Raw genomic sequence first — 56,102 nt, 5'->3', positions numbered from 1 at the left:
ATCGTGACCCTGGCGCGATCCGGCAGAAGCGCGCCGCGCCAGCCGCGCGGGCGGAACGCCGAAAGCGGCGTCAGCGCCAGCATCGGCGCATCGAGCGGCAGGATCGGGCCATGCGCCGAGAGATTATAGGCGGTCGATCCGACAGGCGTCGCGACGAGGACGCCGTCGCCCGCGAGCTGGTCGAGACGCTCCTGGCCGTCGATCGATATGCGCATCTTGGCGGCCTGATAGGACTGGCGCAGCAGCGACACCTCATTGATCGCGCGCGCGCGCGAGGACGCGCCGTCGCGGTCGATCACCTCCATCAGCAGCGGATGGACAAATGAGGCTTCGGCGACGGCGAGGCGTTCCGGCAGATTGAAGACCGAGAAATCATTCATGAGAAAGCCGACCGATCCCCGGTTCATGCCATAGATCGGCTTGCCCGTGCCCATGAAGCGGTGCAGCGTCTGCAGCATGAACCCGTCGCCGCCGAGCGCGACGATCACGTCGGCCTCCTCGGCCGCGACGCTTTCGTAACGCGCGGCCAGCGCCTCGCGCGCCGCCGTTCCCTCCACGGTTGGCGTGCAGAGGAAGGCGATTCTGTCGAGATGACGTTCAGCCTTTACGACAGCGGTCATCTTGTGCTCCGGAAACGAGCCTTGACATAGCCGCAAGCGCGCCGCGGCGCAAAGCGCGGCCCTGATGGTTGGGGGCAAGGGACGCCGATCTCGGGGGAGGCTTCTATCGGATCGGCTCCGCTCGGTCTCCCGCCAGAAGCAGCTGGGGGATCTGGGAAAAGGTCCATCCGGCGCCGGCGCGCTCGAACACCCAGACGACATCATAGCGCTCATAGGGCCAATGTTGCGGCGCGATTGTGTCGGCGCCCAGGATCTCATTGGCGATGAGATGCATGCCGTCGTGCTTCCAGGCGATGAGGGCCGGGCCGGCGCCGGCGCGGACGCATTCGACGAGGGCGTCTTCCTGGCCGTGATAGAAATCGCGGTTGAGCGGCGCGCCAAGCCATTCCGCCATGGGCAGCAATGTCATCTGCGGCCGGAGGCTGGGGTCGCGCGCATCGGCCTTGCAGGCGTAGAGCGCCTGAGGCCGGGCCAACGCGGCGCCGGCGGAATGACCCTCGCTCGGCGCGAATAATCGCACGAGCGCCCCGGCTCGCTGCCAGCCTCGCACGGTCAGCGATTCATTATCCTTGCGGCCCTCGATCGAGACGCCGCGGAATTTCTTGTCGGCGCTCGGCCGCTCGGCGTGGCGGATCAGCATGATTTTTTCACAAGGCATGGCGATCTCCAGAGCATGTCGCCGAAAAGGGGAAACCGGTCTTCGGATGACGTCATGCTCTAACTTATTGCTGAGAGACGGATTTGGATTTCAGACGAAATCGCACGGCGATTCCGTCTTAAATCATCCGGCTCCGGGCTTGAAGCATTGCAGAACGGGTGCGGAGCATAGAGGGTTGCGAGAATTGGCGCAGGCTGATGCTGCATAAGGGAGGCTTCATGAAAAAAGAGCGCGCGGGGCCGGATTGGCGGCGCATCCACCACTCGCCGTTGTTCTGGATCGGCGCCGTGCTGTTTCTCGCGGCGGCGGCGATCTATGTGGCGTCCGACGATCTCGCCTGGCGGCCGCGGGCCGATCGTCAGGTCGGCGGCCCCTGAATCGCAGGCCAGGCCTAGGCGCCGTCGAACGGAAAAATGACCCTCCAGTCGCGCCGCATGTCGGCGATGATCCAGCCGTTGCTGGAGGCGCCTTCCAACGCGCGTTCGAGATGGCCGACCGGCGAACCCTTGTCATAGGCATATTCGCGCGCGGCGTCGGTGTGGCGCACGATCAGCCCGAGGCGCCGGCCGGACGCGCCTGTCGTATACTCAAGCATTTCGAGATCGCCGTCGGAATTGCCGAAAGCGGCTATGGGGCGGCGGCCGATATGGGATTCGATGCCGACCGGCTTGCCCGGACCTTCATCCACGAAATCGACGTCTGCGAAACGATAGAGGTCGGCGCGGCCGTCGCGCGATTCGAATCGGGTTATGATGCCTGAGCCGATCACCTCCTCAGGCGGCGCGTCATAGGTTTGTTCGGCGAAGGCCCGCACGAATTCGGCGCCGCCGCCAGTCACGATGAAAGTCTTGAAGCCGTTGGCCCGAAAGTAGGCCATGACCTCGCGCATCGGCTGGTAGACCAGTTCGGTATAGCGGCGCTCGAAGCGAGGATGGACCGCAGCGGCGAGCCACTCTGCCGCAAGGCGATCGAATTGGTCGGGCGTTGTTCCGGCATACAGCGCCCCGACGAGAATCTGCAAATTGCGCGCGCCCTCCTTCAGGAGGGTCTCGAAGTCGGCCTCGATCGCCGCCTTGAACGGTTGTCGATCGCGCCATTCCGGATGCAGGGGCAGGACTTTGCGCAATTCTTCCAACGCGAAATCCATCTGCGCATACATCGGCTGTTCGACCCACAGCGTGCCGTCATTGTCGAACACGGCGATGCGCCGGTCCCTCGGCTCGAAATGGGGCGAGTCTTCGCGTGTGACATCCGCAACGAAATCGATGATCGCCTGCTTTGTCGCGCCCTCATTCCAGGAGGGCAGCGGATCTTGGGCGGAGTCTGAGTGGTCGTCTCCTGCGGAGGCGCTGGCGGTCATGAGCATATTGGCGCTTGATCCACGCTGGCGGGTCGTCCGATGCCGCGACATGCCGGCCGGCGCATCATGCTGCGGCGGCGCCTGCCGGGCAAGACGGCGCGCCGTTGACAGGGCTGCTGCGCGGTCATACGCTCAAGCTGCTCTTGATGCGAAGAAGGCGGTGAAATCCCGCCGCGGTCGCGCCACTGTCAGCGCGCGTCAGCCAAACGGCGAAAGCGCGCGAGCCAGACCTTCCCTCAGGAGATCGGCCAACGCAATGGGACGCGAAATCCCGAGGAGCCTCGCCATGAGTCAAATTACCACTGCCGCCCCCGCAACCCGGCCCGTTCCGATCCCGATTCGGGAGATCCTGCCCTGGCTCGTGTTTGGCGGCCTTCTCAGCCTGCTTCTGATCTATTTTGTCGGCGCCGAGGAAGGCGCGACTTCGCTCATCCCCGGCCATTTCATCCATGAATTCGTTCATGACGGCCGGCATCTGATGGGCTTTCCCTGCCATTAGGCCCTAGCCGGCTCCAGACCCCAAAATCGGGCGGATTTGCATGGCGCCGCGGGGCGCCAGCTCACTCCATTTGGCTGCATGACGCTTCAGGAGGCGCTGATGGTTGGACAAATTTTATGGCGCGGAATGCTTGCGGGCATCGTCGCGGGATTCCTCTCTGCCGGCTTCGCCTTTGTCGCGGGCGAACCCTCCGTTGATCGCGCGATCGCTTTTGAAGGCGCCGTGGCGCAAGCCGCCGGCGAACCGGAAGAGCCCGAGATCGTCAGCCGCGCCGTCCAGCGCAGCATCGGCCTCGTCACCGCCTCGGTCGTCTTTGGCGCCGGGCTCGGCGGGCTGTTCGCGCTGGCTTTCGCGCTCGCCAACGGCCGCGTCGGCGCGCTCGATCCGCGCGCCGTGGCGGCCCTGCTGGCGCTCGCCGGCTTTCTGTCGATCGCCCTCATTCCCGGATTGAAATATCCGCCCAATCCGCCGGCGATCGGACAGCCGGAGACGATCGGCGCCCGCACCGCGCTCTATTTCACGATGGTCTTTTCCTCGGTGCTGGCGATGATCGTCGCCTCAATGCTGAGGGCGCCGCTGGCGCGGCGCTTCGGCGCATGGCCGGGCGGGCTGATCTGCGCCGGGCTGGCTCTTGCCGCTGTCGCCGTCATGGCTTTCGCGCTGCCGGCGGTCAATGAGGTCCCGGATAATTTCCCCGCCGATCTTTTGTGGCGGTTTAGGCTCGCTTCGTTTGGCGCGCAGCTGACTCTTTGGACGGTTCTGGCGCTGGTGTTCGGCGCCTTGGCCGCCCCGCTTGCGGAGCTGGATTTCAGCCGTGCGCGGCGCGATCTCAAAACGGCGCCATCGCTCGGGCGATAGAGCGGCGGCAAGCAAATTTTTGATGGCGCGGCAGGCGGCGCACGCGTGCGCCGCGATTCTGTCGCGCCGCTTGCGGCGCAATTTGCGATCGAAACCTCTGCAATCGCATCGGCGTTCATGCTTAAAGTTGGCGGGAACGATGTGATTCGAAGGGGAAGGGATGGGCGCCGCATCAATCGATTCCGTAGGCGACCATTTCTTCATCGGGCTGCGGCCGACTCCGGTCCTCGACGATCGCGACCGCGCCCTGCTGCAAGATCTGCGGCCCGCCGGCGTCGTTTTGTTCAAGAGCAATTTCCGCCACGATCTGCCCTATGAGGGATGGCTCGCCAGCCATCTGAGGCTGATTGAGGAGATTCGCGCGGCCGCGGCGCGGCCGAACCTGCTGATCTCCATCGATCACGAGGGCGGCCGGGTGTGCCGCACGCCGGAGCCGATGACGCGCTATGCCTATGCGGCGCGCTGGGCGGGGCGCGCCGCCGGCGTCGGCCGGGCGATGGGACGCGAGCTCGCAAGCCTCGGCGTCAACCTCAATTTTGCGCCCGTTCTCGATATCCACACCAATCCCGCCAATCCGGTGATTGGCGAGCGGGCGTTCGGCTCAACGCCCGACGAAGTCATTGCAGCGGCGCTCCCCTTCATGCGCGCGATGCAGAAGCAGGGCGTGCTCGCCTGCGGCAAGCATTTCCCCGGACATGGCGACACGCATGTCGATTCGCATCTCGGCCTGCCCTCGCAGCCGGCAAGTCTCGACGAATTGCGCCAACGCGAATTGCGGCCCTTCGCGGCGGCGATCGGCGGCGGCCTTCGCATGCTGATGAGCTCGCACATCTCCTTTCCGCTCATCGATCCCGACGCTCCCGTCACTCTGTCGCGCCGATTTCTGACCGAGATCCTGCGCCAGGAGCTTGGCTTCAAAGGGGTCGTCGTATCCGACGATATCGGCATGGCGGCGATGAAGGGGTTTTTCGAGGATCCGGCCGCGGCCGCCAAGCTGATCGCCGCGGGGTCCGACATGCTGATGGTCTGCGCCGCTTTCACGCGCGCCGACCGCGCCCGCGATTTCGCCCGCGCCATCGTCACGGCGCGCGACGAGGGGCGGCTCGATCCGGTCGTGCTGGCGCGGTCGAAGGCGCGCATCGCCGCTTTGCTCGCCAAGGCGCCGCTGCATCAGGTCCAGCTTCTGCCCGATTCATCCTTCGCGACGCATCGCGCCGCGGGCGCCTTGTTTTCGGCCGCGACTGTTGAAGTCATGTGAGGCGGCGCGCCGCTCATTTCGGTTGTTTAGGAGCGAGGTTTAAGGCAGGCTACGCGTAAGAGGAGAAAAAATGCCTCGCGTGCTGCCGGGAGAGATCGACACGCTGCTTGCCCTGCGGGCGAACGGCAAACTGCTTGTGGGGCGCGAACGCGTCACCCTGCTCGAAGCGGTGATCGCCTACGGCAGCATCACCAAGGCCGCCGAAATCGCCGGCTTCAGCTACAAAACCGCTTGGGATGCGGTCAACGCCATCAATAATCTTCTGCCGCGGCAGGCCTTTATCACCCATACGGGCGGCCCGAAAGGCGGCGGCGTCGAGGTGACGCCGGAAGGGCGGCGGCTGCTTTCGACATTCCGGCGGCTTGAGGCGAAACTCGGCCAGATCTCCTCGGCGATTGCGACGGAGGGTCTCGAAACGGACGACTTCTCTTTTCTGACGCTGACGATGAAGCTCAGCGCCCGCAATGCGCTGCACTGCTCGATTATCGAAATCAGGCCCGCGCCGGTCAATGTCGAGGTCATCCTTCAGGTGTCGCCGGGAGTTGTGATCTCGGCGATCGTCACCAACGCCAGCGTCGGCGAACTCAGCCTCGTTCCGGATAAATCGGTGCTCGCCCTCGTCAATGCGAGCTCGGTGATGCTGGCGCCCGCCGCCCAGGCGCTGCGCGTCTCGGCGCGCAACAAGATCCTTGGCCGCGTGCTCGACCGTTTCGAGGGCGGTTCAGAAGCGGAAGTTGCTATGGACATCGGCCGCGGCAAGACCATGACTTCGATCATGACGACCGAGAGCGCCGACGCCGCCGGCGTCGTCAAGGGCGCCGAGGTCTGCGCCATCTTCCTCAGCTCCAATGTGATTTTGGCGAGCGATTAGGGGCCGACTCCACAGGCGCAAGCAGCGCCTTGACTTTGTACATTCAGTCTATAGAAACACTGTACAAAGCAATGGAGCACTGCCATGTCCCGGGCCAATCCCCTTCGCCTCGCCGCTATCGGCGTCCTGGTCGCCCTCGCGGCGCCCGCCGCTCATTTCCTTGGCGGTTCTTCCTTCGTGCAGCCGGCGCAGGCCGCGCAGGAACTTCTGAACGTCTCCTATGATCCGACCCGCGAGCTTTACAGGGCGATCAACGAAGCCTTCGCCGCCGATTGGAAGGCGAAGACCGGCGAGGCGATCGAAGTGCGCTCGTCCCATGCCGGCTCCGGCGCGCAGGCGCGCGCGGTGATCGACGGCCTGCCCGCCGATGTGGTCACACTGGCGCTCGCCGCCGATATTGACGCCATCGCCGCCAAGAGCGGCAAGCTGCCCGCCGATTGGCAAAAGCGCCTGCCGCATAATTCCACGCCCTACACCTCGACGATCGTGCTCTTGGTCCGGAAGGGCAATCCGAAACAGATCAAGGATTGGGACGATCTGGTGAAGCCGGGCATCTCGGTCATTACGCCCAACCCGAAGACGTCGGGCGGCGCGCGCTGGAATTTCCTCGCCGCGTGGGGCTACGCGAATAAGAAATTCGGCGGCGACGAAGCCAAGGTCCGCGATTTCATCCGCGCGCTCTACAAAAATACGCCGGTGCTCGATACCGGCGCGCGCGGCTCGACGATCAGCTTCGCCCAGCGCGGCCAGGGCGACGTGCTGATCTCGTGGGAGAATGACGCCTTCCTCGCCTCGGAAGAATTCGGCAAGGACCAGTTCGACATCATCGTCCCCTCGATTTCGATCCTGGCGGAGCCTCCGGTCGCCCTGGTCGACGGCAATGTGGACGCCAAGAAGACCCGCAAGGTCGCCGAGGCCTATCTCGACTTCCTCTATACGCCGAAGGCGCAGGCGCTGATCGCCAAGAACTATTATCATCCCGTGTCGCCCGAGGCGGCCGATCCCAAGGATCTGGCGCGCCTCGCCAAAATTCCGCTGGTCACGATCGACGGTGATTTTGGCGGCTGGAAGGCGGCTCAGGCGCGCTTCTTCGCCGACGGCGGCGTGTTTGATCAGATCTACGCCGGGCAATAAGCCTCGCTCCAACAACAAAGCTCGGCCGCCGCTTGCTTGAAAAAGCTTCGGCGTTTCCGATACAAGAGGCCCGCGGCGCGCCCGGCAAGAGGGTTTCGCGCCGCGGCCCCGCGCCCCGTTGGCGCCAGCTCTGACGGAGCGCTCTGCTGATGACCAATCCGCGTAAGCCCGACCATCCGGTCGCCGCCATTTTCAAAGACCGTTGGTCGCCGCGCGCCCTGACCGGCGAGCCGATCCCGGAAGCCGATCTGCGCACCATCTTCGAAGCGGCGCGCTGGGCGCCTTCGGCGTCAAATACGCAGCCGTGGCGATTTTTCTATGCGCTGCGCGATACGCCGGAGTTCGCCACGTTCCTCGGCCTGCTGGCGGGCTCCAATCAGCTTTGGGCCAAGAACGCCTCCGCGCTTCTGATCATCGCCTCGAAGAAGACCTTCGTTCCGCCGGGCAAGACCGAGCCGGTCGAATCGCGCAGCCATTCCTTCGACGCCGGGACGGCCTGGGGCTTCTTCGCCCTGCAGGCGCATAAGCTCGGCTATGTGACGCACGCCATGGGCGGCTTCGACGCCCCCCGCTCCGCAGTCGAACTCAACATGCCGGAGGATTTCAGGCCGGAGGCGGCGATCGCCATCGGCAAGCTGGCCGACAAATCGACTCTGCCGGAGAATTTGCAGGCGCGGGAAACGCCGAGCAGCCGCAACCCTCAGGCTGAATTCGTGTTCGCAGGCGCTTTTCCGCGCAGCTGATGCCTCAGATCGTAAAGTCCGACCCCGCTCCCGCGTCCCGATAGAGATTGAGCTCGTCGGCGCGGCGGCAGATGTCCTCGATCGTGATATTGTCGAGCTCCGCCAAAAACGCCGCCCCGGCCTTCTCGACCATTGGCGCGATCACCTTGGCGACCAGCTTGGAATCCGCCGGCTCGCCCGGACCGGCGGCGTCGCTAAGCACCGCGCGCAGCACCGCCCCGGCGGTGATCTTTCGCCTTTCGCGGGCGAGTTCATAGCCGCCGCGCGGGCCGCGCAACCCTTTCAATATATTGGCGCGCACCAAGGCCTGCAGCAGCGTCTCGAGATGGCGCGGCGGCAGCTCGAGACGCGCGGCAAGCGCTTTCGCCGCGACGGGGAGCGGGCGCGAATGGATCGCGATGTCGGCGACGGCCGCAAGGGCGAGCAGCGCGCGGTGAGACAGCACGATCATCGCCGCGTCTCCCCGATCGCGGCCGCCCCGGTCGAGCCGAATCCGCCGGCGCCGCGCGCGGTCGCCTCCAGCCCGTCGGTCTCGACCAGCACGGCGCGCGTCACCGGCGCGATGATGAGCTGCGCGATGCGCTCGCCGCGCGCGATCTCGAACGGCTCCGCGCCGAAATTGATCAGCAGGACCCCGACCTCTCCGCGGTAGTCGGAATCGATCGTGCCCGGCGCGTTCAGCACGGTGACGCCGGCTTTCAGGGCAAGGCCCGAGCGCGGCCGCAGCTGACCCTCATGCGAGGGGGGAATTTGCAGGACAAGGCCGGTCGGCACGAGGCGGCGCTCGCCGGGCTCCAGCGTCAGTTTCGATCCCGGCGCAATGGCGGCGAGAAGATCGAGGCCGGCCGCGCCCGCGCTCTGATAGGCGGGCAGCGGCAGGTCCGCTCCATGCGGCAGGCGCTTTATGCCGATCGTCAGCGGTTCGCTCATGGGGGCGTCCTGGCCAGACGTTCGGCGATCACGCCGATGAGGCGGGCGGCAAGCTCACGCTTGTCGAGACTGGGCCAGGCCTCGACGCCCTCGCTCGAGATCAACGTGACCTCGTTGCGCGCCCCGCCAAACACTTTCGAGCCTTCGCCGACATGATTGGCGACGATAAGATCGCACCCCTTGGCGAGGCGTTTTGTCTGCGCATAATCGACCAATCGGTTGGTTTCGGCGGCAAATCCGATGACGAGCGCGGGCCGGTCGCGCTCGCGCCGCCCGACGCCGGCGAGGATGTCGGGATTTTCAACGAGCGCTAGCGTCGCGGCGGCGCCGGGGCCCTTCTTCAGCTTGCGCGCAGCGGGCTCGGCGACGCGCCAATCGGCAACCGCGGCGGCGGCGATAAAAATATCGGCGGGCAGGCTGGCTTCGACCGCCGCCTGCATTTCGCGCGCAGTCTCGACATGGACTGTGGTGACGCCCGGCGGATCCGGCAGGGCGACAGGCCCGGAGACGAGCGTCACTTCGGCGCCCGCCTCGCGCGCGGCGGCGGCGATCGCATGGCCCTGCTTGCCGGAGGAGCGATTGGCGATGAAGCGCACCGGGTCGATCGGCTCATGGGTCGGCCCCGAGGTTATGACGACGCGCCGCCCCGCCAGCACGCGGGCTTTCGCGGCGGCGGGAGCGCGAAAATCGCGCGGCAGGGCGATCGTCGTCTCCCCGGCCAGCGCCTCCTCGATGGCGGCGGCGATGTCGAGCGGCTCGCTCATGCGGCCGGGGCCGTATTCGCCGCAGGCCATTTCGCCGTCCTCCGGCCCGACGAAGCGCACGCCGTCGCTGCGCAACGCCGCGACATTGCGCGCGGTGGCGCTTGCGAGCCACATGCGCAGATTCATCGCCGGCGCCACGAGAATCTTTTTGTCGGTGGCGAGCAAAAGCGTCGAGGCGAGATCGTCGGCAAGACCTTGCGCCATCTTGGCGAGTAGGCCGGCCGTGGCCGGGGCGACGACAATGAGATCGGCGTCGCGCGAGAGCTCGATATGTCCCATCGTCGCCTCGTCGGTCAGCGAGAAGAGATCGGTGAACACCTGATCGCCGGTGAGGCTTGCGACGGAGAGCGGGGTGATGAATTGCTGCGCGGCGGCGGTCATCACGGCGCGCGTTTTGATGTTCCGCTCGCGCAGGCGGCGGATCAAATCGAGCGCCTTATAGGCCGCAATACCCCCGCCGATGATGAGAAGGATGCGTTTTTCCGACACTCCGCTCATGCGGCCGAATTTCCCCCGGGGCAGGCGCTGCGCCTTTATATTGGCTCCAACCGGAAATTGCACCGACCGGGGCTGTTTTTTCTATTACTAACGGACGAGAAGAATTCCGCAAAGGGCCAGAATTCTTCACGCAAGCCTCGCGCGGAAAAGGCGCAGCTAGCGCAAGAGCAGCAGCAGGGCGGCTCCGGCGATGATCCAGAGGGCGATATGGCCGAGCCGCGCGCTGCGCGCCGCCGCCTCGCCGAATCGCTCGATCGCCTGATCTGAAAAAGCCAGCCCTTCTTCGGCGGCGTCCTCGAGGCGGAGCAGGATATTTTCCGCGCGAATCAGCGTCGCCGGCAGAGCGGCGGCGAATTTGCCGAGCGCCTGCGCCGCCCGTCCCGCGTCCTGAAGCTTTCCGGCGGGTCCGAGATTTTGTTCGATCCAGCTACGCACCACGGGCTCGGCCGTCGCCCACATGTTGAGCTTGGGGTCGAGCGTGCGTCCGACGCCCTCGACCACCACCATTGTCTTTTGCAGCAGCACCAGCTCCGTGCGCGTCTTCATGTCGAAGAGGCCGGTGATCTCGAACAGAAGCGTCAGAAGCTTCGCCATCGAAATCTGGTCGGCGGTGCGCGCATGGATCGGCTCGCCGATAGCGCGGATCGCCTGCGCGAAATCCTCGACCCGGTGCGTGCGCGGCACATAGCCCGCCTCGAAATGGACTTCGGCGACGCGGCGATAGTCCCGCTCGATGAAGCCGTAGAGGATTTCGGCGAGAAACCGGCGCTCCTTGAAGTCGAGCCGACCCATGATGCCGAAATCGACCGCGATCAGTCGCTGCTCCGAATCCACGAACAGATTGCCCGGATGCATGTCGGCATGGAAAAAGCCGTCGCGCATCGCATGGCGCAGGAACGACTGGATGACGATGCGCCCCAGCCGTTGCAGATCGTCGCCGCGTGCGGCGAGGGCGGCGATGTCCGACAGGGGAAGTCCGTCGACCCATTCGAGCGTCAGCACCTCTTTTGCCGTCAAATCCCAATCCACCTTCGGCACGCGAAAATCATCGTCGTTTGCGACATTTTCGGCGAATTCCGAGGCGGCTGCGGCCTCAAGCCGGAAATCCATCTCCATCTTGACGGAGCGGGCCAGGGTGTCGATCACTTCGACCGGCTTCAGCCGGCGCGCGTCGGGGACAAAACGTTCGGCGAGGCGGGCGGCGACATACATGTCGCCGAGATCGCGGCGAAAGCGCCGCTCGACGCCGGGCCGCAGCACTTTGACGGCGACGTCGCGCTCGCCGTCGCCGGTTTTGATCCGTCCCCGATGCACCTGCGCGATGGAGGCGGCGGCGACCGGCTCGCTGAGGAAAACGAACGTCTCGGCCAGGGGGCGCCCGAACGCCCGCTCGATGGTCGCGATCGCCACATCGCGCGGAAACGGGGCCATGCGGTCCTGCAGCGCTTCCAGCGAGCGCACGACGTCGGCGCCGACGACGTCGGGGCGGGTCGCCAAAAACTGCCCGAGCTTGACGTAGGACGGCCCCAGCGCGGTAATCGCGGCGGGCAGATTATTGAGGCCCGAGCGCCCGCCGCGCCGCGCCGCGGGACGAGCGAGGAGCTTGGCGAAGGCCAGCGGCAGACGGGCGGGGGGCGGCGCGATCGCCGGATCGACGTCGCTGAACACGCCGGCGCGAGCCAGCACGAATCCGGCCCGCGCCAGCCGGAACAGGGAGCCGAAGGATGTCAGCATCGGCGCCCTGCCGCTGCGCGAACCTGCCTCAAAGCTTCCAACCGCTGTGAATGGCGACGGCGCCCCCCGTCAGCCGCGTAAAATCGGCGCGGTCGAAACCGGCCCGCGCGATCATCTGGCGAAACGCCTCGGCTTCAGGAAAGCGCTCGATCGACTCGACAAGGTAGCGATAAGACTCTTCGTCTCCCGTCACGAGCTTGCCAAGGCGGGGAATCGCGGCGAAGGAATAGGCCTTGTAGAGCCTGTCGAACAGCGGCAGATCGACATGGGAAAATTCGAGGCAGAGGAAGCGGCCGCCGCGCTTCAGCACGCGACGCGCCTCGCTGAGCGCGCGTTCGATGCGCGGCACATTGCGAATGCCGAAGGCGATCGTATAGGCGTCGAAGCTATTGTCCTCGAAGGGCAGATCTTCGGCGTTGGCCTGCACGAATTCGAGCCGCGCTTCAAACCGGCGCTTGGCGGCGCGGGCGCGGCCGACTTCGAGCATGTCGGCGTTGATGTCGAGGACGACAATCTCCGTCGCCCGCGTTCCGGCCTCAGCGATGCGGAAGGCGATATCGCCAGTGCCGCCGGCGACGTCGAGGCAGCGATAAGGCGCGCCGCGCGACGGCCTCACCTTTGACGCGAAAATATCCTTCCAAAGCCGATGCAGGCCGGCCGACATCAGATCGTTCATGAGGTCGTAGCGCGAGGCGACCTTGTGAAAGACATCGTCGACGCGCGCCTGCTTGTCCTTCAGATCGATGCGGGAAAAACCGAAATGCGTCTGTTCGGACATGGGTTTCTTCGGGTGCGGCGGGCGCCGGGCGGGGCGGGTTTGGATTCGCCGACCATAGCCGCTCGCGGCGGCGCTGGCTATGCGGCGCGAAACCGGTGCTTCTGTTGCGCCGCGCCGGAACGTCGGCAGACGTCAGGCCGCCCCAGAGTCAGCGCGGCGCATCGACTATGCTGTAAGTATAGACGACCTTGATGTCGCCGGCCTTGTCGAGGCGCGGGGAGACCCAGGAGACCTTGCCGAGATCGACGCTGAGGGTTTTTTCGTCAATCCAACGCAAAGCGGGATCGTCATCGCCGACCGGCGAATAATCGATCAGGGTTTTCGGCCACAGCGCCCAGATGGCATGCGATCGCAGGACGACCGAATAATCCTCGGTAGAAGCGAGGATTTTGCACGCTTTAAGTCGTCCTTGCGCCGTGTCGCCCCGACGATTTGCGACAGGCGCGCTCGTGTCAATTAAATCGCATGAGTTGATCACTATGCCAGCCAGCCGGGCGGCGACAACGCCGGCGTTCAGCGCCACCGCGAGCACAAAAAAGACGCCCAGCCATTTCAGTCCGTGGAGGGCTGCGAAGGCTAAGGGTGGTCTTTTTCTCCATAATCGATACGTCATATAAGCAAAAAATGGGAAGCAGATTGCAAAACCCAAAGGAGCCACAAGAAGGCCGATCACTTCCATGCTCCGAAATGAGCGTCATTCCAGCCACGAGAAGTCCAATATTTTCGCTCGAACCGGTCCTTTTCATAGTTTGACGAGTAATAATAGGAGAAGTTCTCTGAAATATTTATTGTCTCCTCTCGTGAAAACCCTGCTCCCGCCATGTAAACGCCAACTGCATAATTGCTGGCATGTTTGTAGGCAACGTAATAAGTTCGGCGCTCGCCGTCCCTCTGGAAATCGAACTTGCCGTAGTGACCTATGGCGTCATTGATTTCCAGAATATTTTTAGATCGTTTTCCCGCTGTATAAACTTCATTAAAGTTAGCGTGTGGGGGCGCCATCAATTTTCCTGTAGGCGAATCATAATCGATGACTGGTCTGCCATCGGGCAATATCACTGCAATTGCCTCTTTGGGGACATCTTTGGGATAGTGATCGAAGCTGCTTGCCGACCGCCCATCGACCACCGGCGCCTCGCCGCCTGTTGCCGCGCTCCCCGCCCCATCTCCTGACGTCCATTGCCCGCTGGCGCGGCTGTTTCCGGCCGGCACACGCGGTTGAGCGTCGCTGTATTTCCTTGCCTCGGGCTGGAGGGTCAGCCCGAGCTCCCGCGTTAGCTCGCCTGTGCTCATGCCGGCATCAAGCAGAGCGGCCGCAAGCGCGACCCGCTCGCGATCGTCCTCGTCGAGTTTGCGCAGGCCGATCTGCGTGAGATGAATGGCGGCAAGCGCCCTGTCGCCAGAACCCCAATGTTTTGACGCGCGACCGATCGCGTTCCACGCAGAGTCCGCCACACGCGCCCTTTGCGCGATGGCAAGCAGCGTCACAATGCGCTCTTCGTCGAGGCAAAGCTCTTCGCCCTGCCTTTTCGCGAGCAGGACGCCGGCCAGCGTCAGCCCTTCGTGTGTAATCTGCAAAGAGGAAGAAGGCGCGCCTTCGCTCGGTCTCATGAATCGGCCTCCAGATCAGGAGCCGCATCCTATAGCCGACCTCCGCGAAGGGCCTATAGCGACCGGCGCTCCAAAGGCCGCCATGCGCAAGACGGGCGCGGCGTAAGATCACGCAACTTCGTCATCCCGCGCGCAACGCCTCCCCCCGCACCGCCGCCTCCGCTTCGCTCGCGCGCAACAGCAGGAAATCGCCCGGCGCTAGCGTCAGCGGCAGCGCAAAATCGCCGATCGACATGCGGTGCAGCTCCAGCACATGATTGCCTGTGGCGGCAAACATGCGGCGGATCTGGTGATAGCGGCCTTCCGTGACGCTCACCTCGGCCTCAGTCGGGGACAACACGCGCAAAACCGCCGGAAGCAGCGGCTTGGCTTCGTCGTCCAGCATCATTTCGCCCGAAGCAAAGATCTCCGCCTCATCGCCGCGCAGAGGCCGCGCAAGTTTCGCGCAGTAGCGTTTGGCGATGTTGTGTTTGGGGGAAATCAGCCGGTGCAGCAGCGCGCCATCGTCGGTGATGAGCAACAGGCCAGAGGTGTCCTTGTCGAGCCGGCCGACGGTCGAGAGCGCCGGCTCGCGCAGACGGAACCGCGGCGGGAGCAGATCAAAGACGAGCGGCCCCGCCTCCTTGCGCGAACAGGTGACGCCGCGGGGCTTGTTGAGCGCGATGACCATGCCCGGCGGCGGATCGAGCGCTTCGCCGTTGATGCTGAGGCGGGCGCAAAATTCAGGCGTCGCCGCCACGCGCAGCGCAGGATCGCGCAGCGCCGCGCCATCGAGTTTTATGCGCCCTGCATGGGCCATCGCCTGCATCTGCGTGCGCGTGCCATAGCCGAGATTGGCGAGCAGCCGGTCGAGCCGCAACATGGGGATTTTGTCGGCGGGCGCGGTCATTTTATGGCTTCGAAGACTTTATAGCCGGACGCCTCGATTTTTGGCGCGAACTCGCGGAACAAAGGTTTCAAAGCGCCCTCATAGGGCAAATGGCGGTTGGCGACGAGCCACAGCGCGCCGCCCTTGCGCAACATTGAAGCCGCCTGCCGGATAAAGGCCTGTCCCAGCGCGCGATCTTCCTCGCCGGCGTCATGGAAGGGCGGATTGGTCACGATAAAATCGAGATTCTTCAGGCCGCTTTCCCGCGCGTCGGCCCAGATGATTGTTGCGCGCGGATCCTCGACATTGCGCCGCGCCGCGGCAATGGCGCGGCGGTCGATGTCGATCAAATGAAGCGTCGTAACTTTCGGCGAAGCGAGCATGCGCCGGGCGAGAAAGCCGACGCCGCAGCCAAGATCGGCGCCTTCGCCCTTCAGCGCGGGCAGGGAATCGGCGAGAAGCTGGCTGCCGGGATCGATGCGATTCCAGCTGAAGACGCCGGGCTCCGACCAAATCCCCGTCTCAGGGCAAAACCTCGGCGCGCCCTCTTCGATGGCCTGCTCCAGCCCCTCGGGTTTGGCGGGACGCTCAGCGCGGCAAATGCGGTGATGGCGCTTCGAGCTCTCCTCGACCGCGCAGCCAAACCCCTCAAGCTCCGTCTTGAGGCGTGCGCCGCCCTTGTCCTTTGGCGCCAACGCGACCAGCGCCGCGCCCGGCGCCAGCGCCCGCAGCGCGAGCGCCAGCGCGCGGCGGCGCTCCAGCGCCCCCGGCGGCGCGAGCATGGTCATGGCGGCGAGCGAGGCTTCAGCTTGGTCTTCGAGCGCCGCGGCGCCGGGGACCAGCGGCGAGAATTGGATCGCGCCCGCGCCCGCCCCGGCAAGCTCCGCGGGCGGCGCGCCAAATACGCCTTCCCTGTTTTCCACTGTCATGGGCCGCTATTCCGCCGCCCGCGCGCTGGCCGGGCGGCGCGCCAACATCTCGCGCAAGAATTTGCCGGTGTAGCTGCCCTTGGCCTTGGCGATCTGCTCCGGCGTTCCCTCGGCGACGATCTCGCCGCCGCCGTCGCCCCCTTCGGGGCCAAGGTCGATCACCCAATCGGCGGTTTTGACGACTTCGAGATTATGCTCGATGACGACAATGGTGTTGCCCTGATCGACCAGCTCCTGCAGCACCTGCAAGAGCTTGGCGACGTCATGGAAATGCAGTCCGGTCGTTGGCTCGTCGAGAATATAGAGCGTTCGCCCCGTTGAGCGTTTCGACAGCTCCTTGGCGAGCTTGACGCGCTGCGCCTCGCCGCCGGACAGAGTTGTGGCCTGCTGGCCGACCTTGATATAGCCGAGGCCGACGCGCGCCAGCGTCGCCATTTTCTCGCGGATCGAGGGCGCCGCCTTGAACAGATCGGCCGCTTCCTCGACGGTCATATCGAGCACGTCGGCGATCGATTTGTGGCGGTATTTCACCTCCAGCGTCTCGCGGTCGTAGCGCTTGCCCTTGCAGACGTCGCAGGTGACATAGACGTCGGGCAAAAAATGCATCTCGATCTTGATGACGCCGTCGCCCTGGCAGGCCTCGCAGCGCCCGCCCTTGACGTTGAAGGAGAAGCGCCCCGGCTGATAGCCGCGCGCCTTCGCCTCGGGCAGTCCCGCGAACCATTCGCGGATCGGCGTGAAGGCGCCGGTATAGGTCGCCGGGTTCGAGCGCGGCGTGCGGCCGATCGGCGACTGGTCGATGTCGATCACCTTGTCGAGATGCTCCAGCCCGTCGATGCGCTCATGCGGGGCGGGATGCTCGGCCGCGCCGTTGAGTTTTCGCGCAACGGCCTTGTAGAGCGTGTCGACGACGAGCGTCGATTTGCCGCCGCCCGAGACCCCGGTGATGCAGGTGAACAGGCCGAGCGGGATCGAGGTCGAAACGTTTTTCAAATTGTTGCCGCTCGCGTTGACGATGTCGAGCGTGCGGGCGCGATTGAATTTGCGGCGCGGGCGGTAGGGGGCGACCTCGCGCGCGCCGGTGAGATATTGTCCCGTCAGCGAATTTGGATCGGCCAGAATCTCGGCGGGCGTTCCCTGCGCGACGATCTCGCCGCCATGAACGCCGGCGCCGGGCCCCACGTCGACGACATGATCCGCCGTTAAAATCGCATCCTCGTCATGCTCGACGACGATGACGCTGTTGCCGAGGTCGCGCAGGCGCCGCAGCGTTTCAAGCAGCCGCGCATTGTCGCGCTGATGCAGGCCGATCGACGGTTCGTCCAGCACATAGAGCACGCCGGTCAGCCCCGAGCCGATCTGCGAGGCGAGGCGGATGCGCTGGCTCTCTCCGCCGGAGAGCGTGCCGGCGCCGCGCCCGAGCGTCAGATAGTCGAGCCCGACGTCGATCAGGAAGGAAAGCCGCTCGCGGATCTCCTTCAGGATGCGGGCGGCGATCTCGCGCCGTTTCGGGTCGAGCTTTTCCCCAAGCGTCTCGAACCATTGGCTGGCGGCGCGCACGGAAAAGGCGGTGACGTCGCCGATATGGAGGCCTTCGATCTTGACCGCGAGGGCTTCGGGACGCAACCGCGCGCCATGGCAGACGCTGCAGGGCGTGGCGGTCATATAGCGGCCGATCTCCTCGCGCGACCATTCGCTTTCGGTCTCGCGATAGCGCCGCTCGAGATTGCGGATGACGCCTTCGAACGGCTTGTTCGTCTCATGCGAGCGATAGCCGTCCTCATAGACGAAGCGCACCGGCTCCTTGCCCGAGCCGTAGAACAGCGTTTCCCGGATCTCTTGCGGCAGGGAATCGAAACGAGCGTCGAGGCGGAACTTGAAGTGCTTCGCCAGCGCCTCCAGCGTCTGCATGTAATAGGGCGAGCTCGAGCGCGCCCAGGGCGCGATGGCGCCCTTGCGCAGGGTGAGTTTCGGGTCGGGGACGATCAGCTCCGGATCGACCGTCTGCTCGAAGCCGAGGCCGCCGCAATGCGGACAGGCGCCGAACGGATTGTTGAAAGAGAACAGCCGCGGCTCGATCTCGGGGATGGTGAAGCCGGACACCGGGCAGGCGAATTTGGCCGAGAAGGTGACGCGCTTCGCCTCGCCCTTTTCGTCGCGCTCGTCGGCATATTCGGCGATGGCGATGCCGTCGGCGAGCTCCAGCGCCGTCTCGAAACTGTCGGCGAGGCGCGGCGTGATGTCGGGCCGCACGGCGATGCGGTCGACCACGACGTCGATGTCATGCTTGAATTTCTTGTCGAGCGTCGGCGCGTCGGCGATCTCGTAAAACTGCCCGTCGATCTTGAGGCGCTGAAAGCCGCGCTTCATGAATTCGGCGATTTCCTTGCGATATTCGCCTTTCCGCCCGCGCACCACCGGCGCCAGCAGATAAAGCCGCGTGCGCTCCGGCAAAGCGATGACGCGGTCGACCATCTGGCTGACCGTCTGGCTCTCGATCGGCAGGCCAGTCGCCGGCGAATAGGGAATGCCGACGCGCGCGAACAGGAGCCGCATATAGTCGTAGATCTCGGTGACGGTGCCGACGGTCGAGCGCGGATTCTTCGACGTCGTCTTCTGCTCGATCGAGATCGCCGGCGACAGCCCGTCGATCTGGTCGACGTCGGGCTTTTGCATCATCTCCAGAAACTGGCGCGCATAGGCCGACAGCGATTCGACATAGCGGCGCTGGCCTTCCGCATAGATGGTGTCGAAGGCGAGCGAGGATTTGCCCGAGCCCGAAAGGCCGGTGAAGACGACGAGCCGATCGCGCGGGATCGTCAGATCGACGTTTTTGAGATTGTGCTCGCGCGCGCCGCGCACGACGATCGACCGCCCGGCGGCCGCCGCGGGGGCGCTCGCCGGGGTTGCGGCTTGCGGCGGCGCAGCCGTCTTTTGCGCCGGCCTTTTGGGCTTCAGCGCCTTTTGTTCGAGCGATTCGGGCTCACGCGCCTGCGGCGCAGACTTGCGCGAGACCGACCCCGCCTTTTTGCCGGCGGACGGCTTCGATGACTTCATGGATTCCGGTCTGACTTTGAGCAAGCGCAAGCGCGGCCGAGAGGGCCGCCTCTCGCGCGGAAGCTTGCGCGGAAGGTCGCGCCCTCCTGCTAATTTAGCGGGCTTCGCGCATTTTGCCATTGCAATTTGGCCAAATCCTGAAAGCCTTGCAAAAGCGCGGCGCCCGCCGCGCCGCCAAAAGACTCAAGAAGAAGAAAAACGGGAGGACAGGATGGTCGCGGTATCGGCAGGCGCGGAGCCGAGCGCTCCGGCGAAACCGTTCTACAAGGTCCTCTATGTGCAGGTCCTGTTCGGCATCCTGGTCGGCGCCCTGTTTGGTTGGCTTTGGCCGGAATATGCGACCGCGCCCTGGGTGAAGGCGCTCGGCGACGGCTTCATCAAGCTGATCAAGATGCTGATCGCGCCGATCATTTTCTGCACCGTCGTCGCCGGCATCGCCCATGTCTCGGACGCCAAGAAGGTGGGCCGCGTCGCCGTCAAGGCGTTGATCTATTTCGAGATCGTCTCGACCTTCGCGCTCGGCTTCGGACTGCTCATGGGCAATGTCGTGCGGCCCGGGGCGGGATTTTCGGGCAGCCATGGCGACGCGGCCGCGGCGATCGCCTTCGAGAAGCAGGGGGAGGGACATTCGACGGTCGACTTCCTGCTCGGGATCATTCCCGACAGCGTCGTCGGCGCCTTCGCCAAGGGCGACGTGCTGCAGGTGCTGCTGTTCGCCATTCTGTTCGGCTTCGCGCTGATGGCCCTCGGCGACCGCGGCAAGGTCGTGCTGCATGTGATTGACGAGGCGGGGCACGCCATCTTCGGCGTCATCAATATTGTGATGAAGCTCGCGCCGCTCGGCGCCTTTGGCGCGATGGCCTTTACCGTCGGCAAATATGGGCCGCAATCGCTTGGAAACCTCGCCGGCCTGATCGCCACCTTCTACGCGACGTCAGCGCTGTTCATTTTCCTCATTCTTGGGACAATCGCCCGCATCGCCGGCTTCAACATCTTCAAATTCCTCAATTACATCAAATCCGAACTCCTCATCGTGCTCGGCACCAGCTCCTCGGAGAGCGCCTTGCCGGCCCTGATGGAAAAGCTCGAACGGCTCGGCTGCTCGCGGCCGGTCGTCGGCCTCGTCGTGCCGACCGGCTACTCCTTCAATCTCGACGGCACCAATATTTACATGACGCTGGCGACGCTGTTCATCGCCCAGGCGCTCAACGTCGATCTGACCTTCGGGCAGCAGATGACCATTCTCATCGTCGCCATGCTGACCTCGAAAGGGGCGAGCGGCGTCACCGGCGCGGGCTTCGTCACGCTGGCGGCGACCCTCGCCGTGGTCAATCCGGCGCTCGTGCCGGGCATGGCGATCGTGCTTGGAATCGACAAATTCATGAGCGAATGCCGCGCGCTGACCAATATCATCGGCAATGGCGTCGCGACCGTTGTGATCTCCTGGTCGGAAGGCGAGCTCGATCGCGAAAAACTCAACTTGGCGCTCGGCAAGAATATCGATGTGAGCGACATCAAGACAGGCGTCGCCACCCCTTGAGGCGCCGTGTTTCGACGCAATGGACTTGCGCCGCATCGGCGCGGATGTTAGAACATAAGTGGAACATCTGGGCGGTCGCCGACTTCGCGCCAAAGGCTGCGTCGCATTTTGCGTGGAAATCGTATTTTATGTGGACGGATGCGTGATCGAGGGCCGGTTGCGGGGCGTTTCCGCTAAGATCATGCGACAAGCGAAATCTTAAATCGAGCGGGAGGGGTCGAACGCGGCGCCCCGCTTTGCAGGAGCGTCAGCATGGCGGGCAGCGTCAACAAGGTCATTCTCATCGGCAATCTCGGCCGCGATCCCGAAACGCGGCGGATGAATTCCGGCGACGCCGTCGTGAGCTTCAGCCTCGCCACCACGGATTCCTGGCGCGATAAGGCGACGGGCGAGCGGAAAGACCGCACCGAATGGCATAACATCGTGATTTTCAATGAAAATCTCGGCAAGATCGCGGATCAATATTGCAAGAAAGGCTCGAAGGTTTACGTCGAGGGCCAGTTGCAGACGCGCGAATATACCGACAAGGACGGCAATCAGCGCAAGGTGACGGAAATTGTGCTGCAGCGTTTTCGCGGCGAGCTGACGCTGCTCGACAGCCGCGGCGGCCGCAGCGAGGCCGAGGGCGATCGCGGCTTTGAGGATTCCTCGTCGAGTTTCGGGCGCTCCTCGCCGATGGAGCGCGCCCCTGAACGCCGGCCGGCGGCAGCCGGGGCGAGCCGCGTCGCCGACATCATTGACGACGACATTCCGTTCTAGGCGGAGTTGACCGCAGGTTAATCTGCTGTTTTGATGACGTTTTCTTGAGCTTGCGCGGCGCGCTGGCGTTTTGTCGTCCGGTCGATTAGGTTCGGCCGGCGCAGGCCGCGCGGCGCTTCGCCCGCTGGCCCTGATCTGCTCCCTTAACTCGCTCATTTTCTGGATTGGCTGCTTTGGCCGACAACGACGACACAGGGCCGGGCGCGCCCGGCTCCGATATCCGCCCGGTTTCGATTTCCGACGAAATGCGGCGCAGCTACCTCGATTACGCGATGAGCGTCATCGTCAGCCGCGCGCTGCCCGACGTGCGCGACGGGCTGAAGCCGGTGCATCGGCGCATCCTGTTCTCGATGCACGAGCAAAACCACACGCCCGACCGGCCTTACGTCAAATGCGCGCGCATCGTCGGCGACGTGATGGGCAAATATCACCCGCACGGCGACAGCGCCATTTACGATGCGCTGGTGCGCATGGCGCAGGGTTTTTCGATGCGCCTGCCGCTGATCGACGGCCAGGGCAATTTCGGCTCGGTCGACGGCGATCCGCCGGCGGCGATGCGCTATACCGAATCGCGTCTCGCGCGTCCGGCCATGGCGCTGCTCGAGGATATCGACTCCGACACCGTCGATTTTCAGGACAATTACGACGGCAAGGAGCGCGAGCCGGTCGTTCTGCCGGCGCGCTTTCCCAATCTTCTCGTCAATGGCGCGGGCGGCATCGCCGTCGGCATGGCGACCAATATTCCGCCGCATAATCTTGGCGAGGTGATCGACGCGGTCATCGCCCTGATCGACAATCCGGAGCTCACCATCGAGGAGCTGATGGCCTATGTGCCCGGCCCCGACTTTCCGACGGGCGGCGCCATTCTCGGCCGCACCGGCATCCAGTCGGCCTATCTCACCGGACGCGGCTCGGTTCTGACGCGGGCCAAGGTCGAGGTCGAAACCTTGCGCAAGGAGCGCGAGGCGCTGATCGTCACCGAGATCCCTTATCAGATCAACAAATCGAGCCTCGTCGAGAAAATCGCCGATCTCGTGCGCGAAAAACGCGTCGAGGGGATCTCTGACCTTCGCGATGAATCCGATCGCGACGGCATGCGCATCGTGATCGAACTGAAGCGCGACGCCGTCGCCGAGGTCGTCCTCAACCAGCTCTGGCGCTATACGGCCCTGCAGTCGAGTTTCGCCTGCAATATGATCGCCTTGAACGGCGGCCGGCCGGAAATGCTGACGCTGAAGGATTTTCTGACGGCTTTCGTCGATTTCCGCGAGGAGGTCGTCACAAGGCGCACCAAATATCTGCTCGGCAAAGCGCGCGACGCCGCCCATCTTCAGGTCGGCCTCGCCATCGCCGTCGCCAATATCGACGAGGTGATCCGGCTGATCCGCAGCTCGGCCGACGCCGCCGCCGCGCGCGAAGCGCTGATGGCGCGCAGCTGGCCGGCGCATGACATGGCGCCGCTCGTTCTGCTGATCGCCGATCCGCGCCACATCCTGTCGGAGAACGGCGAATGCCGTCTCTCCGAGGCGCAGGCGCGGGCGATTCTCGAATTGCGGCTGCAAAGGCTAACTGCGCTCGGCCGCGAGGAAATCGCCGAAGCCCTGAACAAGCTCGCCGTCGAAATCGCCGACTATCTCGAAATCCTGCATTCGCGCGAGCGGCTTTTCTCCATCGTCAAGGAGGAGATGCTGGCGGTCAAGGCCGCCCATGCGACGCCGCGGCGAACCATCATCCTCGACAGCGCGACCGGCGTCGACGATGAGGATCTGATTCAGCGCGAGGACATGGTCGTCACCGTCTCGCACCATGGCTATGTCAAGCGCGTGCCGCTCGCGACCTACCGCGCGCAAAGGCGCGGCGGCAAGGGGCGATCGGCAATGCAGACCCGCGACGAGGATTTCGTCGCAAGGCTGTTCGTCGCCTCGACCCATGCGCCGGTGCTGTTCTTCTCCTCGGCGGGACAGGTCTATAAGGAGAAAGTCTGGCGGCTTCCGCTCGCCGCCCCGCAGGCGCGCGGCAAGGCGCTCGTCAACATGCTGCCGCTCGAACAGGGCGAGCGCATTACGACCATCATGCCGCTGCCGGAAGAGGAAGACGCCTGGGCGACGCTTGACGTGATGTTCGCGACGACGCGCGGCACCGTCCGGCGCAACAAGCTGTCCGATTTTGCGCAGGTCAATCGCGCCGGCAAGATCGCCATGCGGATCGACGAGGGCGAAGAGATCGTCGACGTCCAGATCTGCGGCGAGGACGCCGACGTCCTGCTGACCACCGCCAAAGGTCAGTGCATCCGCTTTCCCGTCACCGACGTCCGGGTGTTCAAGGGGCGCGATTCGATGGGCGTGCGCGGCATTTCGCTCAGTGAAGGAGACCGCGTCATTTCGCTGGCGATCTTGCGCCACACCGAGGCCGACAGCGGCGAGCGCATCGCCTATCTCAAAATGCGGCGCGCCGTCGCGGGCGAAGCCTCCGCCGAGGCGGGAGCCGAGAGCCCCGCCGACGCGCAAGGGGAGGACGGCGCCGAGGATGCGGGACCGCAGAGCCTCAGCCCCGACCGCTACGCCCGCATGTCGGCCGACGAACAGATCATCCTGACTCTGTCGAGCAATGGCTACGGCAAGCGCACGTCGTCTTATGAATATCGCATCACCGGACGTGGCGGCAAAGGCATCGTCGCCATGGTGGTCAATCCGCGCAACGGCCTTCTCGTCGCCTCGATGCCGGTCGAGGACGGCGACGAAATCATGCTGGTGACCAATGGCGGCCAACTGATCCGCTGCCCGGTCGAAGGCATTCGAGTCGCCGGCCGCGGAACGCAGGGCGTCATCGTGTTCAACACCGGCGCCGACGAGCAGGTCGTGTCGGTCGAGCGGATCACCGAGGAGGACGCGGCGCGGGGCGAGACGGAAGAAGGCGAGCCGTCTTCCGATCCCTCCACGGAGCCGGGAGAGGCCTAGCATCATGCCGAAAAGTTGCAGACTTTTCGGATGAACATGATGCGTTGAGACAAAAACATCATGCCGAAAAGTTGCAGACTTTTCGGATGAACATGACGCGTTGAAACAAAGACATCATGCCGAAAAGTTGCAGACTTTTCGGATGAACATGATGCGTTGAGACAAAAACATCATGCCGAGAAGTTGCAGACTTTTCGGATCGACATGATGCGTTGAACGACAGCGAGAGGCGGCGGTCAGTTTGGGCGGAGCAGAGCGACTCATGGCGATCAGAAGGCGCCGCGCGCGTCTGTCGCTGCCCAAAAGCCGCGACGAGATCCGCGATCCGCTGTTGTCGATCCTGACCCTTCTGCTGATTGCGCTGATTTTCATCGTGGTGCCGCTTCATGCGGCGGGCGCGATCTCGGCGGAGGGCTACGGATTCGTCGTCGTCCTGTTGCTGGCAAGCTGCGCGCTGACCCAATCACGGCGCTGGTCGGTGATCGTCGCGCTCCTCTTCGGCATTGGCGTCGCGGCCGCGGCGATCGTCCTCCGATCGAACTCGCCCTCTTTCGTCGATCTTTATCTCGACGCCGTCGCCACGCTAATCATTGACGCCGTGCTGATCGTCGTCGTCACGCAGGCGGTGTTTGCGCCGGGCAAGATCACCATTCACCGCATCAATGGCGCGGTGCTCTTGTATCTGACGATCGGCATGACCTTCGCCGGACTGTTTACGGTGGTCGCCCTTGCGTCGCCCGGCGCGATCTCAAACCTCGACGCAACCGAAATGCGCGGCCTTGCCAGCCGCGTGATCTATTTCAGCTTCACGACGCTGACATCGGTCGGCTATGGCGACATCGTCCCGGTGCATCCGGTTGCTCGCTCGCTCGCCAATCTTGAAGCGATTGTCGGCCAGCTATTTCCGGCGACGCTTCTCGCCCGCCTCGTCACGCTCGAACTGTCCGAACGCTCCAGCAGATCTTGAGCGCCGAGCCGCCGATCAGTTGCGCCGGCCCGTCCGGATCTGATAGCCGCCGTCCTGCGCTCTCGTAAAAATCTCGTCGACTTGCGGATGGCGCACCGGATCGCCCGACGTGTCGGGCAGCAGATTCTGCTCCGAGACATAGGCGATATATTCGGTCTCGGCATTCTCCGCAAAGAGGTGGTAGAAGGGCTGATCCTTGCGCGGGCGGACTTCTTCCGGAATGGATTGCCACCATTCGTCGGTATTGGAGAAGACCGGATCGACGTCATAGATCACGCCCCGGAAAGGATATTTCCGGTGCTTGACGACCTGTCCTATGCCGAATTTCGCAACAAGAGGCTTCATGAAATCACGTCCGCGGCAAAATCGACGCCGGTGCGGCCCATCGGGCGCCAGAGCGGATCATCCGGACCTCATTTCGGTACCCGGCGCCGCCGCTGATGTCAATTGGACCCGCGCCTACGGGACCGGTCGCTCATGAGCTTTCAAAACCTTCCGCCCGAATTGTTGACCAATGCGGAAATGGGCGAAGCCGATCGGCTCACCATCGCCTCCGGCACGCCGGGCTATCAACTGATGGAAAACGCCGGCGCCGCTGTCGCCGCCGAGGCCGCGCGGCTGTCGCCGAAGGGCGGCCGGATCGCCGTGTTGTGCGGCCCCGGCAACAATGGCGGCGACGGTTTCGTCGCGGCGCGGCTCCTCAAGGCGCGCGGCTTTTCCGTGACGCTCGGCTTGCTTGGGCCGCGCGAGGCGCTGCATGGCGACGCCGCGACCGCTGCGGCTGCGTGGGATGGCGACGTCTCGGCGCTTGAGGCGCTCGATCTCGAAAGCGCAGATGTTGCGATTGACGCGTTGTTTGGCGCCGGCATCGCGCGCGATCTCGACGGGGCGGCGCGCGACGCCGTGCTCCGCCTCAATGAGTGGTCGGCGCGGCGCAGGAAGCCGGCGCTCGCGGTCGACGTGCCCTCGGGCCTCGATGGAACCAGCGGTGAGATTCGCGGCGTCGCCGTGCGTGCGGCGCGCACCATCACCTTCTTCCGCCGCAAGCCCGGCCATCTACTTTTGCCCGGACGCATCTGCTGCGGCGAGACCGTCGTGGCCGATATCGGCATCAGGGCGGAGGCGCTCGCGGCGATCGCCCCGAAAACGGCGGCGAATGGACCGCAGCTCTGGGGCCGCCTGCTGCCGTTTCCGTCCATCGAGGGACATAAATATTCGCGCGGCCATGCGCTTGTCCTGTCCGGCTCGCTGGCGCACACCGGGGCGGCGCGGCTTGCGGCAAGGGGCGCGCTGCGCGCCGGGGCGGGGCTCGTCACGGTCGCGACCCCGCGCGACGCGCTGGCGGTCCACGCCGCGGCGCTGACCGCTATCATGACAACGCCCTGTGACGGGCCCGAGGAACTGGCGGCGATTCTCGCCGACAGGCGCAAGAACGCGCTCGTGCTCGGTCCTGGACTTGGCGTCGGCGCCGCGACGCGGGCCCTCGTGACGACCGCGCTCGCGGCCGCAACGGCCGATCCCTCGCCCCGCGCGATCGTGCTCGACGCCGACGCTCTGTCGAGCTTCAAGGGCGCGGCGGCCGAACTCGGGCAGGCGATCCGCGCCTCAGGCGCGCCGGTCGTTCTGACGCCCCATGACGGCGAATTCGCGCGGCTGTTTGACGGCGCCTCGCCCGACGACGCCGATCGCTATGCCGGGCCCCGCCTCCAGCCCGAGGCCGCGTGCGAGGCGCTCAAAAACCTGCGCTCCGGCTCGAAGCTCACGCGGGCGCGGGCTGCGGCGGTGCTGACCGGCGCCGTCGTGCTGCTGAAAGGCCCCGACACCGTCGTCGCCGATCCGGATGGGCGCGCGACGATCGACGATCTCTCGCCGCCCTGGCTCGCCACCGCCGGCTCGGGCGATGTTCTCGCCGGCATGATCGGCGGCCTGTGCGCGCAAGCTATGCCGCCCTTCGAGGCGGCCTCCGCCGCCGTCTGGCTGCATGGGGCGGCGGCGCGCCAATTCGGCGTCGGGCTGATCTCCGAGGATTTGCCCGAATCGCTGCCCGCCGTCCTGCGCGCTCTCTACGACAGTCTGGGTCTCGGCCCGCTCTAAAGACCGCCGCGCGCGATCAAGCACAATTGTCTCCACTTTGCCGGTTTTTGCGGAAAGGATTGCAAAAGCCCCGCGGCAGGGGACATTTGGAACCCCGATGCGCGCACCGAACGAGATCGATTTCTGGCGCGGCTTCGCTCTCGTCACGATTTTCATCAATCATATCCCAGGGCTTTATTTCGAGCGCTTCACCTTCCGCAATGTTTCGCTGTCCGACTCGGCCGAGCTGTTCGTGTTTCTGGCCGGCGTCGCGCTGCGCAAGCTCGTCGACGGACCGATCGCGGGGCTCAAGCCGGGCGCTGTGGTGTTCCGCCTCGAGGGCCGGGCGCTGAATGTCTATGTCGCGCAGACGGTGATCACCGAAGTCGCAATCGCCCTGTTGGCCGCCGCTTCGCTCCTGCTTGACGCGCCCTTCATGATCGATTGGCACAATGCGTCGGCTGTTTTCAATCAGCCGGTAGAGGCCCATATCGGACTGGTGCTGCTGACGCATCAGCTGGGCTATTTCAACATTCTGCCGCTCTATGTCGTGCTGATGTTCATCGCGCCGCTCATCGCCCTGACGCAACGCTACGCGCCGGCGGCGCTCGCGCCGGCATCCGTCGCAATCTATACATTCGCGCTGATCTCCGGGATTAATTTTCCAACCTGGCCGATCGAGGGCACCTGGTTTTTCAATCCGCTGAGCTGGCAGTTTATCTATTGCCTCGGCTTCATCCTCGGCGGCGCGGACGGGCTCGGCGGGTTTGCCCGGCGCCACAGGCAGAGCCTGCGCCGGCTCGCCATCCCGATCGTCGCGGCGGGCGCGGTTCTGGCGATGATGAATTTCTCGCCGAGCCCGATATCGGTGCCGCAGCCGAAGCTTCTCTTTATGTTCGACAAGACGTTTCTGTCGCCCGCCCGTCTTATTCACAGTCTAGCTTTGACTGCGCTTTTCGCGGGCGCCTATGCAACGATCGAGCGCTGGTCTCCAGCCGGGGGAAAATTTCTTTCTCTACTTGGGCGAAACTCGCTGAATGTATTCTGCGCCGCATCGCTGCTCAGCCTCATTTGCCAGATAGTTCGCTTTGTCTATGGCGGACATGTTGCAACCGATGCGCTGATCGTTATCCTCGGACTGACAGTCATGGGACTTGTCGCATGGGCTTCGGAATGGCGCGCAAGACTACCGGCGGATCGGCCCGCGCGGGCGCGCTAGCGGCGCTGGTCTGCTTCGCGCCGCTCGCGCAGGCGCAGGATGCGCCGTCTTCCGTCGCGCCGGTCGCGCACTCTGGTGCGGCCGCTCCTCCTGCGATGGTCGCGCCGCCGCTCAGCGCGTCCTGCGACGTCCCGGCGTCCGATCTCGCCGGTCCGATCGCCCTGCCGAATTTTACCGCGGCGCTGCAAAAGCGCGAAACGGTCACGATCCTCGCGATCGGCTCGTCCTCGACCGCCGGGACGGGCTCCTCCAACGCGGCCAAGACCTATCCCTCGCAGCTCGAAGCCATCCTTGAAAATACGTTCAAGGGCGAGGACGTCATCATCATCAATCGCGGCCTGCCGGGGGAGGTGGCGGAGAGCACGGCCGAACGCATCAAGAGCGAGGTCGCGCTGAAAAAACCCGATCTCGTCTTGTGGCAGACAGGCACCAATGACGCGCTGGCGCGAGTCCCCGCCAGCGATTTCGCGGCGACGGTTCGCTCGACCGTTCAATGGCTCAAGGACAACCAGACCGACGTCGTCCTGGTCGGGCTGCAATATGCGCCGCGGCTGGTCCGCGACAGCAATTATGCCGAGATCCGCGACGCCCTAAAGCGCGTCGCGGCGGAAGAGAACGTCCTCTATGTCAGCCGCTACGACGCCATGCGCTTCATCGCGCAGACGCGCGCCAATCTTCATCTGATGGCGCAGGACGGATTTCATCTGAATGATCTTGGCTACCAATGCATGGCGGAGCATGTCGCCCATGCGCTGATCGTCAGCCTGTTCATGAAAAAGGTGCGTCCCACCGAGAATTGAAAATCCCGCCGGTCCTGCCGTCGCGCCCGTCACGGCGCAAGCCGCCGTTCGCCGAGCGCGCGAGCCAGGGCCGCAAAACCCTCGATATCGATCTCCTCGGCGCGCGCGGTCGGATCGACGCCGGCGGCGGCAAGGATCGCGGCGGCGTCGTCCGCCCCGAGCGATTTCAGCGATTGCCGCAGCATCTTGCGCCGCTGCCCGAAAGCCGCCTGCGTCACTAGCGACAGCAGCCGCGCTTCGCAGGCTAGGGGAGCCGCGCGCGGGCGAAGCTCGACCACGCTCGACGTCACCTTCGGCGGGGGCGTGAAGGCGGATGGCGACACATCGAACAGGATGCGGGTTTCGCAGCGCCAGTTGCACAATACGGCGAGACGGCCATAGGCGGCGCGCTGCGCCGGCGTCGCGACGATCCGCTCGGCGACCTCGCGCTGAAACATCAAGATGAGGCGGTCGAACCAGGGCGGCCATGGCTCGCTTTCGATCCAGCGCGTCAGCAGCGCGGTCGCGACATTGTAAGGAAGATTGGCGCAGATGCGGGCGGGACGGGCGTCCCCCGCCAGAGCCGCGACATCGGCGCCGAGCGCATCGCCGGCGATAATCTCGAGACGGCCGGGATAATGATCCGCGATCTGCCGCAGCGCCGGCAGGCAGCGCTCGTCGCGCTCGATGGCGATCACTTTGCGCGCGCCCTCCGTGAGCAGCGCGCGGGTTAATCCCCCGGGACCCGGGCCGACTTCAAGAATCAGCGCGGCGTCCTGCGGTCCCGCGGCGCGGGCGATGCGGCCAGTCAGATTGAGGTCGAACAGAAAATTCTGCCCGAGCGATTTTTTTGCGTCGAGGCCGAACGCCGCGACGATCTCACGCAAAGGGGGCAGATCGTCGGTCTCGCCGGACATCAGCTTGAAAGAGCCCGGCGCGCGAGCCGGCCGGCAAGTTTCAGCGCGGCGATGAGGCTCGAGGGATCGGCGACGCCCTGACCGGCGATGCCGAAGGCCGTGCCATGATCTGGGGAGGTCCGGATGAAAGACAGGCCGAGCGTCACATTCACGCCATGGTCGAAAGCGAGCGTCTTGATCGGAATCAGCGCCTGATCGTGATACATGGCGATCGCGACGTCATAGCTCTCGCGCGCCTTGGCGTGAAACATGGTGTCTGCAGGATGCGGGCCGCTGACGCAGACGCCCGCCTCGCGCAGGGCTGTAAGCGCCGGGGCGATGATGTCGATCTCCTCGCGTCCCATGGCCCCGCCCTCGCCGGCGTGGGGATTGAGCCCGGTAAAGGCAAGCCGCGGCCGCGCGACGCCGAACCTCTGCTGAAAGTCATCCGATACGATTTGGCCGGTCCGGATCAGCAACTCCGTCGAGAGGCGCCCCGGAACGTCCTTCAAGGCGATATGGATCGTCGCCGGGACGACGGCGAGTTCAGGCGACCACAGCAGCATCACGGGAAGAACCTTGCGTCCCGTGAGGCGCTCGGCCAGAACCCCGAGAAATTCCGTATGCCCCGGATGCGCGAAGCCGGCGCGATAAAGAATCTCCTTGGCGATCGGATTGGTGACGACCGCCGCCGCCTCGCCGCGCGCGACAAGGTCGACGCAGGTCTCGATCGAGGCGATCGTCGCCGCCGCATCGTCCGGATGCGGCTTTCCGGGAGCGCCTTTGACGCCGCCTTTCGAATCGAGCACGGGCAGCGAGCGGGAGAACGCTTCGAGCGCCTCCGCGGCGGAGGCGACCCGCGCGATAGGCGCCTCAATGCCAAGGCTGCGCGCGAGGGCGCCGAGATGGTCCGCCTCGGCGGCGATCACAAATGCCGGCGCCTCGGGATCCTCGCGCGTCAGCCGCCAGGCCTTCAGCGCGAGTTCGGGGCCTATCCCTGAGGGATCGCCGCGGGTCAGCGCGATCAAAGGTTTTGCCGGTCGAGGCGCATCTATCATGTGACGGGCGCCCTTTGACCTGATTTGCGCTGTCCTCGAGCGCGCCAGATCCCGGGCGACCGCAGGCGCGCCTTCCCCGACTTCAGGGCGTGGATTTCACAATGACGGCTCGATCGCGCAATTCCTTGAGACGGCGCTCCCCGTCCTCCTGAATATGCGCGGCGAGCAGTTTTTGCGCGATCGTCTGACGGATTGCCGTATCGTCCTTGGCCGGGCCGCGCGCGCAGACGGCCACCATCTCAAGACCGGATGTCGAGCGTTGCGGCGGCGTTAAACGTCCGATCGCCGTCTTGTCGAGCAATTGCCGGAGCTGTTCGCCAAGCTCATGCGAGCTGCGCGTCAACTGGTCGCGCACGGTGACGTCGTTCAGCGTGCGCGCCATCTCCGCGCCGCTCTTGCAATCGGTGAAACGGCTGCGCAGCTGCTCGGCCTCCTTGGATCGGGCGGCGAGGATCGCGGGCGTCGTTCCAATCGGCAGCGTAAAGATGATTTGCTGCACGGTATAGGAGGTGCCGGCGGCGGCCTTGCCGCCCTGCTTTTCAAGCTCGGCGCGCACCTGCGTCTCGCTCGCCTCGACGCCCTTGTTCAGCGCCTGCACCAGAACGGTGAAGGCAAGATTGGCGCGAAAATAGGATTTGAACTGGTCCTCGGAGACGCCGGCGGCCTGGAGCGCGGAGAGCAGCGCCTGCGGCTGCAAATTCATTTCCGTCGCCGTCTTGACGATCTGCTGCGAAATATCGGCGTCGCGCGGATTGACGCCATATTTCTCGGCCTCATGAATTTGCAGGCGGTCCCTGAACAGACTCTCGATCGCCGCCTCGCGGGTCGCCGGCTTGCGCAGCACGCGCAGCAGCTTCATGCGCTGGTCGATGTCGATATTCGTGATCGGATCGCCGTTGATGCTGGCGACGATGGCCTGGGCATGGACGGGACAAGCGGCGGCGAAGGGCGCCGCGGCGACAACCGCGGCAAAGAGGCGCGCTTTCAGAAGAACGCCCGCATAAGCGCCGGCCTTACGCACTTCGGTCATTCTCCGCAGTTCTCCCTGTTTTGTTCGATCGCGGCTTTTCGGACCGCTTAAGATTCTGCGGCCGATCAGGCGACCGCGCCGCATCGTTGCGTTGAAACATGTTGGGTTGGGAAAAGGCAGTCAATTCTGGACCGGTCAATAATTCAGGCCGTCGAGGTTGCTCGTATTGCTGAAAGTCTGGCTGAGCTTGATCTGGCCCAGCGTGCGCAGCTCCAGCTGAACCAGCACGGTCTGATTGCGCGTCAGGCCGCCATTGCCATTATCCTGATAGACGGAGGAAAAATTGACCGAGAGGGTGGTGCAATCGTCCTGATAGCCGGCGCCGAGGCCGAAGGCGGCGATGGCGAAGGGGCCGGGATTTGTGAAGCCGACGAGCGAGGCGGGATAGAACTGGCGGCTCATGTCGAAGGTGATGTTGCCTTGAGCCCAATAATTGTCGCTGACCTTATAGCGGCTGTTGAAGGCGAGGCCCTGGCGGCGGACATAATAGCCGATCTCAGGCTGCGCCTGGTAATTCGCGTATTGAATTCCGCCCGTCCAGGCGCCGAGGTTATAAGTTCCGACGACGTCGATGCGTCTTGGCGCAAAACCGTTGACGTCGAAGCGGCCCTTCGTCGTCAGCGCGAAGGCCGAACTTGGCGCAACCGTGACGGCGCCGACATAGTCCGACAGGCGCGTGTCGAGGCCGGAGCTGAGGCCGACATTGGCGGCGTCGGGGGTCGCATAGGCGTTGGTGCCGGCGAGCTGATAGGACTGGCCGCCAATGACATTGATGTAGCCGCCCTCCTGGAAATTCAGCGTCGCCTGTCCGCCGTAATTGGCTCTCGTGCCGGTTTCGAAGCGGTCGTAGCCTGAATATTTGTCCCATTGGAACAGCGAGGCCTCGTCGAAAACGAGGCTCTGCGCGTCGAGGTTGGCCTGCCCATAAGAGCCGATCTGATTATTCGGCCGCGCGATGATCTGGCCGATCGGCGTCACGCTCACCGAGCCGAAGCTCGTTTTTGCGAAGAAGGGATAGCGATACTCGAAGCCGACGCCGGGGTTCAGGGCGCCGAAGGCGGCGTCTTGCGTGTTCTGCAGGAAGGGCAGCTGCGCTGAATTGTATATCGCCGAAGATCCTGCCGAAGAGGCGAAGCCGAACGAGCCGGTCGTGGTCAGGTCGAGAATTTCGCCATTGACTCGCGTGAAGGCGAAGGGCGTCCAGACTTCGCCGACCGGGTCGATGTATTGGCGTTTCCATGACACGTCGAGGGACGCGCGCGTGTAGATCCCGGCGATGCCGCGCAGAAGGCATGTGCCGGCGACGCGACCGGGAACGTAATTGGTGCAGGCCGGATAGAGCGAGAAGGCGTTGTCGAGCACCTGCGTGCCGACCGACTGGAAGCTCGCGGTCGCAGCGGAAAGGCTCGCCAGATTGAAATCCGCTTCGATCTGTCCGCCAATTCCATAGGAACTGGCGGGGTCGACGTCGAAGGTCCTGTTGTAGTCGAAGACGGGGTAGGCGGCGGTCTGCTGCGGCTGGATGTCATGCGAGGAGAGGCCCTCGAAACGATATCCGCGCAGGTCGAAATAGCCGCGGTCCTGGCCGATCAGATAGGCCGTCGTCGTCGTCTCGTTGATGTAATTCGACGAGAGCGTCTGGCTCGGGATGTTGTAATCGTTGAGGAACCATTTGTCCGACAGCACGATGAACTGCCAGCCGAACTTCCAATGGTCGGCGATCTGCACCTCGCCCTTGCTTTCGAGCGAGCCGCGCATCCTGATATCGGCCGCGCCCCAGGGCGACACGGGGAAGGCGGATTTTTCCAGCTGGTCGATTCCATTGGCGCGAATGTAATATTCGCCGTGCTCAAGCCGCTGGCGCCATTCGCCGCTCGCCAGGAAGCCCTGTTTTGACAGATATGTCGGCGTGAAGGTGATGTCGTAATCCGGCGCGAGCGCCCAGAAAATCGGCACGCCGAAGCCATAGCCCAGCGCCGATTTCGTCACGAGACTCGGCATCAGCACGCCGGATTTGCGCGTGACCGAGGGATCGGGCGAGGAGAAATACGGCATGTAGACGACCGGCATGCCGAACAGCTCGACGGTCGCATTCTCGTAATAGAGCATCTGCTCGTCGTTTTTGTGGATGATGCGCTTGGCGCGCACCCGCCACAGCGGCGGACGGTCATAATTCGATCCGCAGGCGGCGCAGGCCGTATAGGTGCCCTTGGTGAAGACCGTGGTGTCTTCATTGATGCGTTCGGCGAAGGGGGCGCTGAAATAGGTCTTGTCGGTCGTCTCGATGCGCAGGCTGTGGATGAAGCCGTCGCGGAAGTCATCGGTCAGATCGAAATAATCGCCGTAAAGGATCGTCCCGTCGGCTTCGGTGCGTTTGGCATGCCCCTCCGCGACGACGCGCCCGCTGTTGCGGTCAAGTGTGACGCGATCGGCCTCGAGCAGACGGCCTTTGTAATAGACGCGCGCCGAGCCCACGGCGGAGACTGTGTTCTTGACTTCGTCCTGACGCAGCTCGTCCGCCTCGACCACCATCTTGTTCGGATCGGCCGGGGCCGCAGGCGCAGCCTTTGCCGCGGGATTGGCGGGGGATGTCTTGGCTGGGGGCGCCGCCGATTGTGCGGCCGCGGCGGTCGGCATGGAAAGGGCGAGGCCCGCGACGCCAAGCCCGGCGAGGCAGAGCGCCGCCAGCCGGAGCGCGGCGCGGGCAAGAGCGCGAGCGCCAACGGCCTCTGCGGCGGCTTTCGGAGCGCCGCCAAGGCCGGTTGGAAGAGCCGCGACACTGTTGGGGCAAAAACGCCGCCCCATCACCCATCCTCCTGATTCAACAAGGCGAGCGCGCCAAGCATGCTCGCGATAACGGCAGGCGACCAGGCGGCCACGGGGGCGCTGACAAGGCCCGCGCCGCCGAGGTCGCCGACCAGCTTGGTCGCCACATAAAGCACGAAGCCAGCCGCCACGCCACCGCCAACCATTTTCTCGATTCCACCAAATCGGAAAAACCTTAAGGAAAAGGCCGCAGCGATCAGAACCATCGCGACGAACAGCAGCGGTCGCGCCAAAAGCGATTGAAATTGCAGCTTATACGCCGTGGAGTCGAGTCCCGCCCTGTCGGTTTGACGCCGCGCGGCGTCAAGGTCCCAAAATGCGACAGATTGCGGCGAGATCGGTCCCCGCGCCACCTGGGCCGGGGTCAGGTTCGAGGCGAGCAGATAAACGCTGGTCTCGATCGTCTCTTCGCCCGGCATGAGGATGCGCGCCTGCTCGAAGCGCCACACCCCGTCGCTCAATTGCGCGTGTTCCGCCTCGACCTCAGCCTCAAACTTATCGTGATCGTCATAGATATAGACGGTCGGCTTTGTCAGGCGCGAACCGTCGCGCGACATAGTTCTCGCCTTGATAATAGCGTCGCCATCGACGCTTTTCTGCCGGATCCAGATATCGGCGTCGGCGTTCTGCTGCGTCAGGCGGCCGAAGATCTCCACCTCGATCTTGTCGGCGCGCTGCTTCATGGCGGCAGAGACGGGGTTGAAGAGCATGACGGAGCCGATCCCGATGACGATCGCGATCGCGATCGGCGGGACGAGAAAGCCCCAGACCGAGACGCCGACGGCGCGGGCGATCAGGAGCTCCAGCTTGCGGGTAAGGTCAAGAAAGGCGGCCATGGAGCCGCAGAGAACGCAAAAAGGCATCAATTGCTCAGAAGCGGACGGCGCTCTCAGCATCGCCAGCAGGGCGACCGACCGCGGCGAGGCGTCGGGGAGGTCGGTGGTGCGGCGCAGCATCTCGACGAAATCGACGACGAACACCATGCCGCAGATCGTCACGAAGACCGCGAGGATCAGCGTCAGGAAGCGCGCCGAAAAATAGCGGCCGAGGGTCCAGCCGATCATCGACGCGACGGCCCCGCGGCGAGACGACGCGCCGGCGCCTGCCGCCTGAAAACGGCGCGGCCAGAAGCGTTTGCGGAAACGGTCATGCTCGACATCATGAAACTCAAATCCCGTACGCCCCGCACGCTCTAGCTACACCGCCCATAGCCTGGCCGCTAGGGCCCGCTCCGGCGCAGCGCAGGATTTCGCGCCCGCGTGGCCTTCCCATCACAGAATGCCGGCGTCTCGCGAGGGGGCGGCGCCCGACTCCAACAACCTGATCCTCGCGGCATTTTTTCGGCGGGCGGAGTCCGCGCCGCGAGGGCCGGCGCCCGCCATGCGCCTTTCCGGCGCCTAAGGCGATTAACAAATTTGCGATCCTGACCTGACAGGGGCGATGCTTTTTTGATAAGCACGTGATGCCGAAGGGTCGAGGCGGGCGCAAGCTTTGCCGCGAGGGAGCATGACGCCGAAACAGGGAGCCGACTTTCGCGCAGCGTCCTGACCGCGTCGTCGCGCTATTCAAGCAAGGACATCGGATCGAAGACGCCGGAGGGATCGCCGCCTGTCTTGAACCGAAATCGTCCCTGTCCAGTCCGTTTTTTGAGGATCACATGCCGCCATCCGTAAAAATTCAGTTCGCGCCTTTGGACAAGCTGGCGTTGGCCGCGCCCGGCGCGAGCGGAGCCCCGAGCGATTCGGCCAAATCGGCGCAAACGCTGGTGATCTTCGCCGGGCCCGATCTGAAGCTCGGGGCGGCAACGCTGAAGCTTATCGGCGCGGAGGCGGAGGCGCTGATCCGGCGCGGCGCGGCCACGGCCAAATTCAAGGGAAAAGTCTCCTCGGCGCTGGATCTGATCGCGCCGGCGGGCATTGCCGCCGACCGGCTGCTGGTGATCGGCGCGCCAGGCGAGGAGGCCGCCGAGCAGAAGACGCCCGAGGCCGGCAAGCCTGAGGCGGCGGCTCCCGCGAAACCGGCAGCCCCGCCGACCCTCTCCGATTACGCCAACCTCGGCGGCGTCGTCGGCGGCAAGCTTGGACGCGGCGCCGCGGCGACGATTGTGTTCGACCTGCCGCGCGCCCCCGAGGACGCCGCGGCGGCGGCGGCGGAATTCGCGCTTGGCCTGCAACTGCGCGACTATCGCTTCGACCGCTACAAGACCAAGAAAAAGGACGACGCCGACGAGAATGGCGTCAGCGAGATCGTCGTCGCGCTTGCCGATCCCGAGGCGGCGCGTGAAAAGGCCGCAGGCCGGGAAGCGGTCGCCGCGGGCGTCATCACCGCCCGTTCGCTGGTCAATGAGCCGGCCAATATTCTCTTTCCCGAAGAATTCGCCGCGCGCGCCAAGGAGCTCGAAAAGCTGGGCGTCGAGGTCGAGATTCTCGACGAGCCGGCGATGCAGGCGCTCGGCATGGGCGCCCTGCTCGGCGTCGGTCAGGGCTCGTCGAGGCAAAGCCGGGTCGTCGTCATGCGCTGGCGCGGCGCCGGCGAGGGCGGCGACTCGAAGCCGATCGCCTTCGTCGGCAAAGGCGTCACCTTCGACACCGGCGGCATTTCGATCAAGCCGGCCGCCGGCATGGAGGACATGAAGGGCGATATGGCCGGCGCCGCCTGCGTCGTCGGGCTGATCGAGGCGCTTGCCGCGCGCAAGGCCAAGGTCGACGCCATCGGCGCCATTGGCCTCGTCGAGAACATGCCGGGGCCGGACGCGCAGCGTCCGGGCGACATCGTCAAATCCATGTCGGGCCAGACCATCGAAATCATCAACACCGACGCGGAAGGGCGCCTCGTGCTTGGCGACGTGCTCTGGTATGTGCAAGACCGCTTCAAGCCGAAATTTATGATCGACCTTGCGACCTTGACCGGCGCCGTGCTCGTCGCGCTCGGCCAAGAGCACGCGGGGCTCTTCACCAATGACGACGACCTTGGCGAAAAGCTCCTCGCCGCCGGCAAGGCGACCGGCGAAAAGCTCTGGCGCCTGCCGCTCGCCCCCGCATATGACAAGATGATCGATTCGAAATTCGCCGACATGAAGAACACGGGCGGGCGCCACGCCGGCTCGATCACGGCGGCGCAGTTCCTGCAGCGCTTCGTCAACGGGACGCCCTGGGCTCACCTCGATATCGCCGGCACGGGCATGAGCTCGCCGTCGAGCGACGTCAATCAGAGCTGGGGCTCGGGCTTTGGCGTGCGGCTGCTCGACCGTCTCGTCTCGGACAATTACGAATCCTGAGGTTGCTCCCTCGTCCTGAGGAGCAGGCGTAGCCTGCGTCTCGAAGGACGAGCGAGAAAGCACAGCGCGGCGCCGCGGGAAAAAATGGAGATCTGGTTCTATCACTTGCAGCGCCAGAGCCTCGATCAGGCGCTTCCGGCCCTGATCGAGAAATCGCTCGAAAAGGGCTGGCGCGTCGTCGTGCAGGCGACGAGCGAGGAGCGGCTCGCCGCCCTCGACCAGCATCTTTGGACCTATCGCGACGACAGTTTTCTGGCTCATGGCCGCTCCGTCGACGGCGACGGCGATCTGCAGCCGGTCTATCTTTCGACCGGCGCCGAGAATCCCAATGGCGCGCGCCTGCGCATTTTTATCGAGGGCGCCCCAATTGCGGCGTCTCTCGACGCCGGCCCCTACGAGCGCGCGCTCTCCGCCTTCAACGGCAATGACGCGGACGAACTCGCCGCCGCCCGGACGCAGTGGAAAGAGCTGAAAGATCGGGGATTCGCCTTGAGCTATTGGCAGCAGAACGAGGCCGGGCGCTGGGAGAAAAAGGCGTGAGCGGCGAGGCTCCGCGCGACGCCGCCTTCGCCGCGCGGCGGGCGCAGGCCCGGCTGGAGCTCGATGCGCTGGACCCCGCCAAGGGCGGCGCGCCGGACCCCGACCCGCTGCGGCGAAACTGGTTCCAGGCGGTCTATGCGCTCGCGCAAAATGATCCGGCGCGGGTGCCCTGGGCCAATCTTGCGCCGCATCCGCTGGTCAAATCCTTCGTCAGCTTTCAGCTTGCCGGGCTTAACGGGCTGCGTCTTCTCGACGTCGGCTGCGGGCTTGGCGACAATGCCGAATGTTTTGCGCAGGCCGGCGCTGATGTGACGGCGTTCGATCTCGTCGAAGAGGCCACGGATTGGGCGAAGCGCCGGTTTGCCGGCTCAAAGGTCGCCTATTGCGCCGCCGATCTGTTCGCGCCGCCGCAAGACTGGCGCGGAAATTTCGATTTTATCAATGAATGCTACACCTTGCAGGCGCTGGCTCCCTCCCTGCTTGGCGACGCCTTTGAGGCGCTGGCCGCGCTGCTCGCCCCGGGTGGAAAGCTTTTTCTGATCGCGCGCGCGCGCGACGAGGAGGCCGATCCGGCGTCGGGACCGCCCTGGCCGCTGCCGCCGTCGGTTTTCACCCAGGCCGCCAAGGCCGGGCTGACGCCGCTCGTCATTGAGGACATTGCGGCGACCGCGGAGGTTCTCGGCCGGCACTGGCGCGCGCTGCTGCGGCGCTCCAACGGCGCCTAGTTTTTTGCGCGCGATTCTTCAAAATCTGATTCATGTGACCGACGCGGCCGCGGCGAAAGCCGGCTTCGTCGACGCGCGGGCGCGCCGCGAATATGTCCAGCTCGCCGGCGCCGCCTTTCTGATTTCCTTCATGTATTCGCACGCCGCGCTGCTCGCGGTGGTTTTCGCGCGTGAAGGGTTTGATCTTCATGCCATCGGCCTGCTGCTGTCGCTCTACGCCGCCCCGGTCATCCTGTTCACCTTTCTGTCGGGGGCGATCGCCGCGCGGATCGGCGTGCTCAATACGTGCCGGCTCGCAATTCTGCTGATGCTGATCGGCTTTTTCAGCCTGCGCTACACCGCTGGCGCCTTCTGGCCGGCGATGGCCTCGCGCATGGCGCAGGGGATCGGACAGGGGCTGCTGCTCAGTTCCTTCGTCACCTATGGGCAGAGCCGCCTCAACGCGAGCCGGTTCGTTTATCTGATCGCCCTGTTCACCAGCATGTTCGCCGTGGCGCAGGCGTTCGCGCCGCCGTTCGGGGCGATGATCCTCAACGCCTATGGCGCGCCGGCGATGTTTCTGGAGGGCTCGATTCCCGCCGTTCTTGCCCTCGTTCTGACCTTTGGGCTGCGGCCAATCCCGCGCCCCGCGCCCGGCCGCGGGCTCGATCTTTCTGCGGCGTGGCGGCGCGAAAACATCGGCTCGTTCGCCGCCGTCTTCGTCAATGGGGCGATGTTCGGCTTTACCGCCGCCTATCTCGCCGCGCTGCTCGAGGCCGAGGCGCTGCCGATCGGTGCGTTCTTCCTCGCCTCGACGACCACCTTGTTCGCGAGCCGCTTTCTCGCCATGGGGATTTTCGAGACGATCGAGCGCCGGCTGCTGGTCGCGGGCGGATTTCTGTCGCAGGCTGCGAGCTTCGTGCTGATCGGGTTGGCCGGCCAGTCCTGGCTGATCGTCATCGCCGGCATTCTGTTCGGCGCGGGCTATAGCGTCGTCTATCCGGTGCTGTCGGCGGCGATCAGCAAACATCTCGACCCGTCCGAGCGCGCCGGGCCGCAGGCGCTGCTGAATACGGCGTTCAACATCGGGATTTTCCTGATGCCGTACCCGCAGGCGCTGATCATCGCCCATCTCGGTTTCCGGGCGGCGGCGCTGGTGCTGGCCGGGCTGGCATTCGTTTCGGCTTTGGCGTTGATTGCAACGGCGCTTTTGCACCAGGCGCTTCGCTCATCCCGCCCCTAACAGCCGGATCGCCTCGGCGCGCTCGAAAATATTCAACAGCAGCCGCAGCGCCTCGCCCTTTTCCCCTTCAAGTTTCGGGTTTTCCGCAACGATCCTTTGCGCCTCGCGCCGCGCCTCGACCAGCAAATCCGCGTGGGCGGCCGGGTCGGCGAGGCGAAATCCCGGCAGGCCCGATTGTTTCTGGCCCAAAACCTCGCCCTCGCCGCGCAGGCGCAAATCTTCCTCGGCAATGCGAAACCCGTCCTCGCTCTCGCGCAAGATTTCGATACGGGCCTTGGCCGTCTCGCCGAGCGGGCCTTTGTAGAGCAGAATGCAGGCGGATTTCGCGGAGCCCCGGCCGACGCGTCCGCGCAGCTGGTGCAATTGCGCAAGGCCGAAGCGCTCGGCGTGTTCGATGACGATGATGCTGGCCTGTGGGGCGTCAACCCCGACTTCGATCACCGTGGTGGCGACGAGGATTTTCGTCGTTCCGGCGAGAAACGCCTCCATCGCGGCGTCCTTGTCCTTGCCCTTCATCTTGCCGTGGATGAGGCCGACCGCCGGCCCGAAGAATTTCTGTAGATCTTCAAACCGCTCCTGCGCGGCGGCGACGTCGAGCGCCTCGCTTTCCTCCACGAGCGGGCAAACCCAATAGGCCTGCGCGCCGGCGGCAAGCGCGGCCGAAAGTCGCTCGATCAATTCGCCGAGGCGCTCGGTTGGCAGCGCGCGCGTCTCGATAGGCTGGCGTCCCACCGGCTTTTCGCGGATCGTCGAAATCTCCATGTCGCCGAAATAGGTGAGCACCAGACTGCGCGGAATCGGCGTCGCGGTCATGGCGAGAATATCCGTCCGCTCGCCCTTGTCGCCGAGCGCCAGCCGCTGGCGCACGCCGAAACGGTGCTGCTCGTCGACCACCGCCAGCGCGAGATCGCGAAAATCGACGCCCTGCTGAAACAGCGCATGGGTGCCGATGAGGATGTCGATTTCGCCAGACGCCAGCGCCCGCAGCGTCTTGTCGCGCGAGACGCCCTTGTCGCGGCCGGTGAGCAGCGCCAGTCTTAGCCCGCCCGGCTCGGCGAAACGCTGGAGGCTGGCGAAATGCTGGCGCGCCAGAATTTCCGTGGGCGCCATCAGCGCCGCCTGCCGCCCGGCCTCGACGCAGCTCGCCATGGCGAGCAAGGCGACCAGCGTCTTGCCGGAGCCGACGTCGCCTTGCAGCAGGCGCAGCATGCGGCTCTCGCTCGAAAGATCGGCGCGGATCTCGGCGAGCGCCTGCTCCTGTCCGCGCGTCAGGCTGAATGGCAGCGCGGCGCGGATTTTTTGCGCGATTCGGCCGTCTCCGGCGCTGGCGCGGCCGGGCATGCGGCGCTCGCGCGCGCGCATCAGGCCAAGCGCCAACTGGCCCGCGAGCATTTCGTCGGAGGCGAGTTTTTTGCGCGCGGCCGCTTCGGGCAGAATGTCTTCGGGCGTCTGCGGCCGATGCGCTGCGGCGAGCGCCTGCACAAAATTGAGCTGCGCCGGCATGCCGCCCCAATCGGGCAGGGCCGGAAGCCGCGCCAGCGCGCCATCGACGGCCTTGGCAAGGAGACGCTGGCTGAGGCCATCGGTCAGCGGATAGACCGGCTCGACTGGGGCCATTTTGGCGAGGCCCTCGGCGTCGAGCACCCGGTCGGGATGGACCATCTGGCGGTGGCCGTCCCAAATCTCTAGTTTTCCGGACACCCAGCGTTTTGCGCCGACAGGCAGGCTTCTTTCGATCCAATTGTGGTTGGTCAGGAAGAAGACGAGCAGAATATCGCCGGTTTCGTCCTCGACCAGCACGCGGGTCGGGCCCTTGCCGCGCGCCGGCCGATGCTCGACCACCATGACCTCGATGACGACAATCGCGTCGAGCGGCGCCTCGGCGATCTTGGCCCGCGTGCGGCGGTCGACGACGCCGGCGGGCAGATGAAACAGAAGATCAAGCACCCGCGCCTCGCCAACCCCGAACAGCCGGTCGAGCAGCTTGCCGGTTTTCGGGCCAACGCCCGGCAGACTCGCCGCCGAGGCGAAGAGCGGGTTCAGGATCGAGGGACGCATCAGGCAGGGTTTACCCTGCCCCACGCCGCACGCAAATCAATCTGCTTCCTCTGCCTGCCTCCATGGCGTATGGGCGTCGGGACTTTTTCTCCATTCCCGTCGGACCCATGATACGCCTCGAAAAAATCAGCAAGCAGAACGGCAGGCAGCTCCTCTTCATCGAAGCGTCCGCTTCCCTCCAGCGCGGCGAGAAGATCGGCCTCGTCGGTCCGAACGGCGCCGGCAAGACGACGCTGTTTCGGATGATCACCGGGGAGGAGCAGCCGGACGAAGGCCAGATCTCCACCGATCGCGGCGTCGCCATCGGCCATTTCAGCCAGGATGTGGGCGAAATGTCCGGCGGCAGCGTGGTCGGCGAGGTGATGAACGGCGCGGGCCCGGTCAGCGCCGTCGCCGCCGAGCTGAGGGAGCTCGAGGCTGGCCTCGGCGACCCGGATCGGGCGGAGGAGATGGAAGCGCTGATCGAGCGCTATGGCGAGGCGCAGGCGCGGTTCGAAGATCTCGACGGCTATGCCCTTGAGGGCCGGGCGCGGGAGGTTCTCGCCGGCCTCAGCTTCAGCCAGGAGATGATGGACGGCGATGTCGCGTCCCTTTCCGGCGGCTGGAGGATGCGGGTCGCGCTGGCCCGCATCCTCCTTATGGATCCGGACGTGATGCTGCTCGACGAGCCTAGCAACCATCTCGATCTTGAAAGCTTGATCTGGCTCGAATCCTTCCTGAAAACCTTTGAGGGCGCGCTTCTCATGACCTCGCACGACCGCGAGTTCATGAATCGCATCGTCGGCAAGGTGGTGGAGATCGACGGGGGCGCGTTGACGACCTATTCGGGCGACTATGCGTTCTACGAGCAGCAGCGCGCCTTGAACGAGACGCAGCAGCAGGCGCAGTTCGAGCGTCAGCAGGCCATGCTCGCCAAGGAGATCAAGTTCATCGAGCGTTTCAAGGCGCGCGCCTCGCACGCCGCGCAGGTGCAGAGCCGAGTGAAAAAACTCGACAAGATCGAGCGCGTGGAGCCGCCGCGCCGGCGCCAGAGCGTGGCGTTCGAGTTCCAGCCCGCGCCCCGGTCGGGCGACGATGTTGTGAGCCTTGAAAAGGTGCACAAGCGCTACGGCGGCCGGAACATCTACGAAGCGCTCGATTTTTCCGTGCGGCGCAAGGAGCGCTGGTGTGTGATGGGGGTCAACGGCGCCGGCAAGTCGACGCTGTTGAAGCTGGTGACCAATGCGACGCAGCCGGATGCGGGCAAGGTGACGCTGGGCGGGACCGTCAAGCTTGGCTATTTTGCGCAGCACGCCATGGATCTCCTCGACGGCGAGGCGACCATTTTCGAAAATCTTGAGGCCGCGTTCCCGCGCGCCGGACAGGGCTCGCTGCGCGCGCTCGCGGGCTGCTTCGGTTTTTCCGGCGATGACGTCGAGAAGCGCTGCCGCGTGCTCTCGGGCGGGGAGAAGGCGCGGCTCGTCATGGCCAAGATGTTGTTCGATCCGCCGAATTTTCTGGTTCTTGACGAGCCGACGAACCATCTCGATATCGACACGAAGGCTATGCTGATCGCCGCGCTGTCACAATTTGAGGGCGCCATGCTTTTTGTCTCGCATGATCGGCATTTCCTCGCGGCCCTGTCCAATCGCGTGTTGGAGCTGACGCCCGATGGCGTCGAGCAATATGGCGGCGGCTATACGGAATATGTCGCTCGAACCGGACAGGAAGCCCCCGGCTTACGGAGCTAAATCCTCGTTCGGAAGCCTGTTTTGACAGGCCGGATAGAAGAGCTTCCATGGCGCGCCGAGCGCAAGCGTTGGTCATTGGAGCGCGCGCGAGACGCCGCTTCCTATCCTGCCCGCGCCGCCTCGATCCTGGCGATGTCGATTCGTCCCATGGTCATCATGGCGTCCATCGCCCGCTTCGCGGCGGCGCGATCGGCCTCGCCCAGCGCGGCGACCAACACCCGCGGCACGATCTGCCAGGAAAATCCCCAACGATCCTTGCACCAGCCGCATTGGCTTTCGCGGCCGCCGTTCTTGGTGATCGCATTCCAATAACGGTCGGTTTCCGCCTGATCGTCGGTCATCACCTGAAAGCTCACCGCCTCGTTCGGCGAGAAGACCGGCCCGCCATTCAGGCCGACGAAGGCCTGGCCGAGCACGGTGAATTCGACCGTCAACTCATCGCCCGCCTTGCCGCAGGGATAGTCGGACGCTGCTTGATGCGCTTGTCCGACACGGCTGTCGGGAAACGTCGCCGCATAGAACTCTGCCGCCTTACGCGCCTCTCCATTGTCGAACCACAGGCAGGTGACGATCTTGCTCATCGCTGTTCTCCTCGAAGATTGGGTCGTTCGAGCGGTGGTCGCTCAGTCGTCCAGCGATGCGCCAAGCCTGTCAAGCAGATAGCCGGCGCCATGCTCGCGTGAGCCGGCGTCGTCATAGCCGTCGAGAAAGGCGCCCTGCTCGGTGACCTTGAGCCTCGTGCCGCCGTCTTCGATCTTGAGCTGCATGGTCGCCAGCGAGACGGAGATCTTCTTGTCGTCCAGATGCATGACATAGCTGTAGACCAGCCGCTCATGGACAACGACATCGTGATAGATGGCGTCGAATGTGGAGACCACGCCGCTTTGCCAGCGTCCCTTCGCCCGCTCCCGTCCGCCTTCCCGCACATCCATGTAGCGTTCGATCAAATCCAATTCGCTGGGCGGCCCGCCGAACCATTTCTGCTTGGCGGCCTCGTCGGTCAACGCTTTCCACACCCGTTCGACCGGCGCGTTGTAGCGACGCTCGATATGGAAACTGGCGTGCACGACCGAACGCGTCTGCACGCCGGCCGCGCCCGAGATGCGCAGCACTTCCTGTTCCAGCTTGTCGAGCGTCGTGCGCCAGCCCTCGGACGCGCCGGCGACAATCGGCGCGGCCATCGACGGATCAATGAAGGTGTAGGTCTGCATCACGTCCATCCGCGTCTCGCCTTGACCGTCGGCGAATGTGACCTCGGTGTAGGCGCGAAACAGCGGGCGTCCCTGTAGATCTGTGGCGTGCATGTCGATCACGAGACGGCTGTGCGGCGTCACTTCTACGAAGACGCCCCGGCTCCAATGTCGCTCCCCCGTCGGCGAAAGCATGCAGACTTCGAACGCGCCGCCGACGCGCATCTCCACCTTTGCCTCTGCGACGCTGTAGGTTTTCGGGCTGAACCAGTTCTTCACATGCTCGGCCGTGCTCCACGCCTTGAACACGGTCTCGCGGCGGGCATGGAAGGCGCGCGATACCAGGAGCGGCGGCGGCTGCCGCAGCGTTGCGGCGTTGTCCGCGTCAGTCGACTGGGCCATTGTCATCTTCTCCATTTTCCATGGTTTTCAGATATTCGCCGAGACGGTCGAGACGGCATTCCCACTCCTGCCGTCGGGCGTTGATCCATTGTTCGGCCAGGCTGAGCGCGCCGGCCTCGATCGAGCATGTGCGCACCCGGCCGAACTTTTCAGAACGCACCAGACCTGCCGCCTCCAGCACGCCGATATGCTGCATGACAGACGGAAGCGACATGGGCAGAGGGCGCGCCAGTTCGCTGACGGGCGCCGGGCCGCGGCTCAGCCTTTCGACCATGGCTCGGCGGGCGGGGTCGGCAAGGGCGTGGAACAGGCGGTCGAGATCCGGCGTTTGGTTAAGCATATGCCTAACTATCATCGCAACAACAGTTAGGCAATCCCTTTAGTGAATTTCCGGCATCACCAAACGGGGCGCAAAAAACCTGACAGGGGCGGCGGCAAAGTCTATATGGCGGACAAGGACGCGCCTTCGACGCGCGGCCTGTGCATTGCTATGGAGATTGCTCATGGCCGCCCCGGAAGCGGAGACAATCAGCGTTGACGCGCGGCGCCGGCGCATAAAGTTTCGCGCCTGGCATCGCGGCATGCTGGAAACGGATCTGCTGCTCGGCCGTTTCGCCGACGCCGAGGTCGAAAAGCTTTCCTTGAGCGAGCTTGACGATTTCGACGCGCTGCTTGAGGCGCTGGACCGCGACGTCTTCGCCTGGGCGACGGGCGAGACGCCGACGCCGGTGGAATTCGACACGCCGCTGTTTCGCCGCATCGTCGCCTTTCACGGCGGCTTTTTCCCGGCGCGGACGTAAACCCCTTCGCCATTGACGCGAAAAAACTTTCGAATCGATCATCTCGTGGCTGACCTCAAACGCGCGATCGCCGAGCTGTCAAAAGGCGGCTCGCTGACCCTCTCCTCGCTCGCCGACGGCTTTGACGCCTTTTGCGTCGCCGATCTGACCCGCGCTCTGGCGCGCGAGTCCGAGGAGCGCGCCTTGGCGCTGGTGCATGTCGCGCGCGACAGCCAGCGGGCGGCCTCCTTTGCGGAAGCCTTCGCCTTCGCCGCCCCCGACATCGAGCTTCTCGATTTTCCCGGCTGGGATTGCCAGCCCTATGACCGGGTCTCGCCCAACGCCTCGGTGACGGCGCGGCGGATGATCGTTCTGTCGCGGCTGGCCCGCTCGCGGTCCAGCGCCGACCGCCCGCGGATTCTCTCGACGACGATCAAGGCGCTGATCCAGCGCGTGCCGCCGGTGCGGCAGATGGCGGCCGACACCTTTTCGGCTGCGCCCGGCAATGTCGTCGATCTCAACGCGTTGACCCTGTGGCTCGAAACCAACGGCTTCGTGCGCGCCTCGGTCGTGCGCGAGGCCGGCGAATATGCCGTGCGCGGCGGCATCCTCGATCTTTACGCGCCGGGCATGGCGCAGCCGGTTCGGCTCGATTTCTTCGGCGACGCGCTGGAATCGATCCGGGCGTTCGATCCCGAATCGCAGCGCACGCTGTTTCCGCTGCGCGGCCTCGACCTTGTGCCGATGAGCGAGGTGCAGCTGACGAGCGACGCGATGCGGCGGTTCCGGCAGGCCTATGTCGCCACGTTCGGCGCGCAAACGCGCGGGGATTCGCTCTATGAGGCGATCAGCGAAGGGCGCCGCCCTGCCGGCCACGAACATTGGCTGCCGCTGTTTTACGACGGCCTCGACACGGTGCTGGATTACGCCGGCCGCGCGCCCTTGGTGCTTGATTCGCTGAGCGATGAGGCCGCGCGCGAGCGTATCGCGCTGATCGAGGATTATTACGACGCGCGCAAAACCGCCTATGACGCCGATCCGGCGCAGGCCGGCTATAAGCCGCTCAAACCCGACACGCTCTATCTGACGCGGGAGGAATGGGCGCAGCGTCTTGGCCGCGCCCGCGTGATCCGCACGACGCCCTTCGCCGAGCCAGAGGGAAGCCGCGGCCTCGTCATAGACTGCGGCTCGAAGCCGGGCCGGAGTTTTGCCCCCGAGCGCGCCGATGAAGCCGCGAATGTGTTTCAGGCGGCGGTCGATCACGTCAAGGCGCTGCAATCCGGCGGCGCAAGGGTGATCGTCGCCGCCTGGTCCGACGGCTCGCGCGAGCGGCTCGCCCATGTCCTCGCCGACCACGGGCTGACGGGCGCCGCCAATGTCTCCTCGCTCGTTCAGGCGCGCGAGCTGCCGCAAACCGCCGCCGCCTTGGCCGTGATCGGCCTTGAAGCCGGTTTCGAGGCCAAGGCCGACGGCGAAAGCCTCGCCATTGTCGGCGAGCAGGATGTTCTCGGCGACCGCCTCGTGCGCGCCCGCAAGAAGAGCCGCAAGGCGAAGGATTTTCTGAGCGAGGTCGGCGCGCTCGCCGCCGGCGACATTGTCGTCCATGTCGATCACGGCATCGGCCGCTTCGTCGGCCTGCAGTCGATCGACGCCGGCGGCGCGCCGCATGACTGCCTGGAACTGCATTACGCCGAAGGGGCAAAGCTGTTTTTGCCGGTCGAAAACCTCGAGCTCCTCTCGCGCTATGGCTCGGAGGACACCGAGGTTCAGCTCGATCGTCTTGGCGGCGGCGGCTGGCAGAAACGCAAGGCGAAGATGCGCAAGCGCATCCTCGAAATGGCCGCGGGCCTCATCAAAATCGCCGCCGCGCGCTTTACGAAGGAGGCGGCGAAGCTCGCGCCGCCGGAAAATCTCTACGACGAATTCTGCGCCGGCTTTCCCTATGACGAGACGGAAGACCAGCTGACGACGATCGACGCCGTCCTCGAAGATATGGCCTCGGGCCGGCCGATGGACCGGCTGGTTTGCGGCGATGTCGGCTTCGGAAAGACGGAAGTCGCGCTGCGCGCGGCCTTCGCCGCTGCGATCGAGGGCAAGCAGGTCGCCGTGATCGTGCCGACGACGCTGCTGGCGCGCCAGCATTACAAGAACTTTTCGAGCCGCTTCGCCCATCTACCGGTCAAGGTGGCGCAGATGTCGCGCATGGTCAGCGCCGCCGATCTCAAGGCCGCCAAGGCGGGGGCGGCGTCGGGCGATATCGACATCGTCGTCGGCACCCATGCCGCGCTCGGCAAGGGCGTGACCTACAAGGATCTTGGCCTCGTGATCATCGACGAGGAGCAGCATTTCGGCGTCAAGCACAAGGAGCGGCTGAAGGAGCTGCGCGCCGAGGTGCATGTGCTGACGCTATCGGCGACGCCGATTCCGCGCACGTTGCAGCTCGCTCTGACGGGGGTGCGCGAACTTTCGATCATTGCGACGCCGCCAGTGGACCGGCTTGCCGTGCGCACCTTCATCACGCCCTTCGATACGCTGCTCGTGCGCGAAGCTTTGCTGCGCGAGCGCTATCGCGGCGGCCAGAGCTTTTATGTCTGCCCGCGCATCGACGACATCCAGGATGCGGCGGCCTTCCTGCGCCAGCATGTGCCGGAAGTGAAATTCGTCATCGCTCACGGCCAGATGCCGGCGACCGAGCTCGAAGACAAGATGTCGGCCTTTTACGACGGCCAGTTCGACGTGCTGCTGTCGACCGCAATCGTCGAATCCGGTCTCGACATTCCGACCGCCAATACGCTGATCGTGCATCGCGCCGATATGTTCGGCCTCGCCCAGCTCTATCAGCTGCGCGGCCGCGTCGGGCGCTCCAAGGTGCGCGCCTATGCGCTGTTCACCGTTCCGGCCGAGCGGGCGATGACGGCGCAGGCGGAAAAACGGCTGAAAGTGCTGCAATCGCTCGATACGCTCGGCGCCGGCTTCGAGCTTGCGAGCCATGATCTCGACATTCGCGGCGCCGGCAATCTGCTTGGCGACGATCAGTCCGGCCATATCAGGGAAGTTGGCTACGAGCTTTACCAGCAGATGCTGCAGGAAGCGGTGGAGGCGCTGAAGGCGGGCGTCGAGGAGCCTGCTGAAGAGGCCTGGTCGCCGGCGATCACGCTTGGCGCGCCGGTGACCATCCCCGAAGATTACGTCGCCGATCTGCAATTGCGGCTGCAACTCTACCGGCGCCTCGCCGGCCTGGAGACCGACGAGGAAATCGAAAGTTTCGCCGCCGAGATGATCGACCGCTTCGGGCCGTTGCCGCCCGAAGTCGCGCAATTGATGAAGCTCGTCTCGATCAAGGCCTTGTGCCGCAAGGCTCATGTCGAAAAGGTGGAGGCGGGCCCGAAGGGCGTCATCGTCTCCTTCCGCGACAATTCCTTCGCCGATCCGCAGGCGCTCGTGCGCTATGTGTCCGAGCAGGGCCCTTACGCCAAGGTCCGACATGACATGAAGATCGTCTTTTCGCGCGAGTTCGAGCGGCTCGACGACAGGCTCGAAGGAACGCGCAAAATCATGCGGGCGCTCGCCGCCATCGCGACGAAAAAGGCGGCGTAAAGTGAAGGAGCCTGTCGCGACGACAACCGATATTGCCGGCTGGCTGGACGAAAACGAGCCGGCCGACGAGCAGGATCGCCATGATTTTTTCCGCGCCGTCGAGACGCTGTCCGAGGTTGGCAATTATACGGCGGCGCTGCGGGGCGGGACGCTCGCGGTGAGCGGCTGGAGCGGGCAGACCCTGCTGCTCAGCGGCGCGAAGGCGAGAGCCGCGCTGTTGCGGCAGGTCGAAGCGCTCGACTTCGCCGATTTCGAGCCGGAGACGTTTCGCGACGTCGGATCGCCGAAAGACGGGCAAGCAAAGTAGCTGGAGGCCCTATCGCCCCTCATGCGGAGACGGACGCGCGTCCGTCTCGAAGGGCGGCCACAGCTTCGTCCGGCCATAAGGCCTTGGCGACGCGGGCGTTTTCAAACAGTCTCCGCTGGCCTCTAAACATTGCCGCACGGACGGTCTATATTGGATATGGCCGGCGCCAAAGGCGCGGGTCCGAGTGGAGAGGTTTATGGCCAATTCGAAATTTTCAGTCTTGTCCCTGACGGAGGCCGCTGCTGCGCGCGCGCGCGACCTCATTGCGGGGGCGGGCAAGCCGGTCGCCGGGATCAAGGTCGGCATCAAGAATGGCGGCTGCGCTGGTATGACCTATACGCTTGATCTTGCAGATGAAGTCACGCCGGGTGATGAGATCGTCGAGGATCAGGGCGTCAATATCCTGATCGCGCCGAAAGATCTCATGTTCCTGCTGGGCACCAAGCTCGACTTCGAGACGGATAAATTCGCCGCGAGCTTTACCTTCAAAAACCCCAATCAGACGTCGGCCTGCGGCTGCGGCGAATCGGTTTCGATCACGCCCGCGCACGGGTAATTCACCCGTCGAGCGAGGCGCGCCTCCTCTTAGGTACCAACGCCCTAAGCTCGCTGGCCAATCGCGTGGCATGCGCGGAGCCTGAGCCTCCTCTCCGCACAGGATGAGGGAGTTTCACGCGTCGACCGCGACGCCATATTCCGAAATCGCCGCCTTGAGCGCGGCATCGTCCGTAAAGGTCACCGTCCTTATGCCGAGGGATTCGGCCGCGGCGGTGTTTTCCGGCCGGTCGTCGATAAAAATGCACTCTTCCGGTTTGCGCCCCTCTAGCTCCAGCACCTTGCGGAACGCTTCGGCGTAGGGTTTCACGAGGCCAAGCTCGTAGGACACATAGGCGGCGTGGGCGCGCGCGAAGACCGGATATTTTTCCTTGATATGGTCGATATGAGCCGCATTGGTGTTGGAGAAGATGACCACGCGATAGCGCTCCGCCAGGGCGCAAAGCAGCGCCTCCATGCCGGGCTCGGCGCTGAAATGGCTGCTCCATAAATCGAGAAAATGCGGATAGGCCTGCGCGAAGCCGTGCTCGGCGACGAGCTTTGCGTGCAGCGCCTCGACGCTGAGCTTGCCGGTGCCGATCGCCTCATCGTCGAGCGCCCGCGTGATTTGCGGCCGCGCCGCGACTGGATCGACGCAGCAGGCGGCGAGGCGCTCGAACAAGAGCTCATTGTCATGGCGGATCAGAACGCCGCCAAGGTCGAAGATAATCGTCGGAACGGATGGCTGCATGGAAGAAGCCTAGCCGCAAGACGTGTGGATTTGAAGACCCACACGGCGCTTGGATGTTCCGAATCTGCGTTCTCCGCATCCTCAGCGACGGGCACCGCAACGCACTGAAAGACCAGCTCCTCCCCCTGCGGCCTCCTGGCGGAAGCGCGCAGAACGATTTTCAGGAAGGTTACGCCTGCTGGATGCCCGAAAGCTTCCAGTCCTGCGCGCCGCCGCCCGAACGCCGTGTAAACGTCCAGATCTCGGTCGCCTGTTGCGGCGCCGATGGATCGCCGGCGACGAGCCGGCCCGTGGCGCGGTCGAGCGTCTGGTCGATCATCGAGAACCGCATCGCGACGCTGGCGTAGTCGCCGTTCGCCTCGCTCCAGGCCTCGGCCAGATCGCCTTGCAAGAATTCGACCTTGGAGAGCTTGTTGACGACGCCCTTGCGGGCGTTTTCGCCAAGCTCTTCGGCGAAATAGGAGGCCATCTCGGGCGTCGATAGCGCGCGCAGCGCGTTCATATCCTCATCGCTATAGGCCTTCTGCACGGCGAACAGACGCTGCTCGAAGGCGCTGAAATCGGCCGGCTGGATCTGAAGCGGCGATTGGCGCCCGCCTGGCGCAGCGCCCGCGAACGGTCCGGCGCCATAGCCCTGCTGCGGCCGGCCGTAGCCCTGATTGTCGCGATTGGAGCCGAACGGCCCCGCGCCGGGCGCGCCGCCATAACCCGCGCCCTGCATCGCGGGGCGGCGATTGCGGAAATAATTCATCGCGAAGCGGACCACGAAGAACAGCAGCGCCAGCTGGAGCAGCAGACCAATGAAGGACATCCCGCCGCCAAGGCCGCCGCCGAACCCATGGCCGAATAGCATGCCGATCAAGCCGGCTCCGAGCAGGCCGCCGAGCAGACCGCCGCCAAATCCGGAAAAAAGGCCGCCGCGCGAGGCGCCGGCAGCGCCGCTATTTGGCCGGAACATGCCCTGATTGGGGGTCATCGAACGTTCGAACGGAGAGGCCCCGCGCGGCGCGGTCGAGGTCGAAGGGGGCGCGCTAAAGGTGCGCGAGCCGCGGCTGCCGAAGGAGCCGCCGCTGCCGGCGCGCGCGAAGGCGTCGGCGGAAAACCCCGCCGCGAGCGCCAGCGCGAGAATCATAACGAGGGTTTTGTGGCGGATCGCCATAGCAATTCAATCCTGGTGGCGGGCGGCATGGGCCGCCATCGCGCGAAACATAGGAATGCGGTGTGACAAAAAGAAGAGGCCGCGCCTTGAGAATACGCCCGAACCACGCGTGAGGCTTGATTTCCGTCGTCGTGGGGCCCTCCTGGCTGCGATTTCCGCCTTCGGCGCTTCCGGCTCAAGGATGGCTGTGTTAGAACGCCGCGTTTTCGCGGCTATGCCGCTGGCCGCAGAACGGAGACCCTGGCGTGAACGATGTGAGCAAGCGGCGTCAAAGCTTCGAATACGAAGATCTGATTGCCTGCGCGCGAGGCGAACTGTTCGGTCCCGGCAATCCGCAATTGCCCCTGCCGCCCATGCTGATGTTTGACCGCATCCCGGAATTGTCGGAGACGGGCGGCCCCAACGGCAAGGGCTTTATCCGCGCCGAATTCGAGATCAAGCCCGATCTCTGGTTTTTCGGCTGTCATTTCAAGGGTGATCCGGTCATGCCAGGTTGCCTCGGGCTTGACGCGCTATGGCAGCTGCTCGGCTTCTATCTTGGCTGGCTTGACCTTTCCGGCCGCGGCCGGGCGCTCGGCGTCGGCGAAGTCAAATTCGCCGATCAGGTGCTGCCGACGGTCAAGCGGGTCGTCTATGGCGTCGACATCAAGCGCGTGTTCAAGACCAAACTGAACCTTGGCATTGCGGATGGGTGGCTGGAAGCCGACGGCGTGCGCATATATGAAGCCAAGGATCTGAAAGTCGGCTTGTTCACGGCGCCGGCCGCAGGGTAAAGGGCGAGGCGAGGTAGCCGCCTTGTCGAGGTTCTTTGCCGATGGATTTGAGTTCCGGCTCATGATTCGATTTGGAAACGGCAGGATTTGAGCGCTGCGCCCGGGGCGGACCATGCGTCAGGGGCAGCCAGGAGTAACGCTATGAGACGCGTCGTCGTCACCGGGATGGGCATCGTCTCATCGATCGGCAACAATACGCAGGAAGTTCTCGCCTCTCTGCGCGAGGGAAGATCCGGCATCGTCCGCGCCGAAAAATACGCCGAACTCGGCTTCCGAAGCCAGGTCCACGGCATGCCGACGCTTGAGCCCGACGGGATGATCGATCGCCGGGCGATGCGCTTTCTCGCCCGCGGCGGCGCCTGGAACCATGTCGCCATGGACCAGGCGATCCTCGATTCGGGGCTTGGCGAGGACGAGGTCTCGAATGAGCGCACGGGCATCATCATGGGCTCGGGCGGAGCCTCCCTGAAGACCATTGTGGAAGGCGCCGACATCGCCCGCACCAAGGGGCCGAAGAAGATCGGGCCTTTCGCCGTGCCGAAGGCGATGTCCTCGACCGCTTCCGCGACGCTGGCGACCTGGTTCAAGATCAGGGGCGTCAATTATTCGATCTCGTCGGCCTGCGCCACCTCCAATCATTGCATCGGCAACGCCTATGAAATGATTCAATATGGCAAGCAGGACATCATGTTCGCCGGCGGCTGCGAGGAGCTCGACTGGACGCTCTCCGTCTTTTTCGACGCGATGGGGGCGATGTCCTCCGCCTATAATGACCGGCCGAAGGCGGCTTCCCGCGCGTTCGACAAGAATCGCGACGGCTTCGTCATCGCCGGCGGCGCTGGGGTTCTGGTCCTTGAGGAATATGAGCGCGCCAAGGCGCGCGGCGCGAAAATTTACGGCGAAATCATCGGCTACGGCCTCAGCTCGGACGGCTATGACATGGTGGCGCCGTCAGGGGAGGGCGCTGTCCGCTGCATGAAGATGGCTTTGCAGGACGTCAAAATTCCGATCGACTATATCAATCCGCATGCGACCTCGACCGGCGTCGGCGACGTCAAGGAGATCGAGGCCTTGCGGGCGGTGTTCGGCTCAGGGGACAAGTCGCCGCCGATTGCGGGCACAAAGTCGCTGACCGGCCATTCGCTCGGCGCGACCGGTGTGCAGGAGGCGATCTATTCGCTTCTGATGATGCAAAGCGGCTTCATCTGCGCCAGCGCCAATATCGACGAGCTTGATCCGGCCTTCGCCGACATGGACATCGTGCGCGAGCGCCGCGACGATGTCTCGCTGCGCGCCGTGCTGTCAAACTCCTTCGGCTTTGGCGGCACCAACGCCAGCATCGTTTTCAAGCATGTCGACGCCTGAATCAGGGGCGGACCGAAAGTCGTTTGAAGGCTCGCTGATGGCGGGCAGGCGCGGCCTCGTGATGGGCGTCGCCAACGATCATTCGATCGCCTATGGCGCCGCCCGCGCCCTCGCCGCGCAAGGGGCTCAGCTTGCCTTCACCTATCAAGGCGAAGCGCTCGGCAAGCGCGTCAAGCCGCTTGCGGCGGGGCTGGGCTCCAGCTTCGTGCTGCCTTGCGACGTCGAGGATCTCGCCTCCCTCGACGCCGTCTTCTCCGCCGTGAAGGAGCTTTGGGGCGGGCTCGACTTTCTCATCCATTGCATCGCTTTTTCCGACAAGGCGGAGCTGAAAGGACGCTACGCCGACACCAGCCGCGCCAATTTCCAGCGCACCATGCTGGTCTCGGCCTTCTCTTTCACCGAGGCGGCGGCGCGCGCCG

The 56,102-nt window shown here is 64.7% G+C and carries 51 protein-coding genes and 1 riboswitch (2 of these 52 running past the window's edge); of the genes, 26 read left to right on the top strand and 25 right to left on the bottom strand.

Going from position 1 to position 56,102, the window contains the following annotated elements; all coding sequences use genetic code 11:
* Positions 1-620 carry the 5' portion of an NAD kinase gene (locus MSIL_RS11505; protein ID WP_012591257.1) on the bottom strand. The gene continues 172 nt to the left of window position 1, outside the view, so only the first 620 of its 792 coding nucleotides appear in the window; its start codon is at positions 618-620; its stop codon lies beyond the left edge, outside the window.
* A gap of 103 nt (positions 621-723) precedes the next feature.
* Positions 724-1,278 carry a hypothetical protein gene (locus MSIL_RS11500; protein WP_012591256.1) on the bottom strand — a complete coding sequence of 185 codons (555 nt, stop codon included), beginning with the start codon at positions 1,276-1,278 and terminating at the stop codon, positions 724-726.
* 218 nt (positions 1,279-1,496) lie between these two features.
* On the opposite strand from MSIL_RS11500, the gene MSIL_RS11495 reads away from it, so the two are divergent.
* On the top strand, positions 1,497-1,655 hold the full coding sequence (locus tag MSIL_RS11495) for a hypothetical protein (RefSeq protein WP_012591255.1): 159 nt from the start codon (positions 1,497-1,499) through the stop codon (positions 1,653-1,655).
* Between the two features lie 14 nt (positions 1,656-1,669).
* Here the strand turns inward: MSIL_RS11495 and MSIL_RS11490 are convergent, their stop codons facing one another.
* Positions 1,670-2,644 carry an HAD family hydrolase gene (locus MSIL_RS11490; RefSeq protein ID WP_244406117.1) on the bottom strand — a complete coding sequence of 325 codons (975 nt, stop codon included), beginning with the start codon at positions 2,642-2,644 and terminating at the stop codon, positions 1,670-1,672.
* A gap of 98 nt (positions 2,645-2,742) precedes the next feature.
* A riboswitch (cobalamin riboswitch) is annotated at positions 2,743-2,906 on the top strand.
* Positions 2,907-2,924: 18 nt separating this feature from the next.
* Between MSIL_RS11490 and MSIL_RS11485 the strand changes: the two genes are divergently transcribed.
* The 6 genes from MSIL_RS11485 to MSIL_RS11460 all read left to right on the top strand — a co-directional run bounded on the left by MSIL_RS11485 (position 2,925) and on the right by MSIL_RS11460 (position 8,001).
* Entirely contained in the window at positions 2,925-3,137 is a 213-nt protein-coding gene (locus MSIL_RS11485; RefSeq protein ID WP_012591253.1) for a CbtB domain-containing protein, read from the top strand.
* A 99-nt stretch (positions 3,138-3,236) separates the two neighbouring features.
* On the top strand, positions 3,237-3,995 hold the full coding sequence (locus tag MSIL_RS11480) for a CbtA family protein (protein WP_012591252.1): 759 nt from the start codon (positions 3,237-3,239) through the stop codon (positions 3,993-3,995).
* A gap of 160 nt (positions 3,996-4,155) precedes the next feature.
* Positions 4,156-5,253 carry a beta-N-acetylhexosaminidase gene (nagZ, locus tag MSIL_RS11475; protein WP_012591251.1) on the top strand — a complete coding sequence of 366 codons (1,098 nt, stop codon included), beginning with the start codon at positions 4,156-4,158 and terminating at the stop codon, positions 5,251-5,253.
* Between the two features lie 70 nt (positions 5,254-5,323).
* Entirely contained in the window at positions 5,324-6,124 is an 801-nt protein-coding gene (locus MSIL_RS11470; protein WP_012591250.1) for a TOBE domain-containing protein, read from the top strand.
* An 84-nt stretch (positions 6,125-6,208) separates the two neighbouring features.
* Positions 6,209-7,258 carry a sulfate ABC transporter substrate-binding protein gene (locus MSIL_RS11465; protein ID WP_012591249.1) on the top strand — a complete coding sequence of 350 codons (1,050 nt, stop codon included), beginning with the start codon at positions 6,209-6,211 and terminating at the stop codon, positions 7,256-7,258.
* 149 nt (positions 7,259-7,407) lie between these two features.
* The gene (locus tag MSIL_RS11460; RefSeq protein WP_012591248.1) at positions 7,408-8,001 is read left to right on the top strand and encodes a nitroreductase family protein; all 594 of its coding nucleotides are present in this window, start codon (positions 7,408-7,410) and stop codon (positions 7,999-8,001) included.
* 4 nt (positions 8,002-8,005) lie between these two features.
* On the opposite strand, the gene MSIL_RS11455 is transcribed toward MSIL_RS11460, so the two are convergent.
* From MSIL_RS11455 to uvrA, 10 genes are all read right to left on the bottom strand, one after another.
* Positions 8,006-8,452: an RrF2 family transcriptional regulator gene (locus MSIL_RS11455; RefSeq protein ID WP_012591247.1), complete on the bottom strand. Its 447-nt coding sequence runs from the start codon at positions 8,450-8,452 to the stop codon at positions 8,006-8,008.
* On the bottom strand, positions 8,449-8,931 hold the full coding sequence (gene dut, locus MSIL_RS11450; protein WP_012591246.1) for a dUTP diphosphatase: 483 nt from the start codon (positions 8,929-8,931) through the stop codon (positions 8,449-8,451). Before dut ends, MSIL_RS11455 begins: the two co-directional genes overlap by 4 nt.
* On the bottom strand, positions 8,928-10,193 hold the full coding sequence (coaBC, locus tag MSIL_RS11445; RefSeq protein ID WP_012591245.1) for a bifunctional phosphopantothenoylcysteine decarboxylase/phosphopantothenate--cysteine ligase CoaBC: 1,266 nt from the start codon (positions 10,191-10,193) through the stop codon (positions 8,928-8,930). The genes dut and coaBC overlap by 4 nt, the downstream gene beginning before the upstream one ends.
* Positions 10,194-10,349: 156 nt before the next feature.
* Positions 10,350-11,927, bottom strand: coding sequence for a 2-polyprenylphenol 6-hydroxylase (gene ubiB, locus MSIL_RS11440; RefSeq protein ID WP_012591244.1), 1,578 nt, complete (start codon positions 11,925-11,927; stop codon positions 10,350-10,352).
* 28 nt (positions 11,928-11,955) lie between these two features.
* Complete coding sequence (gene ubiE, locus MSIL_RS11435; protein WP_012591243.1) at positions 11,956-12,705, bottom strand: bifunctional demethylmenaquinone methyltransferase/2-methoxy-6-polyprenyl-1,4-benzoquinol methylase UbiE; 750 nt, start codon at positions 12,703-12,705, stop codon at positions 11,956-11,958.
* 148 nt (positions 12,706-12,853) lie between these two features.
* Entirely contained in the window at positions 12,854-13,378 is a 525-nt protein-coding gene (locus tag MSIL_RS11430; RefSeq protein WP_012591242.1) for a hypothetical protein, read from the bottom strand.
* A complete protein-coding gene (locus tag MSIL_RS11425) occupies positions 13,375-14,316 on the bottom strand; it encodes a hypothetical protein (RefSeq protein WP_012591241.1) in 942 nt (313 codons plus the stop codon). The genes MSIL_RS11430 and MSIL_RS11425 overlap by 4 nt, the downstream gene beginning before the upstream one ends.
* Before the next feature lie 121 nt (positions 14,317-14,437).
* The gene (locus MSIL_RS11420; RefSeq protein WP_012591240.1) at positions 14,438-15,205 is read right to left on the bottom strand and encodes a pseudouridine synthase; all 768 of its coding nucleotides are present in this window, start codon (positions 15,203-15,205) and stop codon (positions 14,438-14,440) included.
* Entirely contained in the window at positions 15,202-16,113 is a 912-nt protein-coding gene (locus MSIL_RS11415; protein ID WP_012591239.1) for a class I SAM-dependent methyltransferase, read from the bottom strand. Before MSIL_RS11415 ends, MSIL_RS11420 begins: the two co-directional genes overlap by 4 nt.
* 6 nt (positions 16,114-16,119) lie before the next feature.
* The gene (gene uvrA, locus MSIL_RS11410) at positions 16,120-19,170 is read right to left on the bottom strand and encodes an excinuclease ABC subunit UvrA (RefSeq protein ID WP_012591238.1); all 3,051 of its coding nucleotides are present in this window, start codon (positions 19,168-19,170) and stop codon (positions 16,120-16,122) included.
* A gap of 211 nt (positions 19,171-19,381) precedes the next feature.
* On the opposite strand from uvrA, the gene MSIL_RS11405 reads away from it, so the two are divergent.
* The 4 genes from MSIL_RS11405 (at position 19,382) to MSIL_RS11390 (ending at position 25,393) form a co-directional block, all read left to right on the top strand.
* A complete protein-coding gene (locus tag MSIL_RS11405) occupies positions 19,382-20,710 on the top strand; it encodes a dicarboxylate/amino acid:cation symporter (protein ID WP_012591237.1) in 1,329 nt (442 codons plus the stop codon).
* Between the two features lie 252 nt (positions 20,711-20,962).
* Complete coding sequence (gene ssb / locus MSIL_RS11400; protein ID WP_012591236.1) at positions 20,963-21,469, top strand: single-stranded DNA-binding protein; 507 nt, start codon at positions 20,963-20,965, stop codon at positions 21,467-21,469.
* A gap of 173 nt (positions 21,470-21,642) precedes the next feature.
* Positions 21,643-24,426, top strand: coding sequence for a DNA gyrase subunit A (gene gyrA, locus MSIL_RS11395; protein WP_012591235.1), 2,784 nt, complete (start codon positions 21,643-21,645; stop codon positions 24,424-24,426).
* A 262-nt stretch (positions 24,427-24,688) separates the two neighbouring features.
* On the top strand, positions 24,689-25,393 hold the full coding sequence (locus MSIL_RS11390) for a potassium channel family protein (RefSeq protein WP_012591234.1): 705 nt from the start codon (positions 24,689-24,691) through the stop codon (positions 25,391-25,393).
* Between the two features lie 15 nt (positions 25,394-25,408).
* Here the strand turns inward: MSIL_RS11390 and hspQ are convergent, their stop codons facing one another.
* Positions 25,409-25,738 (bottom strand): heat shock protein HspQ, encoded by a 330-nt coding sequence (hspQ, locus tag MSIL_RS11385; protein ID WP_012591233.1) that lies wholly within the window; start codon positions 25,736-25,738, stop codon positions 25,409-25,411.
* A gap of 132 nt (positions 25,739-25,870) precedes the next feature.
* On the opposite strand from hspQ, the gene MSIL_RS11380 reads away from it, so the two are divergent.
* From MSIL_RS11380 to MSIL_RS11370, 3 genes are all read left to right on the top strand, one after another.
* Positions 25,871-27,487, top strand: coding sequence for a bifunctional ADP-dependent NAD(P)H-hydrate dehydratase/NAD(P)H-hydrate epimerase (locus MSIL_RS11380; RefSeq protein ID WP_012591232.1), 1,617 nt, complete (start codon positions 25,871-25,873; stop codon positions 27,485-27,487).
* A gap of 97 nt (positions 27,488-27,584) precedes the next feature.
* Positions 27,585-28,685: an OpgC family protein gene (locus tag MSIL_RS11375; RefSeq protein ID WP_012591231.1), complete on the top strand. Its 1,101-nt coding sequence runs from the start codon at positions 27,585-27,587 to the stop codon at positions 28,683-28,685.
* Entirely contained in the window at positions 28,640-29,485 is an 846-nt protein-coding gene (locus MSIL_RS11370; RefSeq protein ID WP_244406116.1) for an SGNH/GDSL hydrolase family protein, read from the top strand. The genes MSIL_RS11375 and MSIL_RS11370 overlap by 46 nt, the downstream gene beginning before the upstream one ends.
* A 29-nt stretch (positions 29,486-29,514) precedes the next feature.
* Here the strand turns inward: MSIL_RS11370 and rsmA are convergent, their stop codons facing one another.
* The 5 genes from rsmA to lptG form a co-directional block, all read right to left on the bottom strand.
* Positions 29,515-30,381: a 16S rRNA (adenine(1518)-N(6)/adenine(1519)-N(6))-dimethyltransferase RsmA gene (gene rsmA / locus MSIL_RS11365; RefSeq protein WP_012591229.1), complete on the bottom strand. Its 867-nt coding sequence runs from the start codon at positions 30,379-30,381 to the stop codon at positions 29,515-29,517.
* Positions 30,381-31,418: a 4-hydroxythreonine-4-phosphate dehydrogenase PdxA gene (gene pdxA / locus MSIL_RS11360; protein WP_012591228.1), complete on the bottom strand. Its 1,038-nt coding sequence runs from the start codon at positions 31,416-31,418 to the stop codon at positions 30,381-30,383. Before pdxA ends, rsmA begins: the two co-directional genes overlap by 1 nt.
* An 82-nt stretch (positions 31,419-31,500) precedes the next feature.
* Positions 31,501-32,448, bottom strand: coding sequence for a SurA N-terminal domain-containing protein (locus MSIL_RS11355; RefSeq protein WP_012591227.1), 948 nt, complete (start codon positions 32,446-32,448; stop codon positions 31,501-31,503).
* A gap of 135 nt (positions 32,449-32,583) precedes the next feature.
* The gene (locus tag MSIL_RS11350) at positions 32,584-35,253 is read right to left on the bottom strand and encodes an LPS-assembly protein LptD (protein WP_012591226.1); all 2,670 of its coding nucleotides are present in this window, start codon (positions 35,251-35,253) and stop codon (positions 32,584-32,586) included.
* A complete protein-coding gene (gene lptG, locus MSIL_RS11345) occupies positions 35,253-36,338 on the bottom strand; it encodes an LPS export ABC transporter permease LptG (protein WP_012591225.1) in 1,086 nt (361 codons plus the stop codon). Before lptG ends, MSIL_RS11350 begins: the two co-directional genes overlap by 1 nt.
* Before the next feature lie 593 nt (positions 36,339-36,931).
* On the opposite strand from lptG, the gene MSIL_RS11340 reads away from it, so the two are divergent.
* The 4 genes from MSIL_RS11340 to MSIL_RS11325 all read left to right on the top strand — a co-directional run bounded on the left by MSIL_RS11340 (position 36,932) and on the right by MSIL_RS11325 (position 41,038).
* Positions 36,932-38,551, top strand: a complete 1,620-nt coding sequence (locus tag MSIL_RS11340) for a leucyl aminopeptidase (protein ID WP_012591224.1) — start codon at positions 36,932-36,934, stop codon at positions 38,549-38,551.
* A gap of 84 nt (positions 38,552-38,635) precedes the next feature.
* Positions 38,636-39,091, top strand: coding sequence for a DNA polymerase III subunit chi (locus MSIL_RS11335; protein ID WP_012591223.1), 456 nt, complete (start codon positions 38,636-38,638; stop codon positions 39,089-39,091).
* On the top strand, positions 39,088-39,816 hold the full coding sequence (locus MSIL_RS11330) for a class I SAM-dependent methyltransferase (RefSeq protein ID WP_012591222.1): 729 nt from the start codon (positions 39,088-39,090) through the stop codon (positions 39,814-39,816). Before MSIL_RS11335 ends, MSIL_RS11330 begins: the two co-directional genes overlap by 4 nt.
* Before the next feature lie 4 nt (positions 39,817-39,820).
* Entirely contained in the window at positions 39,821-41,038 is a 1,218-nt protein-coding gene (locus MSIL_RS11325) for an MFS transporter (protein ID WP_012591221.1), read from the top strand.
* Here the strand turns inward: MSIL_RS11325 and recG are convergent.
* Entirely contained in the window at positions 41,024-43,096 is a 2,073-nt protein-coding gene (gene recG / locus MSIL_RS11320; RefSeq protein ID WP_012591220.1) for an ATP-dependent DNA helicase RecG, read from the bottom strand. The two genes, MSIL_RS11325 and recG, sit on opposite strands and share 15 nt — an antisense overlap.
* Before the next feature lie 107 nt (positions 43,097-43,203).
* On the opposite strand from recG, the gene MSIL_RS11315 reads away from it, so the two are divergent.
* On the top strand, positions 43,204-44,826 hold the full coding sequence (locus MSIL_RS11315) for an ABC-F family ATP-binding cassette domain-containing protein (RefSeq protein ID WP_012591219.1): 1,623 nt from the start codon (positions 43,204-43,206) through the stop codon (positions 44,824-44,826).
* 101 nt (positions 44,827-44,927) lie between these two features.
* On the opposite strand, the gene MSIL_RS11310 is transcribed toward MSIL_RS11315, so the two are convergent.
* The 3 genes from MSIL_RS11310 to MSIL_RS11300 are packed head-to-tail and all read right to left on the bottom strand — an operon-like array spanning position 44,928 to position 46,758.
* Positions 44,928-45,407, bottom strand: a complete 480-nt coding sequence (locus tag MSIL_RS11310; protein WP_012591218.1) for a VOC family protein — start codon at positions 45,405-45,407, stop codon at positions 44,928-44,930.
* A 42-nt stretch (positions 45,408-45,449) separates the two neighbouring features.
* Positions 45,450-46,418 carry an SRPBCC family protein gene (locus tag MSIL_RS11305; RefSeq protein ID WP_012591217.1) on the bottom strand — a complete coding sequence of 323 codons (969 nt, stop codon included), beginning with the start codon at positions 46,416-46,418 and terminating at the stop codon, positions 45,450-45,452.
* Positions 46,402-46,758, bottom strand: a complete 357-nt coding sequence (locus MSIL_RS11300) for an ArsR/SmtB family transcription factor (protein ID WP_012591216.1) — start codon at positions 46,756-46,758, stop codon at positions 46,402-46,404. The genes MSIL_RS11305 and MSIL_RS11300 overlap by 17 nt, the downstream gene beginning before the upstream one ends.
* 163 nt (positions 46,759-46,921) lie before the next feature.
* On the opposite strand from MSIL_RS11300, the gene MSIL_RS11295 reads away from it, so the two are divergent.
* The 4 genes from MSIL_RS11295 (at position 46,922) to MSIL_RS11280 (ending at position 51,657) form a co-directional block, all read left to right on the top strand.
* Positions 46,922-47,218: an FAD assembly factor SdhE gene (locus tag MSIL_RS11295; protein WP_012591215.1), complete on the top strand. Its 297-nt coding sequence runs from the start codon at positions 46,922-46,924 to the stop codon at positions 47,216-47,218.
* Positions 47,219-47,263: 45 nt separating this feature from the next.
* Positions 47,264-50,794, top strand: a complete 3,531-nt coding sequence (gene mfd / locus MSIL_RS11290; RefSeq protein WP_012591214.1) for a transcription-repair coupling factor — start codon at positions 47,264-47,266, stop codon at positions 50,792-50,794.
* 1 nt (position 50,795) lies between these two features.
* On the top strand, positions 50,796-51,101 hold the full coding sequence (locus tag MSIL_RS11285) for a hypothetical protein (protein ID WP_012591213.1): 306 nt from the start codon (positions 50,796-50,798) through the stop codon (positions 51,099-51,101).
* 196 nt (positions 51,102-51,297) lie between these two features.
* Positions 51,298-51,657, top strand: coding sequence for a HesB/IscA family protein (locus MSIL_RS11280; protein WP_012591212.1), 360 nt, complete (start codon positions 51,298-51,300; stop codon positions 51,655-51,657).
* A 114-nt stretch (positions 51,658-51,771) separates the two neighbouring features.
* On the opposite strand, the gene MSIL_RS20200 is transcribed toward MSIL_RS11280, so the two are convergent.
* Positions 51,772-52,386 carry an HAD family hydrolase gene (locus MSIL_RS20200; RefSeq protein WP_012591211.1) on the bottom strand — a complete coding sequence of 205 codons (615 nt, stop codon included), beginning with the start codon at positions 52,384-52,386 and terminating at the stop codon, positions 51,772-51,774.
* Between the two features lie 169 nt (positions 52,387-52,555).
* Positions 52,556-53,545 carry a Tim44 domain-containing protein gene (locus tag MSIL_RS11270; protein ID WP_012591210.1) on the bottom strand — a complete coding sequence of 330 codons (990 nt, stop codon included), beginning with the start codon at positions 53,543-53,545 and terminating at the stop codon, positions 52,556-52,558.
* A gap of 245 nt (positions 53,546-53,790) precedes the next feature.
* On the opposite strand from MSIL_RS11270, the gene fabA reads away from it, so the two are divergent.
* The 3 genes from fabA to fabI all read left to right on the top strand — a co-directional run.
* Positions 53,791-54,318: a bifunctional 3-hydroxydecanoyl-ACP dehydratase/trans-2-decenoyl-ACP isomerase gene (gene fabA / locus MSIL_RS11265; RefSeq protein ID WP_012591209.1), complete on the top strand. Its 528-nt coding sequence runs from the start codon at positions 53,791-53,793 to the stop codon at positions 54,316-54,318.
* 141 nt (positions 54,319-54,459) lie between these two features.
* Positions 54,460-55,683 (top strand): beta-ketoacyl-ACP synthase I, encoded by a 1,224-nt coding sequence (gene fabB, locus MSIL_RS11260; protein ID WP_012591208.1) that lies wholly within the window; start codon positions 54,460-54,462, stop codon positions 55,681-55,683.
* 37 nt (positions 55,684-55,720) lie between these two features.
* A protein-coding gene (gene fabI, locus MSIL_RS11255) for an enoyl-ACP reductase FabI (RefSeq protein ID WP_012591207.1) crosses the window boundary here: on the top strand, positions 55,721-56,102 show its 5' portion. Its footprint extends 407 nt past the window's final position; only the first 382 of its 789 coding nucleotides appear in the window; its start codon is at positions 55,721-55,723; its stop codon lies beyond the right edge, outside the window.

This window comes from Methylocella silvestris BL2, assembly GCF_000021745.1.
In the GTDB taxonomy this organism is placed as follows: Bacteria; Pseudomonadota; Alphaproteobacteria; order Rhizobiales; family Beijerinckiaceae; genus Methylocapsa; species Methylocapsa silvestris.
The sequence above is the reverse complement of the archived record's forward strand: the minus strand, read 5'-3'. Positions and strand labels throughout refer to the sequence as shown.

What these genes read in the sequence shown, in the direction of transcription:
- MSIL_RS11490 (WP_244406117.1), bottom strand. Translation starts at nt 2,644, where the DNA reads ATGCTCATGACCGCCAGCGCCTCCGCAGGAGACGACCACTCAGACTCC.
- MSIL_RS11350 (WP_012591226.1), bottom strand. Translation starts at nt 35,253, where the DNA reads ATGGGGCGGCGTTTTTGCCCCAACAGTGTCGCGGCTCTTCCAACCGGC.
- uvrA (WP_012591238.1), bottom strand. Translation starts at nt 19,170, where the DNA reads ATGAAGTCATCGAAGCCGTCCGCCGGCAAAAAGGCGGGGTCGGTCTCG.
- MSIL_RS11335 (WP_012591223.1), top strand. Translation starts at nt 38,636, where the DNA reads ATGGAGATCTGGTTCTATCACTTGCAGCGCCAGAGCCTCGATCAGGCG.
- MSIL_RS11495 (WP_012591255.1), top strand. Translation starts at nt 1,497, where the DNA reads ATGAAAAAAGAGCGCGCGGGGCCGGATTGGCGGCGCATCCACCACTCG.
- lptG (WP_012591225.1), bottom strand. Translation starts at nt 36,338, where the DNA reads ATGATCGGCTGGACCCTCGGCCGCTATTTTTCGGCGCGCTTCCTGACG.
- fabB (WP_012591208.1), top strand. Translation starts at nt 54,460, where the DNA reads ATGAGACGCGTCGTCGTCACCGGGATGGGCATCGTCTCATCGATCGGC.
- MSIL_RS11315 (WP_012591219.1), top strand. Translation starts at nt 43,204, where the DNA reads ATGATACGCCTCGAAAAAATCAGCAAGCAGAACGGCAGGCAGCTCCTC.
- MSIL_RS11405 (WP_012591237.1), top strand. Translation starts at nt 19,382, where the DNA reads ATGGTCGCGGTATCGGCAGGCGCGGAGCCGAGCGCTCCGGCGAAACCG.
- hspQ (WP_012591233.1), bottom strand. Translation starts at nt 25,738, where the DNA reads ATGAAGCCTCTTGTTGCGAAATTCGGCATAGGACAGGTCGTCAAGCAC.
- MSIL_RS11310 (WP_012591218.1), bottom strand. Translation starts at nt 45,407, where the DNA reads ATGAGCAAGATCGTCACCTGCCTGTGGTTCGACAATGGAGAGGCGCGT.
- MSIL_RS11425 (WP_012591241.1), bottom strand. Translation starts at nt 14,316, where the DNA reads ATGAGACCGAGCGAAGGCGCGCCTTCTTCCTCTTTGCAGATTACACAC.
- MSIL_RS11380 (WP_012591232.1), top strand. Translation starts at nt 25,871, where the DNA reads ATGAGCTTTCAAAACCTTCCGCCCGAATTGTTGACCAATGCGGAAATG.
- nagZ (WP_012591251.1), top strand. Translation starts at nt 4,156, where the DNA reads ATGGGCGCCGCATCAATCGATTCCGTAGGCGACCATTTCTTCATCGGG.
- ssb (WP_012591236.1), top strand. Translation starts at nt 20,963, where the DNA reads ATGGCGGGCAGCGTCAACAAGGTCATTCTCATCGGCAATCTCGGCCGC.
- MSIL_RS11305 (WP_012591217.1), bottom strand. Translation starts at nt 46,418, where the DNA reads ATGGCCCAGTCGACTGACGCGGACAACGCCGCAACGCTGCGGCAGCCG.
- MSIL_RS11420 (WP_012591240.1), bottom strand. Translation starts at nt 15,205, where the DNA reads ATGACCGCGCCCGCCGACAAAATCCCCATGTTGCGGCTCGACCGGCTG.
- MSIL_RS11480 (WP_012591252.1), top strand. Translation starts at nt 3,237, where the DNA reads ATGGTTGGACAAATTTTATGGCGCGGAATGCTTGCGGGCATCGTCGCG.
- MSIL_RS11470 (WP_012591250.1), top strand. Translation starts at nt 5,324, where the DNA reads ATGCCTCGCGTGCTGCCGGGAGAGATCGACACGCTGCTTGCCCTGCGG.
- recG (WP_012591220.1), bottom strand. Translation starts at nt 43,096, where the DNA reads ATGCGTCCCTCGATCCTGAACCCGCTCTTCGCCTCGGCGGCGAGTCTG.
- coaBC (WP_012591245.1), bottom strand. Translation starts at nt 10,193, where the DNA reads ATGAGCGGAGTGTCGGAAAAACGCATCCTTCTCATCATCGGCGGGGGT.
- MSIL_RS11460 (WP_012591248.1), top strand. Translation starts at nt 7,408, where the DNA reads ATGACCAATCCGCGTAAGCCCGACCATCCGGTCGCCGCCATTTTCAAA.
- MSIL_RS11390 (WP_012591234.1), top strand. Translation starts at nt 24,689, where the DNA reads ATGGCGATCAGAAGGCGCCGCGCGCGTCTGTCGCTGCCCAAAAGCCGC.
- MSIL_RS11370 (WP_244406116.1), top strand. Translation starts at nt 28,640, where the DNA reads ATGGCGCGCAAGACTACCGGCGGATCGGCCCGCGCGGGCGCGCTAGCG.
- MSIL_RS11465 (WP_012591249.1), top strand. Translation starts at nt 6,209, where the DNA reads ATGTCCCGGGCCAATCCCCTTCGCCTCGCCGCTATCGGCGTCCTGGTC.
- MSIL_RS11355 (WP_012591227.1), bottom strand. Translation starts at nt 32,448, where the DNA reads ATGACCGAAGTGCGTAAGGCCGGCGCTTATGCGGGCGTTCTTCTGAAA.
- MSIL_RS11340 (WP_012591224.1), top strand. Translation starts at nt 36,932, where the DNA reads ATGCCGCCATCCGTAAAAATTCAGTTCGCGCCTTTGGACAAGCTGGCG.
- MSIL_RS20200 (WP_012591211.1), bottom strand. Translation starts at nt 52,386, where the DNA reads ATGCAGCCATCCGTTCCGACGATTATCTTCGACCTTGGCGGCGTTCTG.
- MSIL_RS11485 (WP_012591253.1), top strand. Translation starts at nt 2,925, where the DNA reads ATGAGTCAAATTACCACTGCCGCCCCCGCAACCCGGCCCGTTCCGATC.
- ubiB (WP_012591244.1), bottom strand. Translation starts at nt 11,927, where the DNA reads ATGCTGACATCCTTCGGCTCCCTGTTCCGGCTGGCGCGGGCCGGATTC.
- MSIL_RS11295 (WP_012591215.1), top strand. Translation starts at nt 46,922, where the DNA reads ATGGCCGCCCCGGAAGCGGAGACAATCAGCGTTGACGCGCGGCGCCGG.
- ubiE (WP_012591243.1), bottom strand. Translation starts at nt 12,705, where the DNA reads ATGTCCGAACAGACGCATTTCGGTTTTTCCCGCATCGATCTGAAGGAC.
- MSIL_RS11455 (WP_012591247.1), bottom strand. Translation starts at nt 8,452, where the DNA reads ATGATCGTGCTGTCTCACCGCGCGCTGCTCGCCCTTGCGGCCGTCGCC.
- MSIL_RS11300 (WP_012591216.1), bottom strand. Translation starts at nt 46,758, where the DNA reads ATGCTTAACCAAACGCCGGATCTCGACCGCCTGTTCCACGCCCTTGCC.
- pdxA (WP_012591228.1), bottom strand. Translation starts at nt 31,418, where the DNA reads ATGATAGATGCGCCTCGACCGGCAAAACCTTTGATCGCGCTGACCCGC.
- MSIL_RS11270 (WP_012591210.1), bottom strand. Translation starts at nt 53,545, where the DNA reads ATGGCGATCCGCCACAAAACCCTCGTTATGATTCTCGCGCTGGCGCTC.
- rsmA (WP_012591229.1), bottom strand. Translation starts at nt 30,381, where the DNA reads ATGTCCGGCGAGACCGACGATCTGCCCCCTTTGCGTGAGATCGTCGCG.
- MSIL_RS11500 (WP_012591256.1), bottom strand. Translation starts at nt 1,278, where the DNA reads ATGCCTTGTGAAAAAATCATGCTGATCCGCCACGCCGAGCGGCCGAGC.
- MSIL_RS11280 (WP_012591212.1), top strand. Translation starts at nt 51,298, where the DNA reads ATGGCCAATTCGAAATTTTCAGTCTTGTCCCTGACGGAGGCCGCTGCT.
- MSIL_RS11375 (WP_012591231.1), top strand. Translation starts at nt 27,585, where the DNA reads ATGCGCGCACCGAACGAGATCGATTTCTGGCGCGGCTTCGCTCTCGTC.
- MSIL_RS11415 (WP_012591239.1), bottom strand. Translation starts at nt 16,113, where the DNA reads ATGACAGTGGAAAACAGGGAAGGCGTATTTGGCGCGCCGCCCGCGGAG.
- dut (WP_012591246.1), bottom strand. Translation starts at nt 8,931, where the DNA reads ATGAGCGAACCGCTGACGATCGGCATAAAGCGCCTGCCGCATGGAGCG.